This window comes from Marinobacter sp. ST-43 (assembly GCF_030541085.1).
In the GTDB taxonomy this organism is placed as follows: Bacteria; Pseudomonadota; Gammaproteobacteria; order Pseudomonadales; family Oleiphilaceae; genus Marinobacter; species Marinobacter nauticus.
This window is the reverse complement of sequence record NZ_JASSVO010000008.1, coordinates 1-57,671: the sequence shown is the minus strand read 5'-3', so window position 1 is coordinate 57,671 and position 57,671 is coordinate 1. Positions and strand designations below refer to the sequence as shown.

53 protein-coding genes and 3 tRNA genes (1 of these 56 running past the window's edge) are annotated in these 57,671 nt (G+C 58.3%); 25 read left to right on the top strand and 31 right to left on the bottom strand.

Going from position 1 to position 57,671, the window contains the following annotated elements:
- From QPL98_RS11910 to QPL98_RS11870, 9 genes are all read left to right on the top strand, one after another.
- Positions 1–754: the 3' portion of a tetratricopeptide repeat protein gene (locus QPL98_RS11910; protein WP_153740957.1), read on the top strand. Its footprint begins 1,004 nt before the window's first position; the window shows 754 of its 1,758 coding nt (coding positions 1,005–1,758); its start codon lies off the left edge, out of view; its stop codon occupies positions 752–754.
- Positions 751–1,377 carry a lipoprotein insertase outer membrane protein LolB gene (gene lolB, locus QPL98_RS11905; RefSeq protein ID WP_113879845.1) on the top strand — a complete coding sequence of 209 codons (627 nt, stop codon included), beginning with the start codon at positions 751–753 and terminating at the stop codon, positions 1,375–1,377. Before QPL98_RS11910 ends, lolB begins: the two co-directional genes overlap by 4 nt.
- A gap of 3 nt (positions 1,378–1,380) precedes the next feature.
- A complete protein-coding gene (gene ispE / locus QPL98_RS11900) occupies positions 1,381–2,244 on the top strand; it encodes a 4-(cytidine 5'-diphospho)-2-C-methyl-D-erythritol kinase (RefSeq protein ID WP_153740956.1) in 864 nt (287 codons plus the stop codon).
- Between the two features lie 22 nt (positions 2,245–2,266).
- Positions 2,267–2,341 (top strand) — tRNA-Gln (locus QPL98_RS11895).
- 52 nt (positions 2,342–2,393) lie between these two features.
- Positions 2,394–3,344 (top strand): ribose-phosphate diphosphokinase, encoded by a 951-nt coding sequence (locus tag QPL98_RS11890; RefSeq protein WP_011785828.1) that lies wholly within the window; start codon positions 2,394–2,396, stop codon positions 3,342–3,344.
- 165 nt (positions 3,345–3,509) lie between these two features.
- Entirely contained in the window at positions 3,510–4,148 is a 639-nt protein-coding gene (locus QPL98_RS11885; RefSeq protein ID WP_011785829.1) for a 50S ribosomal protein L25/general stress protein Ctc, read from the top strand.
- Positions 4,149–4,169: 21 nt separating this feature from the next.
- The gene (pth, locus tag QPL98_RS11880) at positions 4,170–4,760 is read left to right on the top strand and encodes an aminoacyl-tRNA hydrolase (protein WP_011785830.1); all 591 of its coding nucleotides are present in this window, start codon (positions 4,170–4,172) and stop codon (positions 4,758–4,760) included.
- Between the two features lie 83 nt (positions 4,761–4,843).
- Complete coding sequence (gene ychF / locus QPL98_RS11875) at positions 4,844–5,935, top strand: redox-regulated ATPase YchF (protein ID WP_153740955.1); 1,092 nt, start codon at positions 4,844–4,846, stop codon at positions 5,933–5,935.
- A 91-nt stretch (positions 5,936–6,026) separates the two neighbouring features.
- Positions 6,027–6,103 (top strand) — tRNA-Met (locus QPL98_RS11870).
- Positions 6,104–6,482: 379 nt separating this feature from the next.
- On the opposite strand, the gene QPL98_RS11865 is transcribed toward QPL98_RS11870, so the two are convergent.
- Both QPL98_RS11865 and QPL98_RS11860 read right to left on the bottom strand, forming a co-directional pair.
- Positions 6,483–7,355, bottom strand: coding sequence for an amino acid ABC transporter substrate-binding protein (locus QPL98_RS11865; RefSeq protein ID WP_303293322.1), 873 nt, complete (start codon positions 7,353–7,355; stop codon positions 6,483–6,485).
- A gap of 25 nt (positions 7,356–7,380) precedes the next feature.
- Entirely contained in the window at positions 7,381–8,082 is a 702-nt protein-coding gene (locus QPL98_RS11860; protein WP_153740895.1) for a transporter substrate-binding domain-containing protein, read from the bottom strand.
- A gap of 117 nt (positions 8,083–8,199) precedes the next feature.
- Between QPL98_RS11860 and QPL98_RS11855 the strand changes: the two genes are divergently transcribed.
- From QPL98_RS11855 to QPL98_RS11835, 5 genes are all read left to right on the top strand, one after another.
- Complete coding sequence (locus QPL98_RS11855) at positions 8,200–9,396, top strand: serine hydrolase (RefSeq protein ID WP_181800068.1); 1,197 nt, start codon at positions 8,200–8,202, stop codon at positions 9,394–9,396.
- Between the two features lie 117 nt (positions 9,397–9,513).
- Positions 9,514–10,791: an O-acetylhomoserine aminocarboxypropyltransferase/cysteine synthase family protein gene (locus QPL98_RS11850; RefSeq protein ID WP_113879841.1), complete on the top strand. Its 1,278-nt coding sequence runs from the start codon at positions 9,514–9,516 to the stop codon at positions 10,789–10,791.
- A gap of 130 nt (positions 10,792–10,921) precedes the next feature.
- Positions 10,922–11,968: a lipoyl synthase gene (gene lipA, locus QPL98_RS11845; protein WP_011785836.1), complete on the top strand. Its 1,047-nt coding sequence runs from the start codon at positions 10,922–10,924 to the stop codon at positions 11,966–11,968.
- A gap of 9 nt (positions 11,969–11,977) precedes the next feature.
- Positions 11,978–13,198: a methyl-accepting chemotaxis protein gene (locus QPL98_RS11840; protein WP_303293320.1), complete on the top strand. Its 1,221-nt coding sequence runs from the start codon at positions 11,978–11,980 to the stop codon at positions 13,196–13,198.
- 48 nt (positions 13,199–13,246) lie between these two features.
- Positions 13,247–15,724 carry an RND family transporter gene (locus QPL98_RS11835; RefSeq protein WP_303293319.1) on the top strand — a complete coding sequence of 826 codons (2,478 nt, stop codon included), beginning with the start codon at positions 13,247–13,249 and terminating at the stop codon, positions 15,722–15,724.
- A 62-nt stretch (positions 15,725–15,786) separates the two neighbouring features.
- Here QPL98_RS11835 and QPL98_RS11830 read toward each other — a convergent pair whose 3' ends face one another.
- Positions 15,787–16,236, bottom strand: a complete 450-nt coding sequence (locus tag QPL98_RS11830; protein ID WP_014420689.1) for a Spy/CpxP family protein refolding chaperone — start codon at positions 16,234–16,236, stop codon at positions 15,787–15,789.
- 236 nt (positions 16,237–16,472) lie between these two features.
- Here QPL98_RS11830 and ylqF point away from each other — a divergent pair, with 236 nt between their 5' ends.
- Together ylqF and fnr are read left to right on the top strand one after the other, a co-directional pair.
- Positions 16,473–17,396, top strand: a complete 924-nt coding sequence (gene ylqF / locus QPL98_RS11825; protein ID WP_303293318.1) for a ribosome biogenesis GTPase YlqF — start codon at positions 16,473–16,475, stop codon at positions 17,394–17,396.
- Positions 17,397–17,663: 267 nt separating this feature from the next.
- On the top strand, positions 17,664–18,410 hold the full coding sequence (fnr, locus tag QPL98_RS11820; protein ID WP_011785841.1) for a fumarate/nitrate reduction transcriptional regulator Fnr: 747 nt from the start codon (positions 17,664–17,666) through the stop codon (positions 18,408–18,410).
- Positions 18,411–18,440: 30 nt separating this feature from the next.
- On the opposite strand, the gene QPL98_RS11815 is transcribed toward fnr, so the two are convergent.
- The gene (locus QPL98_RS11815; RefSeq protein ID WP_113879837.1) at positions 18,441–19,313 is read right to left on the bottom strand and encodes a sugar nucleotide-binding protein; all 873 of its coding nucleotides are present in this window, start codon (positions 19,311–19,313) and stop codon (positions 18,441–18,443) included.
- 169 nt (positions 19,314–19,482) lie between these two features.
- Between QPL98_RS11815 and QPL98_RS11810 the strand changes: the two genes are divergently transcribed.
- The gene (locus QPL98_RS11810; protein WP_022991953.1) at positions 19,483–19,845 is read left to right on the top strand and encodes a hypothetical protein; all 363 of its coding nucleotides are present in this window, start codon (positions 19,483–19,485) and stop codon (positions 19,843–19,845) included.
- On the opposite strand, the gene alr is transcribed toward QPL98_RS11810, so the two are convergent.
- The 8 genes from alr to rnr form a co-directional block, all read right to left on the bottom strand.
- Positions 19,814–20,887 (bottom strand): alanine racemase, encoded by a 1,074-nt coding sequence (gene alr / locus QPL98_RS11805; protein ID WP_022991954.1) that lies wholly within the window; start codon positions 20,885–20,887, stop codon positions 19,814–19,816. The genes QPL98_RS11810 and alr overlap by 32 nt on opposite strands.
- Positions 20,887–22,293 (bottom strand): replicative DNA helicase, encoded by a 1,407-nt coding sequence (dnaB, locus tag QPL98_RS11800; RefSeq protein ID WP_014420683.1) that lies wholly within the window; start codon positions 22,291–22,293, stop codon positions 20,887–20,889. The genes alr and dnaB overlap by 1 nt, the downstream gene beginning before the upstream one ends.
- A gap of 149 nt (positions 22,294–22,442) precedes the next feature.
- Positions 22,443–22,889 carry a 50S ribosomal protein L9 gene (gene rplI / locus QPL98_RS11795; RefSeq protein ID WP_011785846.1) on the bottom strand — a complete coding sequence of 149 codons (447 nt, stop codon included), beginning with the start codon at positions 22,887–22,889 and terminating at the stop codon, positions 22,443–22,445.
- A gap of 20 nt (positions 22,890–22,909) precedes the next feature.
- Positions 22,910–23,773, bottom strand: a complete 864-nt coding sequence (locus QPL98_RS11790; protein ID WP_023011457.1) for a hypothetical protein — start codon at positions 23,771–23,773, stop codon at positions 22,910–22,912.
- 25 nt (positions 23,774–23,798) lie between these two features.
- Positions 23,799–24,029, bottom strand: a complete 231-nt coding sequence (gene rpsR / locus QPL98_RS11785) for a 30S ribosomal protein S18 (protein ID WP_011785848.1) — start codon at positions 24,027–24,029, stop codon at positions 23,799–23,801.
- Positions 24,030–24,053: 24 nt separating this feature from the next.
- Positions 24,054–24,467 (bottom strand): 30S ribosomal protein S6, encoded by a 414-nt coding sequence (gene rpsF / locus QPL98_RS11780; RefSeq protein ID WP_011785849.1) that lies wholly within the window; start codon positions 24,465–24,467, stop codon positions 24,054–24,056.
- Positions 24,468–24,712: 245 nt separating this feature from the next.
- Entirely contained in the window at positions 24,713–25,450 is a 738-nt protein-coding gene (rlmB, locus tag QPL98_RS11775; protein ID WP_023011456.1) for a 23S rRNA (guanosine(2251)-2'-O)-methyltransferase RlmB, read from the bottom strand.
- Positions 25,451–25,475: 25 nt separating this feature from the next.
- Positions 25,476–27,923, bottom strand: a complete 2,448-nt coding sequence (rnr, locus tag QPL98_RS11770; RefSeq protein ID WP_011785851.1) for a ribonuclease R — start codon at positions 27,921–27,923, stop codon at positions 25,476–25,478.
- Between the two features lie 273 nt (positions 27,924–28,196).
- Here rnr and QPL98_RS11765 point away from each other — a divergent pair.
- Positions 28,197–28,283, top strand: a tRNA-Leu gene (locus QPL98_RS11765).
- Positions 28,284–28,432: 149 nt separating this feature from the next.
- Here the strand turns inward: QPL98_RS11765 and QPL98_RS11760 are convergent.
- The 4 genes from QPL98_RS11760 to mpl all read right to left on the bottom strand — a co-directional run bounded on the left by QPL98_RS11760 (position 28,433) and on the right by mpl (position 33,786).
- Positions 28,433–30,367 carry a hypothetical protein gene (locus QPL98_RS11760; RefSeq protein ID WP_199452122.1) on the bottom strand — a complete coding sequence of 645 codons (1,935 nt, stop codon included), beginning with the start codon at positions 30,365–30,367 and terminating at the stop codon, positions 28,433–28,435.
- A gap of 146 nt (positions 30,368–30,513) precedes the next feature.
- Positions 30,514–31,653: an acyl-CoA dehydrogenase family protein gene (locus QPL98_RS11755; RefSeq protein ID WP_014420677.1), complete on the bottom strand. Its 1,140-nt coding sequence runs from the start codon at positions 31,651–31,653 to the stop codon at positions 30,514–30,516.
- 122 nt (positions 31,654–31,775) lie between these two features.
- A complete protein-coding gene (locus QPL98_RS11750; protein ID WP_199452121.1) occupies positions 31,776–32,399 on the bottom strand; it encodes a flavin prenyltransferase UbiX in 624 nt (207 codons plus the stop codon).
- On the bottom strand, positions 32,392–33,786 hold the full coding sequence (mpl, locus tag QPL98_RS11745; RefSeq protein ID WP_153740884.1) for a UDP-N-acetylmuramate:L-alanyl-gamma-D-glutamyl-meso-diaminopimelate ligase: 1,395 nt from the start codon (positions 33,784–33,786) through the stop codon (positions 32,392–32,394). The genes QPL98_RS11750 and mpl overlap by 8 nt, the downstream gene beginning before the upstream one ends.
- A gap of 144 nt (positions 33,787–33,930) precedes the next feature.
- On the opposite strand from mpl, the gene QPL98_RS11740 reads away from it, so the two are divergent.
- Positions 33,931–35,193 carry a 6-phosphofructokinase gene (locus QPL98_RS11740; protein ID WP_303293317.1) on the top strand — a complete coding sequence of 421 codons (1,263 nt, stop codon included), beginning with the start codon at positions 33,931–33,933 and terminating at the stop codon, positions 35,191–35,193.
- Between the two features lie 72 nt (positions 35,194–35,265).
- Here QPL98_RS11740 and QPL98_RS11735 read toward each other — a convergent pair whose 3' ends face one another.
- Together QPL98_RS11735 and QPL98_RS11730 are read right to left on the bottom strand one after the other, a co-directional pair.
- Entirely contained in the window at positions 35,266–35,520 is a 255-nt protein-coding gene (locus QPL98_RS11735; RefSeq protein WP_011785863.1) for a GrxA family glutaredoxin, read from the bottom strand.
- 154 nt (positions 35,521–35,674) lie between these two features.
- Positions 35,675–37,801, bottom strand: a complete 2,127-nt coding sequence (locus QPL98_RS11730; RefSeq protein ID WP_199452119.1) for a methyl-accepting chemotaxis protein — start codon at positions 37,799–37,801, stop codon at positions 35,675–35,677.
- A gap of 58 nt (positions 37,802–37,859) precedes the next feature.
- Between QPL98_RS11730 and QPL98_RS11725 the strand changes: the two genes are divergently transcribed.
- The gene (locus tag QPL98_RS11725) at positions 37,860–38,285 is read left to right on the top strand and encodes a YqaA family protein (RefSeq protein WP_199452118.1); all 426 of its coding nucleotides are present in this window, start codon (positions 37,860–37,862) and stop codon (positions 38,283–38,285) included.
- Here the strand turns inward: QPL98_RS11725 and QPL98_RS11720 are convergent.
- Positions 38,282–39,688: an AarF/ABC1/UbiB kinase family protein gene (locus tag QPL98_RS11720; RefSeq protein WP_303293316.1), complete on the bottom strand. Its 1,407-nt coding sequence runs from the start codon at positions 39,686–39,688 to the stop codon at positions 38,282–38,284. The genes QPL98_RS11725 and QPL98_RS11720 overlap by 4 nt on opposite strands.
- A gap of 253 nt (positions 39,689–39,941) precedes the next feature.
- Between QPL98_RS11720 and QPL98_RS11715 the strand changes: the two genes are divergently transcribed.
- Entirely contained in the window at positions 39,942–41,036 is a 1,095-nt protein-coding gene (locus tag QPL98_RS11715; protein ID WP_023011450.1) for a GGDEF domain-containing protein, read from the top strand.
- Here the strand turns inward: QPL98_RS11715 and lipB are convergent.
- The 10 genes from lipB to QPL98_RS11665 form a co-directional block, all read right to left on the bottom strand.
- Entirely contained in the window at positions 41,024–41,662 is a 639-nt protein-coding gene (lipB, locus tag QPL98_RS11710; RefSeq protein WP_011785867.1) for a lipoyl(octanoyl) transferase LipB, read from the bottom strand. The two genes, QPL98_RS11715 and lipB, sit on opposite strands and share 13 nt — an antisense overlap.
- 2 nt (positions 41,663–41,664) lie before the next feature.
- Positions 41,665–41,934 carry a YbeD family protein gene (locus QPL98_RS11705; RefSeq protein ID WP_011785868.1) on the bottom strand — a complete coding sequence of 90 codons (270 nt, stop codon included), beginning with the start codon at positions 41,932–41,934 and terminating at the stop codon, positions 41,665–41,667.
- Between the two features lie 41 nt (positions 41,935–41,975).
- Entirely contained in the window at positions 41,976–43,151 is a 1,176-nt protein-coding gene (locus tag QPL98_RS11700; protein WP_199452116.1) for a D-alanyl-D-alanine carboxypeptidase family protein, read from the bottom strand.
- Between the two features lie 45 nt (positions 43,152–43,196).
- Positions 43,197–44,084 carry a septal ring lytic transglycosylase RlpA family protein gene (locus tag QPL98_RS11695; protein ID WP_303293315.1) on the bottom strand — a complete coding sequence of 296 codons (888 nt, stop codon included), beginning with the start codon at positions 44,082–44,084 and terminating at the stop codon, positions 43,197–43,199.
- Positions 44,085–44,194: 110 nt separating this feature from the next.
- Positions 44,195–45,337, bottom strand: coding sequence for a rod shape-determining protein RodA (rodA, locus tag QPL98_RS11690; RefSeq protein WP_023008894.1), 1,143 nt, complete (start codon positions 45,335–45,337; stop codon positions 44,195–44,197).
- On the bottom strand, positions 45,337–47,235 hold the full coding sequence (gene mrdA, locus QPL98_RS11685) for a penicillin-binding protein 2 (protein ID WP_303293314.1): 1,899 nt from the start codon (positions 47,233–47,235) through the stop codon (positions 45,337–45,339). The genes rodA and mrdA overlap by 1 nt, the downstream gene beginning before the upstream one ends.
- Positions 47,236–47,243: 8 nt before the next feature.
- Positions 47,244–47,714: a 23S rRNA (pseudouridine(1915)-N(3))-methyltransferase RlmH gene (gene rlmH / locus QPL98_RS11680; RefSeq protein WP_303293313.1), complete on the bottom strand. Its 471-nt coding sequence runs from the start codon at positions 47,712–47,714 to the stop codon at positions 47,244–47,246.
- Between the two features lie 2 nt (positions 47,715–47,716).
- Positions 47,717–48,067, bottom strand: a complete 351-nt coding sequence (gene rsfS / locus QPL98_RS11675) for a ribosome silencing factor (RefSeq protein ID WP_011785874.1) — start codon at positions 48,065–48,067, stop codon at positions 47,717–47,719.
- A gap of 93 nt (positions 48,068–48,160) precedes the next feature.
- Entirely contained in the window at positions 48,161–48,811 is a 651-nt protein-coding gene (gene nadD / locus QPL98_RS11670; protein WP_303293312.1) for a nicotinate-nucleotide adenylyltransferase, read from the bottom strand.
- 4 nt (positions 48,812–48,815) lie between these two features.
- Positions 48,816–50,072 (bottom strand): glutamate-5-semialdehyde dehydrogenase, encoded by a 1,257-nt coding sequence (locus QPL98_RS11665; protein WP_303293311.1) that lies wholly within the window; start codon positions 50,070–50,072, stop codon positions 48,816–48,818.
- 136 nt (positions 50,073–50,208) lie between these two features.
- Between QPL98_RS11665 and QPL98_RS11660 the strand changes: the two genes are divergently transcribed.
- The 3 genes from QPL98_RS11660 to QPL98_RS11650 are packed head-to-tail and all read left to right on the top strand — an operon-like array spanning position 50,209 to position 53,674.
- Entirely contained in the window at positions 50,209–51,231 is a 1,023-nt protein-coding gene (locus QPL98_RS11660; RefSeq protein WP_303293310.1) for a GGDEF domain-containing protein, read from the top strand.
- A complete protein-coding gene (locus QPL98_RS11655) occupies positions 51,228–52,226 on the top strand; it encodes a GGDEF domain-containing protein (RefSeq protein ID WP_303293309.1) in 999 nt (332 codons plus the stop codon). Before QPL98_RS11660 ends, QPL98_RS11655 begins: the two co-directional genes overlap by 4 nt.
- Positions 52,223–53,674, top strand: coding sequence for a bifunctional DedA family/phosphatase PAP2 family protein (locus QPL98_RS11650; RefSeq protein WP_303293308.1), 1,452 nt, complete (start codon positions 52,223–52,225; stop codon positions 53,672–53,674). Before QPL98_RS11655 ends, QPL98_RS11650 begins: the two co-directional genes overlap by 4 nt.
- A 2-nt stretch (positions 53,675–53,676) precedes the next feature.
- Here QPL98_RS11650 and QPL98_RS11645 read toward each other — a convergent pair whose 3' ends face one another.
- Together QPL98_RS11645 and QPL98_RS11640 are read right to left on the bottom strand one after the other, a co-directional pair.
- The gene (locus tag QPL98_RS11645; RefSeq protein WP_023011446.1) at positions 53,677–54,258 is read right to left on the bottom strand and encodes an LON peptidase substrate-binding domain-containing protein; all 582 of its coding nucleotides are present in this window, start codon (positions 54,256–54,258) and stop codon (positions 53,677–53,679) included.
- Positions 54,259–54,302: 44 nt separating this feature from the next.
- The gene (locus QPL98_RS11640) at positions 54,303–55,556 is read right to left on the bottom strand and encodes an HDOD domain-containing protein (RefSeq protein WP_303293307.1); all 1,254 of its coding nucleotides are present in this window, start codon (positions 55,554–55,556) and stop codon (positions 54,303–54,305) included.
- Positions 55,557–55,709: 153 nt separating this feature from the next.
- Between QPL98_RS11640 and ilvD the strand changes: the two genes are divergently transcribed.
- Positions 55,710–57,545: a dihydroxy-acid dehydratase gene (ilvD, locus tag QPL98_RS11635; RefSeq protein WP_303293306.1), complete on the top strand. Its 1,836-nt coding sequence runs from the start codon at positions 55,710–55,712 to the stop codon at positions 57,543–57,545.
- Positions 57,546–57,671: the final 126 nt, after the last annotated feature.

Sequence of the window (57,671 nt, the reverse complement as noted above, 5' to 3'; positions counted from 1 at the left end):
CTACCTGGGACGCATTGAGGAAGATGCCGGCAATACCGACCAGGCGATCGAGTACTACCAGAGCGTGCAACGGGGAAACTATTTCTTCCCGTCGCTGGCCCGTGCCAGCGAACTGCAGGCCCAGGCCGGCGAACTGGACCAGGCCATTGCCCACATCCAGAACCTGCGCGAGCGAGCCCCTGATCACGCCGAGAAGTTCTGGCTGCTGGAGGTGAATCTGCTGATCGACCAGGAGCGGAATGAGCAAGCCCTTGCCGCAGCCGATGCCGCACTGGAACGCTACCCCAACAACGTTGAACTTCGCTATGCGCGGGCCATGCTGCAGGACACCATGGGAGAACCGGCTGGTGCCGAACAGGATTTGAAAACCATCCTGGAACTGCAACCGGAAAATGCCGTTGCCCTGAACGCCCTGGGCTACATTCTGACGGTGCGCACTGATCGCCTGGATGAAGCCCGCGGCTATATTGAAAAAGCCCTCGCGCTGGATCCGGAAAACCCGGCCATTCTGGACAGCATGGGATGGATACTGTTTCGCCAGGGCGAAACGAATCAGGCCCTCGACTTTCTGGCCCGCGCCTGGGAAGCCTACCCGGACCCGGAAGTAGCGGCACACTATGGCGAAGTCCTGTGGGTAACCGGTAATGAAGAACAGGCACGCATCATCTGGGAAGAAGGACTGGACCAGAACCCGGACCATGAAATTCTTCGGGAAACCATCGACCGGCTGACCAGTGATGGGGCCGACCAATGATCCGAAGACTACTCGGCGTGGCACTGCTAACCGGTGCCATGACCGGCTGTACCACCATCCAGCTGGAACCCTTGCCCGAGGGCATGACCAACCAGCCGCCCGCCGACTGGGCCGAGCGCAGCAACCACCTGAGCCGCTTTGACCAATGGCAACTGAGAGGAAAGCTGGCGGTAAAACAACCCTCAGACAGCGGCACTGCCATTATCAACGGCTGGCGCCAGCAGGGTGAACGCTACGACCTCTCGCTGTCATCCTCATTCCTGGGCATGGGCACAACACGACTCACGGGCGTTCCGGGCTTCATAGAATTAACCCTGGCCAATGGTGAGACCTACCAGTCCTCAGACCCGGAAACCCTGGTGGCCGCCGCTACAGGGTGGAACCTGCCCATCGACAACCTCGCCTGGTGGGTTCGAGGACTGCCGGCGCCGGAGGGTGATTTCCGCCTGCTATTCGACGAACAGCACCAACTGGCCATCCTGCGGCAGGATGGCTGGGAAATTCGCTATGACCGCTGGCAGCCATTCATTGACAGCCTGCCCGCGCTTCCTGCCCGGATCACAGCCCTGAACGGCGACAAACGGGTACGCGTGGTCATCAGCGAATGGCAACAAGAGGACTGAGTATTGTTAACCCGGATTACCCTGCCCTCACCCGCCAAACTCAACCTGTTCCTGCATATCGTTGGCCGGCGCCCGGACGGATACCACGAGCTCCAGACCCTGTTCCAGTTTCTGGACTATGGCGACGAACTCACGTTCACACTGACTCCGGAGCAGCCCGGCATACGACTGGCAGAACCCGTATCAGGCGTTCCGGACAATGACAACCTGGTGATCAGGGCAGCCAAAGGCCTGGCCGCAACCACCGAGAACACGCTCCCCGGCGTTACCATTCACATCCACAAGCGCTTGCCCATGGGCGGCGGCCTGGGTGGCGGCAGCTCCAACGCCGCAACCACCCTGCTTGCAATGAACCGCCTCTGGGAACTGAATCTGGGCGAAGACCAGCTTGCAGAAATCGGCCTGCGCCTGGGCGCCGATGTGCCGGTATTTGTGCGTGGCCATGCAGCCTTTGGCGAGGGTGTCGGCGAAAAGCTGACCCCCACAAACCCGCCGGAAGACTGGTTTTTGGTGCTCAAACCCGAGTGCAACATCAGCACCGGAAAGATTTTTTCAGCCGAAGGGTTGACAAGGGACACACCAAAAATCAAAATACGCCCCGCTTTTGAGGGAGACGCCTCGAGGTACCGAAACGACTGTGAGGATGTAGTTCGAAAACTGTATCCTGAGGTTAACCAGAGCCTGGAGTGGCTTTCACAATTCGGACCTGCAAGATTAACCGGAACCGGGGCTTGCATTTTTGGACGTTTCCCGACAGAATCCGCAGCCCGGATTATCTGGGAAAGCAAACCCTCCGGCATCACGGGGTTCGTAGCTAAAGGGGTGAACCATTCACCTCTGCACAAAAAGCTGACAGAGCTGAAATGATGCCAAAAAAGCACGATGATATTGGGGTGTCGCCAAGTGGTAAGGCAACGGGTTTTGATCCCGTCATGCGCAGGTTCGAATCCTGCCACCCCAGCCACCTTTCTCCCGCTTCTTCTGAATCAAACGCCGATACTGAGAAGGATGCTGTCGTGTCCAAATTGATGATTTTCGCTGGCAATGCCAACCCCGAACTTGCGCGTGATATTGCCAGAAAACTCCATATTCCCATGGGCCAGGCCACTGTAGGCCGCTTCAGCGATGGCGAGACCACCGTTGAAATCAATGAGAATGTTCGTGGTCACGACGTTTTCATTATCCAGCCCACCTGCTACCCCACCAACGACAACCTGATGGAACTGATCGTGATGGCTGACGCCCTGCGTCGTGCATCCGCCACACGAATCACCGCCGTTATTCCTTACTACGGCTATGCCCGTCAGGATCGTCGCGTTCGCTCTACCCGGGTAGCCATCAGCGCCAAAGTGGTCGCCGACATGATCTCCAGCATTGGCGTGGATCGTGTGCTGACCGTAGACCTGCACGCCGACCAGATTCAGGGCTTCTTCGATATCCCGGTGGACAACATCTACGCCACCCCGGTACTGCTTGAAGACATTGAAAAACAGCGGTTCGAGAACTTTGTCGTCGTATCTCCGGACGTAGGCGGCGTTGTCCGCGCCCGCGCTGTTGCCAAGCGCCTGGATGATGCCGACCTGGCCATCATCGACAAGCGCCGCCCCAAGGCCAACGTTTCCCAGGTAATGCACATCATCGGTGACGTCCGCGACAAGACCTGCATCCTGGTGGATGACATCGTCGACACCGCCGGCACACTGTGCAAAGCCGCCAACGCGCTCAAAGAGCACGGCGCCTCCCGCGTGGTTGCCTACATTACTCACCCGGTACTTTCCGGCCCGGCCATCGAGAACATCAACAACTCGGAGCTGGACGAACTGGTGGTGTGCGACACCATCCCGCTGGGTGACAAAGCCAAAAATTGTGATAGAATCCGCCCCCTCAGCATGGCTGGGCTGCTCGCCGAATCCATTCGCCGCGTGAGCAACGAAGAGTCCATCAGCGCCATGTTCGAGAACGTCTGAACAGACTTATCGCTGTAACCCTCAGACTTAAAGGCAGTTTCCGGGTCGGGAGTCCAACAGGGCTCCCGACTCTTTTAGTCGATCGGAAAACTCCGGTCTTTTTGAAATGCTCATCTGTTCAGAGCCTGGTCGCGGGCCGCTCAGATGACCAACGAGGTAATTACCATGTCTCAGGATTTTGTTATTGAAGCATTTCCTCGTGACGATCAGGGGAAAGGTGCGAGCCGCCGCCTGCGTCGCGAAGAGCGTAAGATTCCGGCCATCATCTACGGTGGCGGCAAAGACGCAACTCCGGTCGCCATCTGGCACAATGAGCTGAAAAAGGCCATCGAAAACGAAGCCTTCTTCTCTCACATCCTGACCGTCGACATTCAGGGCAAAAAAGAGAGCGTGATCCTGAAGGATCTGCAGCGTCATCCGTACAAGCCCATCCTGACTCACGCCGACTTCCTGCGCGTTGACAAGGACCACGAGATTCACGTTAACGTACCGCTGCACTTCATCAACGAAGACACAGCTCCGGCCGTGAAACTCCAGGGTGGCATTGTTTCCCACACCATGACCGAAGTTGAAGTGATCTGTCTGCCGCAGAACCTGCCCGAGTTCATCGAAGTCGACCTGAACGAAGTCGAGATGGATCAGGTAGTTCACCTGAGCGACCTGAAACTGCCGAAAGGCGTTAAAGTTGCCGCTCTGCAGCAGGGCGAAGACCACGACCTGCCAGTTGCCTCTATCCACAAGCCGAAAGGCGCCAAGGCGGACGACGCTGAAGGCGAGGAAGGCGAAGAAGGCGGCGAGGAGTAATAACTCCGGGGGCAACGGCGAATGGCACAGGATATTGTCATGGTGGTTGGACTGGGAAATCCCGGTTCCGACTACGAGAATACCCGCCACAACGCCGGCGCCCTGTTCGTCGAAGCGCTGGCCCGCGAAGCGGGTCAGACGCTCCGTCCCGAAAAGAAGTATCACGGGCTATACGCCCGCATTCAATGGCAGGGCCTGGACCTGCACTTACTGAACCCCAGCACCTTTATGAACCGCAGCGGCACTGCCATCAAGGCCCTGGCGGACTTCTTCAAGATCTCCCCTGAACAGATTCTGGTTGCCCACGACGAGCTTGACCTGCCTCCCGGCACGGCCAAACTCAAGAAAGGCGGCGGCCACGGCGGCCACAACGGGCTGCGCGACACCATCGCCCATCTGGGCACCAACGATTTCCAGCGCCTGCGCCTTGGCATAGGCCACCCCGGCGACAGCCGCAAAGTCACCGGTTTTGTACTGGGCCGACTGGGCAAACAGGAAACCGAACAATTGACCGCCGTGTTTGACGAAGTCATGCGGGTATTACCGGATGCCGCCAGCGGCAAACTGGCTGCCGCCATGAACCGTTTGCACAGCTTCAAACCAACGCCCTGAGCAAGGCACATCCCCTTACTCGCACCCTTACCGATACACCGGTATAATCCGCCCAAATTTTTCAGTTCCAGCAGAGGCATTCCATGGGATTTAACTGCGGCATCGTCGGCCTTCCCAACGTCGGCAAATCCACCCTGTTCAACGCACTGACCAAAGCCGGCATCGGCGCGGAAAACTTCCCGTTCTGCACCATCGAGCCGAACGCCGGCGTGGTGGCCATGCCAGACCCGCGCCTCACCAAACTGGCGGAGATCGTCAAGCCGGAACGAGTGGTGCCCACCACCATGGAGTTCGTCGACATCGCCGGCCTGGTCGCCGGCGCCTCCAAGGGCGAAGGCCTGGGCAACCAGTTCCTGGCCAACATCCGCCAGACCGATGCCATTGCTCACGTGGTGCGCTGCTTTGAAGACGGAAACGTCATCCACGTGGCCAACAAGGTAGATCCCGCTTCCGACATCGAAGTGATCAACACCGAGCTGGCCCTGGCCGATCTCGACACCGTAGAGAAAGCCATCAAACGCGTCCAGCGCGTCGCCAAGAGTGGCGACAAAGAAGCCAAGGCCCAACTGGAAATGTTTGAAAAACTGTTGCCGGTACTGAACGAAGGCAAGCCAGTGCGCAGCATGGACCTGGACAAAGACCAGATGGCACTGATTCGCGAGCTTTGCCTGCTTACCGTCAAACCCACCATGTACATCGCCAACGTGAACGAAGACGGCTTCGAGAACAATCCCCACCTGGACAAGGTGCGTGAGATTGCCGCTTCTGAAAACGCGGTCGTGGTACCCATCTGCAACAAGCTGGAAGCCGAGATCTCTGAACTGGAAGACGAAGAGAAATCCATGTTCCTGGACGAAATGGGCATGGAAGAACCTGGGCTGGACCGTGTGATCCGCGCCGGTTACGGCCTGCTTGGCCTGCAAACGTACTTTACCGCCGGCGTGAAGGAAGTGCGTGCCTGGACCGTCAGAATCGGCGCCACAGCCCCTCAGGCGGCTGCCGTTATCCACACCGACTTCGAACGCGGCTTCATCCGGGCCGAGGTGGTGAGCTACGACGATTTCGTGCAGTACAACGGCGAAGCCGGCGCCAAAGATGCCGGCAAATGGCGCCTGGAGGGCAAGGATTACATCGTCAAAGACGGCGATGTTATTCACTTCCGGTTCAACGTGTAATTTTCGGTATTTTTTGGCCGTAAAGCCTTGACAGGATGAGCCCAAATACCGAAAATACGCGCCTCGTTTGGGGCGTGTCCCGAAGCGAAATGGCAAGGTAGCTCAGTTGGTTAGAGCACAGCACTCATAATGCTGGGGTCGGCGGTTCGACTCCGCCCCTTGCTACCAGAATTCAAAGGGCTACAACTCACGTTGTAGCCCTTTTTTTATGGTTGTCCCCTTTTTGACCCCCGGTTGCCCACAACAACTTTGCCGGCGCTATTGCACCCCGAAACACACTGTCAATCACGGTCAGTGAATGCCGGATGGAGAAGCTATTGAGGATGCTTCCGCTCTGAACATAAAGACCAGTTCAGAATCAGATAGCCGCCATCAGAGACGGTTAGTCGGGGACTGTCAGTATCAGCGGTCAAAAGAACCTGGTGAGCGTCCCCGTTTAAGAGCAACGAGAAAGAAACAAATCCCTTTGGACGACACGCCTGCTTCCAATGCAGAAGTACCAGGCTCCGCAATAGAGCATTCTCAACGACACCGCGATGCGAACTGACTAGAACCCCAAATACCGGTGCAGCAGCAGCTCCTGATACTGATCAATGTGTTTGCTGTTGATTTCAACGATCCGGCCTTTCGCACTGAGGCGATCAAAGCATTCGTCAAACTGACTGGCAAGCTCCTCACTTCGGAAAACCATTTTGTAAGGAGTAGGATTGAAAACCGGATAGAATACAAAATCGTCCAGCTCTTTTGGCCAACTCTCCCCAAAACGACGGTCTGAACGGATCCGCCTGTCCAGAGTAGCCACCACAAGACCGTCGGCAAGAATGACATCAACGCGGCCCATTAACTGCATCCGGGCGTGGATCATCTGGTCAGTCACCTCCAGCAACAGCTCAAACTCATCCACGCGATCAGATAGTCTGAGTATGTCGATGCCATTCTGAAACGTAACCGCCCTTAACCCTGCCAGATCATCAATTGTCGTTATGGGACCAACCACCGACGCGTTATAGAAAGCGCCGTTGTGGTACCAGATATAGGCAGACGTGGAGACCCCCGGTATATCCAAAGATAGCGGGACCGTCATAACGGCATCGGCGGCAGTCAGGTCGCGAAAAGTGCGGATGTGGCGACCGAAGGGCTGATAGACAAATTCGGCTTCCCAGCCGCAGGCCTCCAGCACAGCATTCACCAATTCTACATCTCGGCCAATTTCACCTGGCTCCGACATCCCGGGTATGTCGGGCGCCATGACGATGAGGGGAGCCAATGGAAACGCGTCTGACTTCACTGCACCAGGAATCAACAGCAGGACATAGAAGAGAAAACGGTACAGAGAATCTGATATCAAGGGATAGGCCACCGGTAAACAGTTTATGCCGCTACCGAATACAGTACTTCTTTTTGAACGATTGCTCCACAAAAAAGGATAGAATCCGGGTCAGCCATTACTCGCGGTCATCATAGGATTCGCAATCACGAATAGCTCTACGGAATTCCGGTGCCAATCGCTCCGCACCGAAGCGGTGTGACACATACAACGAAAGATCTACCCACGCCGCGGTTCGTACGTAGAATGGCTTTTCATACCCCGCCATCAAATGGTCGATAAGAACCGCCGGTAAAACCACGACATCAGCGCGGCCAAGCTTCACCATATCAACGGCCTGCTTCCATTCAGCCACCATGACCGCACTGGCGTTGTCTCCCTGAAGAAACTGGTTGCCTATGAACCGACGCACAAAGGCATAACGCAGGCCGGACACCTGGCGCAAAGGCGGATATTGCTCCAAAAACAGATATACGTATTCGGTCTGGAACAGCCTGCCACCAAAATCGGCATATTGGTCGCGGTCTGCCGTCTGCACAAGAGGCAACCCAATCGCCAATTCTCCCTTCTCCAACTGAAAAAGAATTCTCGCCAGCGGCATCTCAATAAACTGGAAGTTCCCTTCCACCCGATCAAAGACGCAGCGGTAAATGTCGGCAAAGCGGCCAACCAGCGAGCCGTTCTCAACGCCAATTTCCCGCGGGATCCCCTCAAAAACACCGACGGGATAGACGGTCTTGTCAGTTACGGCACCCGATAATGAAGGTATAGTGAGAAAGTAGATTAAAACCGGCGCAAGCCAGTGCGGTATCCTGCCCATGTCAGCTGCTCCCTGCCCGTGCAACTCGAACGGTGGTTTCAGGGTAGTACAGAAATGCCCTGTCTGCCGGCAACACGCTGATCGAACTAACCTCTTCAATACCTGTGCAAAGTGACTATGCCAAAACGGAATACCGGAAAATTCGAGCCAATCGCTTCTTTCTTTGACACTCATTACCTTCAGCCGGGGAAGCTTCCTGGAATGGTTACCCTGGTAGCCCGGCATGGCGAGATTCTGTGGTGTCACGCCCAGGGCCTGCGGGATGTGGAGAGAAACTTACCGATGAACCGGGACACCCTGTTCCGCGTGTACTCCATGACCAAACCCGTCACCAGTATTGCCATGATGCAGTTGTACGAGCAGGGCAAGTTCCTGCTTAACGACCCGGTCCACAAATACATTCCAGGCTGGCGCAATCTACGCGTCTACAAGGGAGGCCGTTATCCGGATTTCGAGACCGAACCCGCGGCCTCAGTCATGACCATCCGGGATCTGATGACCCACACCTCCGGGCTGACCTATGGCTTCACCGAGCGAACCGAGGTGGATGCCGCCTACCGCAAGCTGAAACTGGATGGCAGCACCATTCTGACTCTGGACAAGCTGGTCGACCGGCTGGCCGAGTTACCGCTGGAGTTCTCTCCCGGTACCGCGTGGAACTATTCTGTGTCTACCGATGTCCTGGGCTACCTGGTTGAGCTGCTCTCCGGCCAGTCTCTGGACAGCTACTTTCAGGAGCACATCTTTGGCCCCCTGGGCATGACCGATACCGGATTTCATGTGCGACCGGACCAGAGGGAACGCTTTGCCGCCTGCTATCTGTACCAATCCGGTAATACCATGAAACTCCAGGATGATCCGGAGCGGTCGCGCTATCTGAAGGAACCAAAATTCCTGTCGGGTGGCGGCGGGCTGGTCTCCACCATAGATGATTATTTCCGCTTCGCCCAGGCCCTGTGCCAGGGTGGCGAATATCAGGGCCAGCGCATCATCGGCCGCAAAACCCTGGAGTTTATGCGCCTGAACCACCTGCCGGACGGCCAGGATCTCCCTGCCCTGTCTATTGGCGGCTTCACTGAAACACCTTATGCCGGCAGCGGCTTCGGATTAGGGTTCTCGGTCAAAACCGATATCGCCAAATCCGCCACGATTGGTTCGCCGGGGGAATTCGGCTGGGGCGGCCTGGCCAGCACCAGCTTCTTTATCGACCCGGTGGAAGATCTGGTGGTGATTTTCATGACCCAGCTGATGCCGTCTTCGTCCTATCCCATCCGACAAGAGCTCAGAGCTCTGGTATACGGCGCCCTGGACTGACTCCGCCCTCTGCCTTATATCGGTATAACCGCCGGAACTGTGCCGAAGCCCGAATGCCTGTGGCATACTCGGCTCCTTAAACCAATAACGAACAATCCACCAGCAAGGAATGTTGTGATGAAACCAGCTACTCTCGCGTTGCACGCCGGCTTCAAGAGCGACCCGACCACCAAGGCCGCCACCACGCCCATTTACCAGACCACGTCTTACACCTTCGACGACACCCAGCATGGTGCCGACCTGTTTGACCTGAAGGTACAGGGCAACATCTATACCCGCATCATGAACCCCACCAACGCGGTTCTGGAAGAGCGTATGGCAGCGCTGGAAGGTGGTATTGGCGCACTGGCAGTAGCGTCCGGCATGGCGGCCATTACCTATGCCCTGCAAACCATCTGCAAGGTGGGCAACAACATTGTCAGCACCAGCCAGCTGTACGGCGGCACCTACAACCTGTTTGCCCACTCGCTGCCCAACCAGGGCATCGAATGCAAGATGGTGCCCCACGATGATTTCGCGGCGGTAGAGAACGCCATCGACGACCAGACCCGGGCGCTGTTCTGTGAATCTATCGGCAACCCGGCCGGTAATGTGGTGGATATCCAGAAGTGGGCCGAGATTGCCCACAAGCACGGCATTCCGCTGATTGTCGATAACACTGTCGCCACGCCGTTTCTGTGCCGCCCGTTCGAGCATGGCGCGGATATCGTGATTCACTCGCTGACCAAGTACATCGGCGGCCACGGCACCACGGTGGCGGGTGTTGTGGTGGACTCCGGCAAGTTCGACTGGAAGGCCAGCGCCGACAAGTTCCCGATGATGAACCAGCCCGACCCCTCCTACCATGGCGTGGTTTACACCGAAGCCCTGGGCGAAGCCGCTTTTATCGGCCGCTGTCGGGTGGTACCGCTTCGCAACACCGGCTCCGCCCTGTCGCCGTTCAATTCGTTCCTGATCATGCAGGGGCTGGAAACCCTGGCCCTGCGCATGGAACGCCACTGCGACAACGCCCAGAAGGTTGCCCAGTTCCTGCAGGATCATCCCGCCGTGGAATGGGTCAACTACGCCGGCCTGGCGAACAGCCCCTATAAGGCGACCTGCGACAAGATCTGTGGCGGCAAGGCCTCCGGTATTCTCAGCTTCGGTATTAAAGGCGGCCGCGAAGCCGGCGCCAAATTCATCGATGCCCTGGATCTGATCCTGCGACTGGTGAACATTGGCGACGCCAAGTCCCTGGCTTGCCATCCGGCCACCACTACCCACCGCCAGCTCAATGCTGACGAGCTGAAAAGTGCGGGGGTCAGCGAAGACCTTGTACGGCTGTCGATCGGCATTGAAGATGCCGACGATATCATCGCCGATATCACTCAGGCCCTGGAAAAATCCCAGGCTTGATTTCCCTCAACCGGGTACGACCAAAGTCGTGCCCGGTAACCCCGTGATTGCCCCTACCTGCCTTGTAACTGCCCTGCCTGCCGATTACTCTTAAAGGTTCACCACACCCTTATCCGAGAGTTCCTGGCCAATGAGCGAAAGCGCAAAGCCCCGCATTACCAGTGGTTCCAAATTCCGTAACGAACACGGCTTCTCCGCCATCAAGGACGGCGTCAAGCGTTCATCATCAAACACGGAAGGCAAATCTCTGGAGCGCAAGCCGAAATGGCTGAGGGCGCGCATGCCAGGCGGCGAGCGCTACGATGCCGTGCGCCGGAACGTAACCGAGCACCGGCTGAGCACCGTCTGCCAGGAATCACATTGCCCCAACATTGGCGAATGCTGGACCAACGGCACTGCCACCATCATGGTGATGGGCTCTGTGTGCACCCGGGCCTGCAAATTCTGCGCAGTCGACACCGGCAACCCGAAAGGCTGGCTTGACCCGGAAGAGCCTGAAAACACCGCCAAGTCTGTGGAACTGATGGGCCTGCGCTACATCGTGCTGACGTCGGTAGACCGTGACGACTTGCCCGACGGCGGCGCCGCGCACTACGCGGCCTGTGTCTCGGCCATCAAACAGCGTACCCCGGAGGTGGCGGTAGAAGCCCTGACCCCGGACTTTGATGCAGTAATGAGCGACGTGGAAAAAGTGGTGGATTCCGGACTGGACGTTTTCGCCCAGAACGTGGAAACCGTCAAGCGCCTGACCAGTCGTGTGCGAGACCCCCGTGCCGGTTACGAAAAAACCCTGAGCGTACTGGCCCACGCCAAGAAACATCGGCCAGATGTGCTCACCAAAACCAGCCTGATGCTGGGTCTGGGTGAAACCGAAGAGGAAATCCTTGAAACCATGGACGATCTGCGCGCCATTGGTGTGGATATTCTCACCCTGGGCCAGTACCTGCGCCCCACGCCGAACCACCTGCCGGTGGAGCGCTACGTCACCCCGGAAGAATTCAACCGTTACCGCGACATTGGTCTGGAAAAAGGTTTCATGGAAGTGCCGTCCGGCCCCATGGTTCGCTCCAGCTACCGGGCCGACCGGGTATTCGACAAGAACAATCTGGGCCTGAGCGTGCCGGAGGTTCCCGTGCCCGACAAGGCGATGCAGATTCCGGTCAAGGCCGTTGACTGAGAGCTGCCAATGCTGACCCTGTTGCGAAATATCCGGCTGAAGTACAAATTCTGGTTGCTGAATATTCTCGTGTTTGCGGTGCTCTGCCTGCTGGTGCTCTATGCCATGCAGGTGATCGCGGGCCAGACCGAATCCAGCTTCAGCCAGGTATTTGCAGACACCGCGCCGGGCTTTGCACTGATCGTGGCGGTGCTCATGGCGCTGGAGATGGCTGGTTCCCAGCTGCTGATTTCCTTTATCGAACGCCATGTTAACCGGCTCAAGAACACCATGGTTGCGGTGCAGACCAGCGGCGACCTGAGCCGTCGGGCCGACGTCGACTCCCGGGATGAAATTGGCGAAATGGCCGCTGCCTTCAATGCGATGCAGGATCGTACATCTGATGTCGTTCGCAGCATGAAAACGGCCACCGAGCACCTGCACCAGGAGGTCGAATCTCTCACCCAGCGGGCCGCCGCACGCAGGGACAGCCTCACGCGGCAACAGGAAGGCGCCAACCGCTCGGCCGAATCCGTTGAGGCCATGCTGCAAAGCTTTGTCGGCATTGCCGAACAGGCAGGCATTGCCAAAACCCTGTCAACAGAAGCCCGGAAAACTGCGGTAAATGGCAGCCAACGGGTCAGCCAGAGCGCCGACAGTATTCGCAGGCTGGCGAGTGTGGTTCGCCAGTCTGCTGGCAGCGTGCAGTCACTGGCCGAAAACAGCCATGAGATTGGCCAGACCATTACCGAAATCAAGGGCATTGCCGAGCAAACCAACCTGCTGGCCCTCAATGCCGCCATAGAAGCCGCCCGCGCCGGCGAACAGGGCCGGGGCTTTGCGGTGGTTGCCGAAGAAGTCCGTAACCTGGCGCGCCGGGTTCAGGACTCCACCGACCAGATCCAGACCACCCTGGATCGCCTGTTGGCCTCCATGAATACCGCTGTCGAACAGATGACGGGGAGCTCAGAAGACGCCGAGCGATGCGTGGAAGAATCCGAAAAGGGGCGCCAGGCCCTGGAAGCCATTAACGAGGTGGTCGGTCGTATCGACCGGACCAATCAGGAAATCGCGGATATGTCTGCCGAACAGACCGCCGATACCGATCAGGTTCTGACCAATGTTCAGGACATCCGGGAGACTACCCGGAACATGGTCGTCCAGCTCTCGGAAAGCGCGGATATGACGCAACGTCTGGAGCAACTGATCCGTTCACTGGAAGAAGCCTCGGCAAAGGTCACAGTTCGCTGAGGTTTGTGGCACACTCTGCACTCGTTTTTGACTGCAGAGTTGTAACTCATGAATCGCCTTGGCGCCTTCTACGACCGTTTTATCCTGCCCCACCCCTGGATTGTTCTGGCCCTGTTTGCCCTGCTACTGGCACTGACCGCGCTGCGTTTTGATCAGTTCCGGCTGGATGCCTCGGCAGAATCCCTGGTGCTGGAAAACGATCGTTCGCTGGAGCAGTACCGACAGGTAAACCAGACCTTCACCACCTCTGACGATTTCCTGGTGGTCACCTACACCCCCAACGAGCCCCTGTTCACCACCGAAGGCCTGTCGCGGTTAAGGGCTCTTCGCGACGACTTGCAGGCTCTTGAGGCCGTCGGTTCCACCAACAGCATTCTGAATGTACCGCTGCTGCACAGTCCGGACCTTACCCTGGACACCGTCGACAGCGAGATCAAAACGCTGGATGAACACGATGTGGCTCCGGAGACCGGCCGACAGGCGTTGCTGGACAACCCCATGTACCCCAACCTGCTCATCAGCGAGGACGGCAAGACCACGGCCATCCAGGTCAACCTGCCAACCCCGGACCGCTATTTTGACTTACTCAACCAGCGTAACGAACTCCGGGAAAAGGTGAATCGGGGCGAGGCCAGCGTGGCCGAGCGGACGCAACTTGAGCAGACAAGCGACGAATTTATCCGCTACACCGAGCAACTGGGTGAAGAGCGTGATGCCACCATCAATCAGGTTCGCGCCATACTGGAGCAATACCGCGACCACGCCAGCATCCACCTGGGCGGCGTGCCCATGATTGTCGCCGACATGATCCGGTTTATTGAAAACGATCTCTCCACTTTCGGCTTCGGGGTATTGGCTTTCCTGCTGCTCACCCTGGCGATTATTTTCCGGCAATGGCGTTGGGTCGTGGTACCACTGTTGTGTTGCGGTTTTACCGTCTGGCTGATGGTCGGATTTCTGGGCTGGGCCCAATGGCCGGTGACAGTGATTTCGTCCAACTTTATTTCGCTGCTACTGATCATGACCCTGTCGCTCACCATCCACCTGATTGTGCGCTACCGGGAATTCCAGCATGACGAGCCCGAGGCTGCGCCAAACAACATCCTGCGCAACACCCTGATGACCATGATCCGACCGTGCTTCTATATGGCGATCACCACCATTGTTGCCTTCGGCTCCCTCACCTTCAGCGGCATCCGGCCAGTCATCGATTTTGGCTGGATGATGACCCTGGGGCTGACCGTGGCTTTTCTCATTACTTTCTTGATCTTCCCGGCCCTGTTGAGCCTGCTGCCACCCCCGATCGACCAGCGCGTGAGCTCAGACAAGGTGCCCTTCACCGATGCCTTCGCCCGCTTCACCGAGCGGTTCAGCGGGACGGTCCTGGTCAGTTCCGGGGTCATTGCCGTGCTCTGCGTGATTGGCCTGAACCGACTGACGGTAGAGAACAGCTTTATCGATTACTTCAAGTCCTCCACCGAAATCCATCAAGGCATGGTCACCATAGACGACCGACTGGGGGGCACCACGCCGCTGGATGTAGTCATTACCGATCAACCCGCCCCGGAAAACGCCAACGCGGATCCATTCGCCAGTGACTGCGACCCGTTTGTAGAAGACTGCGGTGACGAGGAATACCGGGACACCTGGTACACCTATCAGAAAATGCGCCAACTCGGTGAGGTGCATGATTACCTGCATAGCCTGCCGGAGACCGGCAAAGTCCTGTCCATACAGACCACACTCGAACTGCTGGCCCAGGTTAACGGCGGTGAGCCCCTGGACGCCCTGGAGCTGGCCTTTGTGCCCGCCGCCGTACCGGACGATCTACAGGATATTCTGCTGACCCCTTATATTTCTGAGGAGCAGGACAAGGCGCGATTCAGTATCCGCATACTCGAAACCATGCCAGACCTGCGTCGACAGGAGCTGCTGGATGACATTCGCCACCACCTGAGCACCGAACTCGGTTACGACCGGGATCGCATACTGCTCTCAGGCATGACAGTGATGTACAACAACATGCTTCAGAGCCTGTTCGATTCCCAGATCAAAACCATCGGCGTGGTGTTTGGCGCTATCCTGGTCATGTTTCTGATCCTGTTCCGTTCCGTGAAGCTGGCGCTGGTGGGTATGGCACCCAACCTGATTGCCGCAGGCTCAGTACTGGGGCTGATGGGCTGGCTGGGCATTCCACTGGATATGATGACCATTACCGTGGCGGCCATCACCGTCGGGATTGCGGTAGATGACACCATCCACTACATCCATCGCTTCAAAACCGAGTTCGCCAAAGACGGCGACTACCTGGCCACCATGCATCGCTGTCACCGCAGTATCGGCCAGGCCATGTTCTACACCTCGCTGACCATCATTGCCGGTTTCTCCATACTGGTGCTGTCGAACTTCATTCCCACCATTTATTTTGGCCTGTTCACCGGTTTTGCCATGTTCATGGCCTTGCTGGGTGCGCTCACCTTGCTGCCCAGGCTGATCATTCTGGTTCGACCGTTTAATACCCCATAACAAAAAACCCCGCCGGGGCCAGGCTCCGGCGGGGTTTCTCTCAAATACACCGACTCAGCAAATTACTGCTGGCCCTGAGGCTGCATCATCTGACGCTGTTGTTGCATCTGCTGCTGCATCTGTTTCATGCGGCGATCCAGCTCATCACGCTGCTCCTGGGTGAACACCGCATCCACCTTCGCCTGCATCAGGGCAGAAAGCGCTGCAATTTCACCGGTCACATCACCGAGTTTGGCGGCATTGTCACGAATGGCAGACTCGTCGTAATCCGGCTTGATCTGCTCTTGCAGGTCTTCCTGCAGCGAGCGGGCATCCTGGCGCAGTTCGCCGATCTCGCCCTGCATGTCGTCGATGATGCCGCGAATCTCGGTTTGCTGTTCTTCAGACAGCCCCACCATCTGCGCAAGCTGGGCCACCTGATCCGGCTGACCACCCGGCGACTGCTGTGCGATCGCCGGCGCTGAGATAGTCAGGGCGACAAGTGCGGAACCGATGAATTTTGCGAGCTTCATACTGTTCTCCATCATTGAGGCGGCCTGTCGGGAGCCACCACGGATTGGCTTTAATCATTTGAAGTGACACCCTAAAGCATTCACCTACTTCATTTCACCCCGATATCCCTTCAATTTGTACAGGTTCTCAGTTTGATTCGCTCTGAGGGCGCGGCACTGGCGGGATTTGATGAATGTGAAAATTTAGTCATTCCCCTGCATAATGGCGCCCTCAATCAATCAGCGGAGTAAACACCATGGCCATTAACTGGTTTCCCGGGCATATGCACAAGGCCCGAAAGGAGATCAAGAAAGTCATGCCCCAGATGGACCTCATCATCGAGGTGGTGGACGCCCGGATTCCCTTCAGTAGTGAGAATCCACTGGTACCTTCGCTGCGTGGCGATACCCCGCTGATCAAGGTGCTTAACAAGCGAGACCTGGCCGACCCGGTCATCACCGAGCAGTGGCTGGCCTGGCTGGAGCGGGAACGGGGTGTACGTGCGGTCACGCTCACACACAATCAACGCCAGGAAGCCCTGGGCATCCTCAAGCTGGCGGAAGAGATGACGCCCGGGCATGATCGACAGAAAAGCGCCTTGAGGGTGATGATCCTGGGCATCCCGAACGTCGGCAAATCCACACTGATCAATACCCTGGCTGGCCGGCCCGCCGCCAAGACTGGCAACGAGCCGGCGGTTACCCGGGCACAACAGGCCATCAAACTGCCGGATAACGTTCTGCTCTACGATACCCCTGGCTTCCTCTGGCCCAAGCTGTCGCCGGTGCAATGCGGCTATCGCCTGGCAGTAACCGGCGCAATCCGCAGTGCTGTGCTGGATTTCGAGGATGTTGCGCTGTTCGAGGCGGATTATCTGATTGCCCACTACCCGGAGCTCGTCGTCAACCGCTACGGGCTGGACGAAAGACCCGTGGATGGGCTGGCACTGATGGATGCCATCGCCGTAAAACGCCGTTTCCTGGGCCGCGGCGGGGTACCGGATCTGCACAAGGTTTCCGAAGTGCTGCTGAACGAACTCCGAGCCGGGACGCTCGGCCGGATCTCGCTGGAAACGCCGGATATGGTGGAACAGGAACTGGTTGAAGCCCGAGCCCGGGAACAGGCCGAGGCGGAAGAGAAAGCCAGAAAGGACGAGCAGCGCAAGAAGAAGAAACGCTAGCCGGAGGTGGCGTAAAAGCCAAACCCGTAAAGACTAAAGTTTGGTCATAAGACTAGCCTTTTTTGCTATACTTGATTTAAATCAAGGTGACTGAAACCAGATGTTTCAGCATTGGCACCCATGGGAATCCGCCGCATGCCCTGGTATCCGGATTGCCCAGGGTGTCCGCCCCGAACGCAGGCAAAAGCCTTACCTGTTGGGGCTGAGGACGCACCGCACACGCTTCGGTGCGGTTTTGAATGGATCAACCCGGATGGTTCGTCAACTATGGCCCAGGCAATTCGACTTCACCAAGTATCCCCTCTCAAGGCCTCCTGTCACCAGTGCAGCCTCAGCAACCTGTGTCTACCTCTGGCCATTGAAGAGAACGATCTTGATCGCCTTGAGGACATTGTCCAGCAGGGGAAAATCTATAACCGCGGCGAGCATATTTTCGATCAGAGTACCCCGGTTCGCTCCTGCTTTGCGGTCAAGAGCGGCTCCATCAAAACATCCATTATTACCGAAGGCGGTGAAGAACAGGTAACCGGTTTCTTCATGCCTGGTGAACTGGTGGGGCTGGACAGCATGAGCAGCGAGAACTATGCCTGCACTGCCAAAGCACTGGAACGTACCAGCGTATGTGAATTCCCGGTCGACAGGCTTGAGGAACTCACCGGCAAGCTGCCGGAACTGCAGCACCACATGTATCACCTGATGAGCCAGGAAATCCAGAACAGCCATCAACTGGCCATGCTGCTCAGCAAGAATACCGCCGAAGAGCGCATTGCGGCGCTTTTGCTGTCGCTGTCCAGCCGCTTCCGGCGTCGTCGTATGTCGGCTACCAATTTCAGCCTGCCCATGGCCAGGAACGACATTGCCAACTTCCTGGGCCTGGCAGTTGAAACCGTGAGCCGGGTTTTCACCCGCTTCCAGAATCAGGGCATCATCCGCGCTCGCGGGCGGGAAGTGGAACTGCTGGATGTGGAAGCGCTGCAAATGGTAACGCGGGATTTCGCCCGTCAGGGCCAGTAAGCACTAACCAGTCACACACTCTGAGCGGGTTCAGGAATTTGCCGGAACCCGCTCAGCGCTGTTCGATTCCTTCAACATCGCCACCTCTTCAGACAACCAGGTGCGCCACGGCATCTGTTTTATGCCGAAGGTATTGCGGATCTTGGTACAGACCATAGTGGTGTTTACCGGTTCGATGTGGCCCCAGTCGGGCACCTCGTCCACCACCTTGATTCCTTCAGGAATGCCAGGCATGCCGGCGATCGCCAACCCCAGTTCATACAGATTGATCTCTTCTGCCCCGGCGTACTGGTAGGTACCCCAGACTTCAGCACCACAATCGATCTGGAGCGCCACCGCCACGATCACCCTCGCCAGATCTTTCACCGCCACCGGCTGCCCCTGACACCGGCCGGGCAAAGACAGGCCACCTTGCGCCGTACTTCGCTGAACCTTGCCGATAAATCGGGCCAGGCTCCAGCCGGTACGCAGAATAATATGCCGCGGGAGCTGCGTTCTCAGGGCCTGCTCACATTCCCATTGCCAGCGACCCAGCTCGTTAACAGGCTGCCCTGGATTCGACGCTATGTAGGCACCCTGTTTACGGCCATCAAACACATAACATGAAGAAAGCTGCAGTAAAGCCATTTTGCGCTCACGGGCATGCTCGGCCAGCGCCAACGGCAATGAAAACGCCGCTTCGTGAGTCGCCTCCCGGTTTTTCTCCGCCTTTTCCGGATCCGCGAGCCACAACGCATTGATAATCAGCGCGGTGTCTTCAGGAATCCAGTTATCCAGGGCATGCAGGTCGACATTGGCAGGATCACTGACCAGCAAAGGACTGATCCGCAGATGCGTTTCCCGCAGGCGCTCCAACAGCACCTTGCCAAGCGGGCCATAGTCGTGAACAACAAGTACATGCACGTGGAAACAACGCCTCCGGAATATCACTGATGTGACGGATGTCAGGAAACACTCGGGCCAATGGCTCGGAACACTACTTTACTGCAGTATCATGCAGCCTGAAACGTCAGCCTTACGGGGAGCCGGTGAACGCTCCCGGATCGACAAGCATACAACAACGGGAATCCCAATGCTGAAACAACAGAGCCATATAGTGGCCCCTATCCCCGATGAACTAAGAACCCGGGCTCTTTATACCGTCAGTGAGCTCAAAGGCCGCGGCAAAGCCGACAAGCAGGCCATCGACCAGCTGTATGAGCTCATCGTTGAACTGACCGAATCCGGGCTGGATTTCTTTTTCCTTGAGCCACTACGCCGCCTGAATGCCGGCAGCATGATGATGGGAATGGCCAAAATGGGCATCAGTAGCATGCTCAAGGGCAGCAAAATGGTGATTCACAAAGTCCTCAAGAAACTGGACGACCGCAGCCTGGCGGCGATTCTCGATTTCATCGAAGAAATCATTCATGAACCCGAGGCACCCGCGACGTAACGCCGGTGAGCAACTCATAGCCAATGGTACCGGCGTAACCGGCCACCTCGTCGACACTCACGGTTTTGCCCCAGAGCTCCACCAGGTCGCCCTCGCGGGCTTCAGGGACAGCACTCAGGTCTACCGCCAGCATGTCCATGGAGACCCGCCCCAACAAACGGATTCGCTGGCCGCGCACAGCGGCTGGCGTTCCGGTACCCGCGTGACGCGGGTAGCCATCGGCATAACCAATGGCCACCATGCCCATCCGGGTATCCTGACTGGCCGTCCAGGAAGCGCCATACCCTACCGACTCCCCGGCACGAACCACGCGTGTGGTAATCAGAGGCGCCTGCAAGGTCATCGCAGGGCAAAGCCCCAGCTCCGCACCGGTTTTGCCCTCCATGGGTGACGCCCCGTAGAGCATGATCCCCGGGCGGCTCCACTCGTACAGCGGCTGATTCGGGCGAAAGTGAGCCGCAGAATTGCCAACGCTACGCATCAAATCCGGCCAGGGGGCTACTGCCCGCTCAAAAATCCGGGTCTGGAGCCCGGTCATTTCGCTGTCCGAATCATCGGCACAGGCAAAATGAGTGACAAAACCAATCGCAAGATGCTTCAGGCCCGCTTCCTCAAGCCCGGCCATCACCTCCGGCAGCTCTTCGGGCCGGAAGCCCAGACGGTTCATGCCAGTATTGACCTTGATCCAGAATCTGGGAGAACGCCCCACACCGAGCCACGATAACTGTTGCTGACAGTGGAGCACCGGTTCAAAACCCGACCGCTCACATTCGGCCAGATCATCCTTTTGATGGGTGCCCTGCAGCAGCACCACGCTGTGTCGATGGCCGGCACCGCGAATGGCTATGGCTTCCTCGATACAGGCCACCGCAAACCGGCTGGTCTCCGGGGCCAGAGCATCAGCAACCGAGCGAATGCCATGGCCATAGCCATCGGCTTTGACCACCGCCATGGCATAGGCGGTTCCGGCCAGTTCCCGGGCCCGGCGGAAATTGTGTTTCAGGGCGTCAAGATCAATGCGGGCAACGGTGGGGCGTGGCATTAATAATCCCCACCGTAATCGCTGTAATCGCCGTGCGCCAGGTCTTCGAATTTGGTGTATTTACCGATGAACGCGAGACGGATGGTACCGATCGGGCCATTCCGCTGCTTACCAATAATGATCTCGGCAATGCCCTTATCCGGCGTATCCTCGTTGTAGACCTCATCCCGGTATACGAACATGATCACATCGGCATCCTGCTCGATCGCACCGGATTCCCGCAGGTCCGAGTTGACCGGGCGTTTGTTGGGGCGCTGCTCCAGACTCCGGTTCAACTGGGACAGCGCCACAACCGGGCAGCCCAGTTCTTTGGCAATACCCTTGAGTGAGCGTGAGATTTCAGAAATCTCCGCAGTCCGGCCTTCAGTGTTACCCGGCACCCGCATCAACTGCAGGTAGTCGACCATGATCAGGCCAATCTTGCCGCCGTTCTCCCGCGCCACCCGACGGGCCCTGGAGCGCATTTCTGTCGGGCTCAGCCCCGGAGTGTCATCGATATAAAGCGGCTTATCCTTCAACAGACTGACGGCAGAGGTAAGCCGGGGCCAGTCATCCTCTTCCAGCTTGCCGCCCCTCACTTTGGTCTGATCAATGCGACCAAGCGACGACAGCATACGCATGGCCAGCGCATCTGCGGGCATCTCCATACTGAACACCAGTATCGGGGTGCCGGTGCTGATCAGGGCGTTCTCAACAATGTTCATGGCAAAGGTGGTCTTACCCATAGAGGGCCGCCCCGCCACAATGATCAAGTCGGCCGGCTGCATACCGGAGGTCTGGTCGTCCAGGTCCCGGAAACCAGTAGTCAAACCGGTCGTCTGCTCGCCGGATTCAAACAACTCTTCAATCCGGCTGAGTGTGGTCGCCAGGATGGGGTTGATGGCCTTGGGACCGGAACCTTCTTTAGTACGTGCCTCGGCGATCTGGAACACACTGCGTTCTGCTTCGTCCAGAATATCGTTACTTTTTCGCCCCTGCGGGTTGAAGGCCGAATCGGAGATCTTGCCGGACACCTCCACCAGCTGCCGCAGAATGGAGCGTTCGCGAACAATGTCAGCGTAGGCTCTGATATTGGCGGCGCCGGGTGTTTTCTCGGCGAGTTCCGCCAGATAAGACAGACCACCAGCATCCTCAATATCGCCGGCCCGTTCCAGAAACTCGGCCAGGGTAACCACATCCAGCGGCTCGCTCTCGCTGGCCAGGCGCTCCACGGCGCCGAAAATCAGGCGATGGTCCTGCCGGTAAAAATCAGCCGCTGAAATAATCTCGGCGATCTCGTCAAACCGACGGTTGTCCAGCATCAGGCCGCCGAGCACCGCCTGTTCAGCCTCGACCGAATGCGGCGGGACCTTGATGCGACTGGTTTCCGGATCAATAGAAGCAGGTTTCAGAGTGGGATTGGCCATAGACACCGACATCAGGGAAATGAACAAACGAGATGACAAGAATACCAGAAAGCAACGGGCCCGAAACCGTCTCCGGCTCGGGCCCGTTTTTCAGCACGGAAACCTGTGGCTTCAGTGCTGGTTGAATCGACCTGTCACTGGGCTACCGATTACTCGGCAACAACCGCCAGCTTGATGGTCACTTCAACGTCTGTGTGCAGCTGCAGCTCGATGTCGTACTCGCCAGTCACCCGGATCGGGCCTTCCGGCAGACGAACTTCGCTCTTCTCGACTTCAGTACCACCGGTAGACACTGCGTCGGCAATGTCACGAACACCGATAGAACCGAACAGCTTACCTTCTTCACCAGCCTTGGAGGTGATGGTGAAGGAAGCGCCTTCCAGAGCTTCGGCACGGGCCTGGGCAGCAGCCAGCTTCTCAGCAGCAGCTTTTTCCAGCTCAGCGCGACGCTCTTCAAACGCCTTTACGTTTGCTTCCGTAGCAGGAACGGCCTTGCCGTACGGCAGCAGGAAATTACGACCGTAACCGGCCTTAACCTTTACCTTGTCACCCAGGGAGCCAAGGTTTGCGACTTTCTCGAGCAGAATAACTTCCATCTCGTTAACCTCTTCGTGCTTTATTCAGCCGGACCGGCGGGTATACGCCCCCGGATATCCAGCCAGCTATCCACAAAAGCCAGAACCACTAACAGCATCAACAGATTGGGACCCAGCAGAACCAGAGCAACGTAAAACATTGCCAGCCAGTTTCCGCTCCACTGCTTTCGAGCAAACACACCGTGCACCAGAGCCAACCCGGCCAGAACCAGCGGGGTGCCCGCAGCCCAGGCCAGCAGAATGGCATTCAGCCCAAGAATCGGGCCGACCACCATGGTGATGGCGCACACTACGGCTACCGCCGGCGATAACCTGAGGCCATGGAATTCCTTGCGGAATCCACCGGGGTTATACAACCCCGCCTGCCACGACCTTGCCAGCATCGTCATACCGATGGCGGTGGCAAAGTAGGTACCGGCCATGCTGGCGTTCATGGTGTCCCGGATAACCTGTTCCAGTTCACCACCCAGCGCACGGGCCATTTCAGTGTTGTACTGCTCGTAAACCTCGACACCAGCCTGAACCAGATCGTTCAGCAGCGCCGGATACATCATAGGCAACATCAGCCCGGTCAGTATCGCCAGAAAGGCACCGGACAACAGCGCTCTTTCCCAGGACAACGTCGTCCGGATAATGGATGCCATCAGCATCACCTGCAGCAGCACCGCCAGCGCCGTGGGATCCTGGCCGTAAACGGCCCACCCGATCGCCGGAATCAAAGCCCAGAGGCCAATATTGAGCCCCTGGCGAATGCCCAGTCGAAGAACGACCAGGCCAGTTACCGCTGCGCCAATCCAGAACAGTAAGGGTACTGCGGTGGTAACCGCTGCAACCCCGCCAGCCTGCAGGGGACCGCGCATTACATACTGTGCCAGTGCACGCATGGTCCCGGGTCCTGTCCGTTAAAACTTAGTGGTCGTGACCGTCCGTATACGGCAGCAGTGCCAGGTAGCGGGCACGCTTGATAGCGGTAGCCAGCTGACGCTGATAACGTGCTTTGGTGCCGGTGATGCGGCTGGGCACGATTTTGCCGGTTTCAGTGATGTAGCCTTTCAGGGTGTCCAGATCCTTGTAATCGATCTCTTTAACACCTTCTGCCGTGAAGCGGCAGAACTTACGACGTCTGAAAAAACGAGCCATAACGTAACTCCTAACTCCGGTTAATTACTCTTCTTCGTCCTGGGATGCGCTCTGACGCTCTTCAGAGTCAGCTGAACGACGTGGACGATCGTCTCCGCCGGAACGACGGTCCTCACGGGACTCAGCGGCTTTCATCGGAGACAGGTCGGTAACGGCCTCGTCGCGACGCAGAATCAGGTCACGGATGATGGCGTCGTTAAACCGGAAGTTGTGAGTCAGCTCGTCCATCGCGGCCTGTGAACATTCGATGTTCATCAGCACGTAGTGAGCCTTGTGGATCTTGTTGATCGGGTAAGCCAGGTGACGACGGCCCCAATCTTCCAGGCGATGTACCTTGCCGCCATCTTCAGTGATGACGCTGGTATAACGCTCGATCATCGCGGGCACCTGCTCGCTCTGATCCGGATGTACCATGAAAACGATTTCGTAGTGACGCATGAGTTCTCCCTACGGTTTAAACAGCTTCCTTCTCCCGGTGGCCATACCAGTGGTTGTGGCCGGAGCGTGAAAGCAAGGAGGTGACAGCAAGTGCTGCCGGTTTCTTTTTTGCTTTATCAATAAGGCTTTACAAGAAAGGCTTGATCAAAAGCGAAGCTAACCATTGCCATACAACAGACAATAAAAAGCCACCCCTTGAAAAAGGGGTGACGTATTCTAGGCCCGCAGGCCTGTTTGTGCAAGGTTTAACCGAGGCGCTGGCGCAGTGCCTCGTACAGACAGACACCGGTCGCCACAGACACATTCAGACTGTCGACGTGGCCGAGCATCGGGATGTTGATCAACTGGTCACAATGTTCACGGGTCAGCCGGCGCATACCTTTACCTTCGGCGCCCATCACCAGAGCAACCGGCCCCTTGAAATCAGCCTGATACAAGGTGGCATCCGCCTCACCGGCCGTACCAATCAACCACACGCCCTGGTCCTTCAACTCCCGAAGGAAACGGGCGAGATTGGTCACCCGGACAAACGGTACCGTTTCTGCCGCCCCACAGGCGACCTTTCGGGCAACCGGTGTCAACGAGGCAGATTTATCCTTGGGCACAATCACGGCCTGCACTCCCGCCGCATCGGCGGTACGCATGCACGCACCCAGATTATGGGGATCCGTCACGCCATCCAGCACCAGAAGGAATGGCGACTTGTCGCTGGCGGCCAACTGGGCAAGAAGATCATCCTCGGTCCACTCCCGGCTTTCCGCAACGGCAGCAACAACACCCTGGTGGACACCCGACACCCGCTCATCCAACTCTTTCCGGTGCACCACTTTCCAGGGCACCCCCAGACCGTCAAGGGCATCGGTAACCGACTTCACCCGCTTGTCCTGACGACCGGTCTGAATCCAGACCCTTTGCAACCGCTCCGGCTCTCTTTTCAGCACGGCATCTACGGCATGCCAGCCGAATACATATTCCTGAGACACTGACAATCAATTCCTGCGTAACGTGTTATTTGCGACTCTTGCGCTTACGGCCCGAGCCTGACGGTTTACCTTTGGCCGATTTGGACCGGGCCTCCCGGGCAGCCTCTGCTGCCAGCTTTTCCTTGGCGCTGGCCGGCTTACCGGTTTTTCGCCCTTTACCGGAGCGATCACCCTTGCCCTTGCCCCGCGGCTCGCGCTTGGACACTTCCAGCGCATCGCGGTCTGCCTTCCGGCGCCTGGGGGTACTTACCAGCTCAAGATCGATTTTGCGGTCTTCCAGATCGACACGCACCACGCGGACACGCACTTCGTCACCCAGACGGAAGCTGACCGCCGTGCGCTCACCAATCAGACGATGCTTGACGGCATCGTGATGGAAGTAGTCACCACTGAGCGTGGAGACGTGTACCAGACCTTCGATGTAGATATCGGACAACTCAACAAAGAAGCCAAACGGCACCACCGCGCCGATAATGCCATCGTACTCCTCGCCCACGTGATCGCGCAGGAACTCGCACTTGAGCCAGGCCATGACATCCCGTGTGGCATCGTCGGCCCGGCGTTCGGTCATGGAGCAATGCTCACCCAACTGCTCCATACGGGCATAATCGTAGGGATACTCAGCCAATTCGGGATCGTGCACCTTCGGGGACACCAGATCTTTGGTTGCCTCGGGATTATGGATCCGGGACTTGATGGCCCGATGCACAATCAGGTCCGGGTAACGTCGAATTGGCGACGTGAAGTGGGTATAACTGGCGAAGCCAAGACCAAAATGCCCGGCTTCCTCAGGACTGTACACCGCCTGGCTCAGAGAGCGCAGCATCACCATCTGGATGACATTGGCATCCGGGCGGTCGGCCACCTGACCCAGCAAGGCCTGGTAATCTGCCGATGACGGCTTGTCGCCGCCGCCCAGCTGCAATCCCAGCTCACCCAGGAACAGGCGCAGATTGCTCAGACGCTCTTCCGAAGGCCCGTCGTGCACCCGGTAAAGCGCCGGAATCTTGTGCTTCTTGAGGAAGCGGGCCGTCGCCACATTGGCGCACAGCATGCACTCTTCGACAATCTTGTGGGCATCGTTCCGGTGCACCGGAACAATTTCCTCAATCTTGCGCTGGGCATCGAAAACAATCTTGGTTTCCGTGGTCTCGAAATCAATGGCCCCACGCTCGGTGCGAGCCTTTCGCAACAACTTGTAGAGGTCATACAGGTTGTGCAGATGCGGCAGCAGATCCGCATAGTGGGCGCTGAGTTTGTAGCCCTGCTCCGTATCCGGATGCTCCAGCATGGCACTGACCTTGTTGTAGGTCAGCCGGGCATGGCTGCGCATTACGGCCTGATAGAAGGTGTAGCCGCTGATGTTACCGGCGGCACTGATGGTCATGTCGGCCACCATGCACAGACGGTCGACATCCGGGTTCAGGGAACACAGGCCATTGGAGAGCTTCTCCGGCAGCATGGGCACCACGTGGTCCGGAAAATACACCGAGTTACCGCGCTGAATGGCCTCTTCATCCAGTGGCGACCCCGGGCGGACATAATGGGAGACATCAGCGATGGCCACCACCAACCGATAGCCACCACGGGGACGAGGCTCGCAGTAAATGGCATCATCGAAGTCACGAGCGCTCTCGTCGTCGATGGTCACCAGGCGCATGTTGCGGATATCCACCCGGTTTGCCTTGTCTTTCTCTGCCACTTCCGCGGGAATCGAGGCGGCCTGTTCACCGACCGCGGGCGGCCAGCTATGCGGGATTTCGTAGGAACGAATGGCCACATCGATTTCCATTCCCGGCGCCATGTGCTCGCCCAGAATCTCGATAACCTGGCCGGTGGGCTGGGTTCGAATCGTCGGCTGACGAATGATTTCCACCACAACATACTGGCCGTGAACCGCCTTACCCGCCTGCTCATCCGGAACCAGTATCTCGTGATTGATTCTGGCGTTCTCTGGCACTACGAAGGCGATGCCGCTTTCTTTAAAAAAGCGACCGACGATCTGGGAGGTGCGATGCTCCAGCACTTCTACAATCTTGCCTTCCCGGCGCCCGCGATCATCCACCTGATCCACCCGGGCGGCTACCCGGTCACCGTGGAATACCTGGCGCATCTGCCGGGCAGTCAGAAACAGGTCGGAGCCACCGTCATCGGGGATCAGAAACCCGAAACCATCACGATGTCCAACCACACGCCCGGTGACCAGATCCGCTTCCTCGATCGGCAGGAACGCATCACGGCGGTTACAGATCAACTGTCCATCACGGCACATCGCAATCAGACGACGGCGCAACGCTTCAATTCCTTCCGCAGACGTCTGCCCGAGCTCCTGACACAGGGTCTCGTGCGTGGCCGGCGCGCCCCGCTCTTTCAGATGTTGGAGAATGTACTCCCGACTCTGGATGGGGTTGTCATATTTCTGGGCCTCACGCTGGGCATGAGGGTCACTTTGTTTGTTCTTCCTGGAAACCATTCGGATCCTTTCTGTCTCACCGCAAACCGTGCGGCATCATTCATGTTTGATGCAGTATAACGTTGGGATGGGAATGCTGCCTAACAAGGGCGCCAATATAGGCACAAATACCCTGAAATCGTCAGACTCTGCCGCCGAAACTTTTTTGAAAAAAATGTTTGACAGCACCTGAACGAATCATTAAAGTACGCGCCATTGGTTGAGGGGCAACTCCTCACCACTGGCAGAAACGCTAGGTTTTCAATAAACTATACGCGAATCTGCAAATCACCTGCCGAGGTGGTGAAATTGGTAGACACGCTAGCTTCAGGTGCTAGTGGGGGCAACCCCGTGGAGGTTCAAGTCCTCTCCTCGGCACCATTTTCTTCCCCAGAAAATGGCCTAAGAAATTAAAAATCCCGAAAAAATCAGCAGCATCTGACGTCGAACTCGCCGTATTTACGCCGAGCATTTTGTGCTGTCTGGAAGGACGACAGACAGAACATCCATCGCCCTTTCCGCAAACCGCCTTACTCCGACAGCCTGTCCAACAGATAGTCCGAGAGGCTCTGGTACTCGTACTCCACTGTGGAATACGCCCGGCCCGGCCGGTCGAGAGGACCGTCACCGCAATCGGATGTGGCGACGAAATCGACCAGATACGCCGTCTTGAGCAGGTTCGGACGCTGCATATCCAGCTCTTCGCTGTTCAGTGCGTCGTAAAACAGCTGCCACTGGAACGCCCCGTTCGCAGAATCCACTTCTGGCCTATTTGCGGTCGCCCGATCCAGGAACGGGAACCGGAGCAAGCGGGCAAAAGAGACGCCATTGCGATCATCAATATCGTATTCATAGGCGCCGGCCCCGAAAAGATCGGAAGCGGCAACGTCACTGGTAAATGAGAAGGGAAACAGCCGGGTCGCATACTGGCCGTTGCGCTCGGTATCGTTAGGCGCAACACCCTGGGGCGCGCAGGAGGCTCCACCACCTGCAAACTGAACGGCTGCTTCCAGGCCACCGCCCGCGGTCAGCCGATACCCACTGACCAGATCCCGTGGCGACTGCTCGCCATCCAGAATGTCCGCTGGCGAATTGGCTACCTCTAACGTCAGCACGCGATCATCAGCCCTACCGGGCACGGACTCCACCAGAGTCCCGGCCTGCCCATCCCAAACCCAGCTGATGTCACCGATACCATCCAGCTCGGTTCCCCCTGGCGTTACCCCGAGCGTCTGCTCATGGCACGTAGTGACGGTATCAAGACTGGCCGTGCCATTCTCCCAGGCAAACTCCAGACGCTCGTGCACGCCCTCCTCGTCGTACCAGACGGCACTTTGGGGCGAAAGGGAGGAAGATGGCAGCCACTGGGTCTTCAAATTGGTCATATAGCCATCGGCCTGAAACAAACGGGCCATCTCTGGCAATGAAATACCCAGGCAGCCCCGACTGGATACAGCCAGCAGCCTGCCACCTTCACTGTATTCAAAAGACAGCTCAGCCGAGGCACCGAGGTCAGAGGTATTGGTAGGCAGTACGTCTGATCGGGTTGGCCGTGCCGAAATCCGCTGACTCACCAGAAGCCTGGGATTGCTTACTTCCACATCAACATCCGGCAGTACCAGCGTATCGGTATCCACATTGCCGTAGTTGCCACCGGACGCAGCGGCATCGACAATGGCAATAACCTCATCAACGTTCTGCACCACCGAATAACCAAGCAGGTACACCCCGTCACGCGGTAACAGGCTGGCTTCGCTGCCGTCACTGCCATTCCCTGCCAGGTAATCGTTGTAGCCATCAGGAATCTGGCTGGCCATGAACCGCGCCAACGCCCGGGCATAGGCGTGAGCCCGGTCATCATTGGCAAGAATATAGTCCTTCCACAGGTTGATACCGTCCAGATCAGCGAACCGGTTATCCGGAATCGGATTTTCAGCATTCCACTGGCCGGCCAGGCTCCGGAAACGGGCCAGCGTAGTCAGGGGGGTAATATTGGTTACGCCGGGGCTGGCTGACATCAAAAACGCCCGGCTGACCGCCTCATCGCCGTAGCTTCGCTCCTCCAGGGTCTGCCCGGGAATGGCGAGGGCATAAAGCGGATAATCCCTGGGGTCCAGGTTTGCGCCGATCGATGGCGGAACATCCAGTGCGGAAACGTCCATGGAAAACCGCCCGCCGGGACCGCTCATCACGGTTGGCTCGCCATTCTCCAGAACGTGGGTATTACCGCTGTCCAGCTCAATCTCCACCGGCCCTGCGGTGTACTGGCCATTGTCGTCAAGATCCAGCCAGACCCGGGCATTGTTGAGGTATCCGTCGATCACACGCCCCTGGTAGGGCGCCCGCTCGCTGTAGGTAACACCATCGAACTCCCGGCCATCAACCGGCAGGTCATCGGATTCATCGCCACAGCCGGCGATCGCAAGTGACAGCAGAGGAACGGTAACACTGATCAGACGTTTCATCGCGGCAACCATTTATCCTTGTTAGAGGTTGTGCCGCTACTTTAGGAGATGTGCCGCCGGGAGACCTTGACAGGCTTGGCAAATTGTAAAGTTTGGTAACGAGCAGGCCCCGGAATGTGCCGGGGCCTGCAAATCGGGGCAATTCGTCAGAACGACCGCGCCACGATTTCCTTCATGATTTCGTTGGTACCGGCGTAGATCCGCTGCACGCGCGAATCGGCCCACGCCCGGGCAATCGGGTACTCCCACATGTAGCCATAGCCACCGTGCAGCTGAACGCATTCGTCCATCACCTTGCATTGAAGGTCGGTGGTGTGCTGCTTGAGCATGGCCGCCGTCGGGATATCCAGCTTCTTGTCGAGGTGCAGCTCCAGGCAGCGGTCCGTAAAGACACGGGCTGCCGTGATTTCGGCTTTCAGCTCGGCCAGCTTGAAACGGGTGTTCTGGAACGCGATGACCGGTTTACCGAAGGCTTTGCGTTCTTTCACGTAATCCAGGGTCCACTGCCAGGCGGCCTCGGCGGCAGCGACTGCGGTCAGGGCCACCTGAAGCCGCTCTGCCGGCAACTCCTGCATCAACTGGAAGAAGCCCTGTCCTTCCATGCTACCCAACAGATTATCTGCCGGAACTTTTACGTCCTGGAAGAACAACTCAGAGGTATCCTGGGCCTTCATGCCCACCTTGTTCAGATTCTGGCCCTTTTCAAAGCCCTCCCAGGCGGTTTCGACCAGCAACAAGCTGGTGCCCTTGGCACCTTCTTTGGGGTCAGTCTTGGCAACAACAATCACCAGATCCGCTAGCTGACCGTTGGTGATAAAGGTTTTTGAGCCATTCAGAATGTAATGGTCACCCTGGCGAATGGCCGTGGTTTTCACGCCCTGAAGATCGGAACCTGCCCCAGGCTCGGTCATGGCGATGGCAGTGATCATTTCACCTGATGCCATTTTGGGAAGATACTTCTGCTTCTGCTCTTCCGAGCCGTAGTTCAGGATATAGGGCGCCACGATATCGGAGTGCAGCCCCCAGCCAATGCCGGACAATCCGGCCCGGGAGATTTCTTCCATGATCACCGCCGAGTAACGGAAATCGGCCCCCACACCGCCGTACTCTTCCGGCAGCATGGGGCATAGGAACCCCAGCTCGCCCGCTTTTTTCCAGAGCTCCCGGCTGACCTGGCCATCTTTTTCCCATTGGTCATGATACGGAGCCGCTTCCTGCTCCAGAAACTTGCGAACGGAGTCCCGGAAGCCTTCAAGATCGGCGTCGAAAAGAGTACGTGGAATCATTGCTGAACCTCGGTAAACGGGTTGGTTTATCGTTGTGTTCAGCAAGTCTGTGGCGGGGCGGGGTTTCGCTCAATGGTGAAAACCATCAATCGCTTTGGCCAAAACCATCGCCCCGGAACGGATCAGTTGGCTTTCTTTTCGCCCCAGCGGGGTACCAGGGTTTGCGGAAGATCCAGATGGTCGAGAATCCGGGCCACCATAAAATCGACCAGATCATCTACCGACTGCGGGTTGTGATAGAACCCGGGGCTCGCCGGCATCATCACCGCGCCCATGCGGGTGAGCTTGAGCATGTTTTCCAGGTGCACTTCGGAATACGGCGTCTCCCGTAACACCAGAATCAGCTTGCGGCGCTCCTTCAGGGCCACATCGCCGGCGCGCTCGATCAGGTTATTGCTGGCCCCGGTCGCCAGAGCCGAGAGCGTGCCAGTGCTGCAGGGGCATATCACCAGCGGCGCCTTCTCGCCGGAACCGGAAGCCGGTGGAGAAAACCACTCCTCCCGGCCAAAGACCTGTACCTGACCGGGCTGCGCACCGGCGAAGTCCGACAAGGCCTCTGCCATGGCAGGCGTGGAACCCGGCAGCCGAAAATCGGTTTCAGTCGCGATCACCACCTGGGCCGCCTTACTGATCATCATGTTCACACGGCAACCGTTGGCTACCAGGCACTGCAACAGACGAAGCCCGTACTGGGCTCCGGACGCGCCGGTAAACGCCAGATTAACAACCGGTGATTGTTCAGCCACGACGCTTCTCCAGTTCCGCCACCAGTTTCCGATGAATGCCGCCAAAACCGCCATTACTCATGATCACGATATGACAGGTCTCTGGCAGTCCCTCCAGCGCCTTCTCAATCAGTTCCTCCACCGACGCCTCCACCCTGTGATGATCCAGCTCACCATGTTCCGCCTGCCAGCTCCCCACCAGTTCCGGCAACCAGTCCATATCACTGAGATTACCCCAAAGCACCCGATCCGCCAGTGCGGCACTCGGGATCAGCGTCTGCTTGTGCACACCCTGCTTCATGGTATTGGAGCGGGGTTCGATAATGGCCAGGATGGGCTCATCTCCCACCCGATTGCGCAATCCCTCCAGGGTAGACGCAATCGCGGTTGGATGATGGGCAAAGTCGTCGTATACGCGCACACCGCCGATTTCGCCCACCAGCTCCATTCTGCGCTTCACTCCAGAGAACCGGCACAACGCCGCCACCGCATGGTCAGGCGTAACGCCCACATGACGGGCAGCGGCAATCGCCGACAGGGCATTACGCACATTGTGCAAACCGGTCAGCCCCCATTTCAGGGTCGCAACCGGCTGCTCATGGTGGATAACCATGAAGCGGCTGCCATCCTCAGCCAGAAGCTCAGCCCGCCAGTCCGCCGTGCGGCTGATCTCGCTGCCGATAGCCGTATCCTGCACCGGGCTCCAGCACCCCATCTCCAGGGCATTATCCAGGTGGCTGTCCAGGGCAGGTCGAATGATCAGGCCCTGAGACGGTACGGTACGCACAAGGTGGTGGAACTGACGCTCGATGGCTTCCACGTTTTCGAAAATGTCGGCGTGGTCGAATTCCAGATTGTTCAGAATCAGGGTATTCGGGCGGTAGTGGATGAACTTGGAGCGCTTGTCAAAGAACGCGCTGTCGTACTCATCCGCCTCGATCACAAAGAAATCACTGCTGCCCAGCCGGGCAGACACCGGAAAGTCCTGGGGCACACCGCCTATCAGGTAACCGGCATCAAAGCCGGCCTGGTCGAGAATCCACAGCAACATGGCCGTTGTGGTGGTTTTGCCATGGGTACCGGCTACGGCCATCACCCAACGGTGGCGCAGGACCTCCCGGGCAAGCCATTCAGGGCCAGACATATAATCAATGCGCCGGTTGAGCACTGCTTCCACTTCCGGGTTACCCCGGGACATGGCATTTCCGATCAGCACCAGATCCGGTTTCGGCTCCAGGTTCTCGGGCCGGTAACCTTCTGTCAACGCAATGCCCTGGGCCTCCAGCTGAGTACTCATGGGAGGGTAAACGCCCTGGTCCGAACCGGTCACCTTATGCCCCAGCTCCCGGGCGATCACCGCCAGACTGCCCATGAACGTGCCGCAAATGCCCAGAATATGTATATGCATTAAGGTTGTGCCTCCGGTTTGAAACCTGCCAAGCCTCTACCATACTTTCTGCGCGGTCAAGAGCCGGCATATGCTCATGAAAAACCGCGGTGTTTGGCGTATCATCTGCGCCATCGTTGAACCAGCAGGAGGCTTCAGCCCGAGATGGCTATCAAGAACGCATTTTATGCCCAGTCTGGCGGGGTCACCGCCGTTATCAATGCCAGTGCTTGCGGTGTTATCCAGACCGCACGCAAACATCCGGACCAGATCGGCAAGGTCTATGCCGGCCGTAATGGCATCATCGGCGCGTTGAAAGAAGAGCTGATTGACACCAGCCTGGAATCTGACGACGCCATCCAGGCCCTGATCCACACGCCGGGCGGGGCTTTCGGCTCCTGCCGATACAAGCTCAAGAATATTTCCGAGAACCAGCGCGAATACGAGCGCCTGATTGAAGTGTTCCGGGCCCACGACATAGGCTACTTTTTCTACAACGGCGGCGGTGATTCCCAGGATACCGCCTACAAGGTCTCCCAGCTGGCCGACCGCATGGGTTACCCGATCACCTGCATCGGCGTGCCCAAGACCGTCGATAACGACCTGCCCTTCACCGACTGCTGCCCCGGCTTTGGCTCCGTGGCCAAGTACATTGCCACGTCCACCCTGGAAGCCAGCCTGGATATCAAGTCCATGTGTGAAACGTCCACCAAGGTCTTCATTCTGGAAGTGATGGGACGCCACGCCGGCTGGATTGCAGCCTCCGGTGGGCTGGCCGGACAGGGCGAGGGCGAACCGCCCCACATCATCCTGTTCCCGGAAATTCCGTTCAACCGGGAGAAATTCCTGGAGCGGGTGGATCAGTGCGTGAAGGACTATGGCTACTGTGTGGTGGTGGCGTCTGAAGGTGCCCAGTACGAAGACGGTCGCTTCGTTGCCGATGCCGGTGCCAAGGACGCCTTCGGCCACACCCAGCTCGGTGGCGTTGCACCGGCGCTGGCAAATATGGTGAAACAGGCCCTTGGCCACAAATACCACTGGGCGGTGGCAGACTATCTGCAGCGTGCAGCCAGACACATTGCCTCCGCCACCGATGTGGAGCAGGCCTATGCGGTTGGCAAGGCTGCTGTGGAAATGGCCCTGGCGGGCAAACAGGCGCTGATGCCCACCATCGTGCGGGATCAGGCCAAGCCTTATCGCTGGTCAATCGGCGAGGCCAATCTCAGCGAGGTGGCCAACCAGGAAAAGAAAATGCCGATCCACTACATCACGGACAACGGCTTTGGTATCACCCAGGATTGCCGGGATTACCTGCAGCCGCTGATTGCCGGTGAAAGTTTCCCGCCGTTTGACGACGGCCTGCCCAGGGTTGCCAAGCTGAAGAACCAGCTGGTGGAGAAGAAACTGCGGACCGAGTTCGAACTCTGATCCGTCCCTGCAGTTCCACAAAAAAGCCCGGCCAAGTTGCCGGGCTTTTTGTTACGCCATAAACGCTGTGATTTAACTGGCCGTTTGTGCCTCATGGCGACGGACATACGCCGAGAAATCGTCGAAGCCACCCACATACTCGGAACCCACCAGAATCTGGGGCACCGTGTAGACCGGATGGCCGATACGGTCGGCAATGTCCTGTTTGCTCATGCCTTTTTCGATCATGTCCACCCACACGTAGGGGATGTTTCTGGATTCACACAGGTCCCTTGCCCGAACGCAAAAACCACAACTTGAACGGCCATAAATCGTGACCTGCTCCATACATACCTCCTGACTCAAAGGGTTGCGAGTGGCTGGCACTCAGCGCATTTATAATGACGCAATAATGGCATGGCGAGCACCAATTGAAAATTGATCCTCGCCATGATCGTGATAGTAGCTGACGATACCGATATCGCCCGAGGAAGGGCCAGCCTCAGGTTTTCAGGCGCCCCAGCTCACGGTCGAGCACCTGAACCTGGCCATCGAGCGCATCGCCACTCTGCCGGACCCGTTGCGCCAACTCTCGCAGGTCGTTGGCCGCATCGCCAATGTGGGTCAGGTTTCGGTTAATTTCCTCGCTCACCGAGCTCTGCTCCTCAGCGGCGGTGGCCACCTGGGTCACATGCTCAACAATAGTGGCGATACGCTCAACCACCGTTGCCAGCGAGTGACTGGCTTCCCGGGTACCCTCTACCGCGCTGGTGGCCCGCTCCACCCCGGTTCCAATGACCGTTACCGCACCGTCCACGTCGCCTTTCAGGCGCTCAATCATGCCACTGATTTCATCCGTGGATTCGCGGGTTCGGGACGCCAGCGTGCGAACTTCATCGGCCACCACCGCAAAGCCACGCCCCTGTTCTCCGGCCCGGGCAGCCTCGATAGCCGCATTCAGTGCCAGCAGATTGGTCTGCTCGGCAATGCCACGGATCACTTCCAGAATCCGATTAATTTCCTCACTGCGCTGGGCAACATGGCCAATGGCCGAGCTGGCCTGATCCATATCGCCGGCCAGTGCATCCACACCCCGCAACGCCGTACCCAGTGTGTCCTGGGTAAACTTGATGCCGTCCCGGGCCGCCCGGGCATTATCTGCTGCCTCGCCAGCAAAGCCGGCCACTTCCCCGGCCGCCGCGGACATTTCATTCATGGCGGTCACGACGCTGTCGATATCCTGGTGCTGGCGGGCGGTCTGCTCATCGGTATCCCGTGCAATGACGCCAACATCCGAGGCCTGCCCCCGAACCTGGGCATTCACGTCTTTCAGGTCGTTGATCATTTCCCTCAGACGGGCCAGGAAGGCATTGAAGCCGCCCGCCAGGTCAATCAACTCGGCATGGGTGTCAATATCCAGTTCACGGGTAAGATCGCCCTCGGCACTGGCCAGATTGCGCATGCGCTTCCGGATCTCGTCCAGGGGCCGGGTAACCGAGCGCACCAGCAACACCAACACAGCAATCGCAAGTACGACCACCACAATGCCCACCACGGTCTGGCGGGTGGCAGTGCTGGTTACTTCGTCTGACAGCAACGCCGTTATTTCATTCACACTGGCCAGAGCCGTATCACGGGGCAGTTCGATCAACAGCGACCACTCGGCGCCCGGCAACGCCACCTTGATGGGATAGGACACGGCAAGAATCTCACCATTGTCGAAACTGCCCCCGTTGCGGTGCAGCGATGTAAACTCGCCGGCCAAATCCGGCAGAGCTTCCCTCAGCGGCCGCCCCAGTTGCTCCTGATAATGACTGGAAGCCGCAATCAGGCCTTTCTCGCTCAACAATGTCACCCGTGACTGGCCGTCAAAGAGTTCCTCGCTGACACCGGCAATGGTCGACTGCAGTGTCGACAGATTGATATCGGCACCCACCACCCCGGCAAACTCGCCGTTGTTAATCACCGGCACCACCAGGCTGGTCATCAGCTCGGAGTAGCCCTCTTCAACCTCGTACTCATAGGGCTCCATCAGACAGGGCTTCAGGGAATCACGGGAACACAGGTACCATTCGGCCTCACGGATTCCGAACTCATTGCGGTTTTCCAGGTATTTGGTGGCAGGGTCTTCGGTCCTGCTGAATACCACGTCGCCAGCCGGGTCCCGATAGTAGTAGATCTCCAGGGTACCCTCATCACTGCTGTGTTCTTCCACGCCGCCGGTAAAGTAGATGTCCTGACCGTCATAACCATCCGGCTCAAACTGGGCATAAATCGAACTCAGGTGCTTCTGTTCCTCGAGCACAGCCCCAATGTTTTCCTGAAGGTCGCGCCGGCTGATCCTTCCGGAGCTGTCCGCTTCGATATTTCGGGTAATCAGGCTGCGAACCACCTCCGGGGTCTGGTAGGCGGTTTCGAATACCCCGGTCACCAGCTCACCGTATTTCCCTGCGGTAGCGCTAAGCTGATCCATGACGATACTTTGTACCGTGCCCCGGGTTTCCCGGGTCAGCCGTTCCTCCATGGAACTGAGGGAAAGCTGGGCGGTGATGACAATACTCACCCCCATGGTCAGCAGCAGTGCAATCACCAGGGCGTAGAGTTTTACGCGCAGAGAGAGTTGTTTCATGTACATCGAAACCTTTTTCTGTGAGGCTTAACCAACATCCTAGAGCATGGAGGCGTTTTTGGCCTACCTGACCCTGTTCCTGACATCTTTTGCCGCGGCAACGCTGCTGCCTGCGTATTCGGAAATACTGCTTGGCACTCTGGTCAGTCAGAATTACCCGCTGTTCTGGTTGTGGCTATGGGCAACCATGGGCAATACCCTGGGGTCAGTGGTTAACGGGCTTATCGGCCGGCAAGTGGATCGCTTTAAGCACAAACGCTGGTTTCCCGTCAGTGAACTGCAATTACACAAGGCGCGAAACCGGTTCAATCGCTATGGGCAGTGGTCGCTGCTGCTGGGCTGGCTACCCATCGGCGGCGATGCGCTGACTCTGGTGGGCGGCATTATGCGGGTCCCCTGGCTGAATTTTATTGTTCTGGTGGGGATTGGTAAGGGACTGCGCTATGCCTTCGTCATCTGGGTGGTGCTGACCGCGTCTGGCTAGGCAGCACCGCTCCCATAGAGGTATTTTCTCAACAAGTCCTCGCCGTTGAACTCGGAGTGCAACACCGCAATGAACGTGTAAACCCCGATCAGTTTTCGATTGAGGAACACGAATTCCTTGGGGGGTACACGAAAATAGCGGCTGATGGCAGACCTGGCGGCCTGCTTGGCCACTCTCGAGGGCAAATCGCTCTGTTTCCAGCGGTACTGGCCATGGCTGTTGACGGCATAATCCGGCCACTGACTGCGATCCTTCGCCAGGGGTTCCAGTACTGACATACAGACCTTGCCAAACTTGTCCAGCACCTCCGCCGGCCAGTCCCGGCTCATGAATCTGAGCTTGATTCCGCCCTCAACAACCTGCTCCAGGTCCTCCTCGTAGGAAGCCCTGATCATCTGGATGACCGGCTGCAGAAAGTCAGACGAGTAACTCTGCACGGCGCCAAAATCCAGCAGGACAATCCGGTCCGTTTCCGAATCACCACCCTGTTCGCCCGCAATACGAATCCGGTAGTTGCCGAAATTCGGGTCGGTCTGGATCTCACCCCATTCAAATAGTTCCCGGAAAAATAATTCCAGGGCTGCCTGGCCCAGGGCACTGCGTCGCTCCAGTGGCAATTCACGAACCGCCACTGAACTGACCGAATGGCCGTGCTCATAGGTCGAGGCAATAATATGATCGGTTGAATACTCAGGCAGCACTCTGGGCACCACAAAGCGTGCATCATGGCTGAGCATCTGGCGAAATTTTTCGGTGGTACGGGCCTCAAGCCGGTAATCCACCTCCCGGTGCATCATTTCCCGGACTTCTTCCAGCCAGTCGTTGAACTCAGGGCCGAAGCTGACCAGCCGCGCCACTTTGAGCAGATGAGCCACAGCGTTCAGATCACTGTCTACGGCATCGGCAACACCGGGGTACTGCACTTTGAGCACCAGCTCCAGCCCGTCGCTACGGCGCACGGCACGGTGAACCTGGCCAAGTGAGGCGGCTCCTATAGGCTCCGGGTCAATATCGAGTTCAGAAAGCCGGCTCTCCCCCAGTTCGGCTTTGAGCACCCGCTCGATGGCCGGCCACTCCAGAGAGGTGGTCTGGTCTTCCAGAGTGTGCAGCGCCTCAGTGACTTCTTCGGGGAGAAAATGCTCGCCGTACAGCGCCATGACCTGCCCGATCTTGACCACACTGCCCTTGAGCCGGCCAAGTTCGTCCACCAGAAACCGGGCCTGACTGGAGAGCATTGCCCGATGCCGCTGCTCCCGGGTTTCCTTGTTGCTGAACCAGTTAGTCGCCATATTGGACGCCATGCGCGTGCCTGCGAACAGTCCGGCTCTGGTCAGCGACAACCTGCGCTCAAAGCTGCCGGTCTTGATACGGGAGACGGATTTTCCGGGTCGGCTGGAAGACATGAAAGACCTGTTTCTGTCAGGAAATGTGAACGCCTGCAATGCATCTGACCATTATACGGATCTGGGCGCGCGACTACCTAACCCAGTCGTCGCGCCGGCGCTGCCCCTGCAGCCAATGTGTATAAACTTCGACCAATTTAACAGAGTTCGTGACATCGGTTACGTTTTGACACAGTCACAGATCACAAAGCGGTCTAGTATTGGTTGACAGGGTTTCTGTGATATTTATCAACTACAACAACACCACCCACACATGAATCAGCCCGCTTCAAGAACGCCAGACGCCGAGCTGTCGCAGTTTCGCGTTAAAGGCGAAATACCGGTACCGGCCCTGATCAACGGCCTCACCTGTGCGGCAGTGCCGTTGCTAGTGTTTTTCGCCTGGCGCTCGTCCGGCCACGGCGACCCGTTAACTTCACGGCTGCTGCTGGCCTTCGCCGCCCTTCTGGCCATTAATGCGATCGTCTTTCTGAGCCTGGGCCACAAAACCCTCCAGCGCCGGGCATTCATTACCCTGATTATCGCTCTGTTTACCTACCTGGCCATTCAGGCGGTTGAAGACGGCTCGGCCATCATCTGGCTGTTCGCCTATCCCCCCATAATCTTCTACATCAGTGAAGCCAGAGTCGGCATACTGGCCTGTGTGGGCGGATGGCTGGCCGTATTATTCCTGTTCAGTCCGTTGGGGGATATGGTTTTTGACTCGCCCTACAGTACCAGCTTCCGGCTTTCCATGATCATCGTGCTGGCTTTCGAAATGGCCACTTGCTACATCCTCGACCAGAGCCGGCGGCGGAGCAAGCTAGGCTTGATCCGGCTGGCCGCAGAATTCGAGTACGCCGCCAAGCACGACGCACTCACCAGCCTGGCCAATCGCCGCGAAGGTTTGGAACAACTGGAAACAGAGTATCAGCGCTACCTGCGTAACGGTCGCAGCTTCTCGGTTCTGCTGATGGATATCGACCTGTTCAAGAATGTAAACGACAGCTACGGTCACCAGGCGGGCGACGACATGATCGTGTTGGTTGCCCGCACCTTGACCGACCAGAGCCGCAAAGTGGACACCATTGCCCGCTGGGGCGGAGAAGAATTTCTGGTACTACTCCCCGAAACCGCCCTGACCGAAGCCGCTGCCACGGCGGAGCGGATTCGCTCTGCCGTGGCCAGCCAGGCCATCGACTGCGCGGGCAAGCGAGTGACCGCCACCATCAGTATCGGCGTGGCCTGTATACAGGGCTCAGAGTCGATCGATCGCCTGCTACAACGGGCCGATGAGGCGCTGTATCAGGCCAAGACGCTGGGGAGAAATCGCGTGTGTCAGGCTACTGAGGCGCTTCACCAGCCCTGACGTTGCTCCACCTGACTGTGGCCCAGGCCTTCGACCAGCTCGCTCACCAGCCGGCGCTCCAGGTCATAGACCGAGGCTCCGGCCTCAAAATCACTGACTTGGCACATGGACATGCCCGCGTAGCCACAAGGGTTGATTCGGGAGAAGGGTTCCATGTCCATGTTCACATTCAGAGCCAGTCCATGGAAGGAGCAGCCCCGGCGGACCCTCAAACCCAGGGACGCAATCTTGGCGCCGTTCACATAGACACCCGGCGCATCTGACCGCGGTGCTGCTTCTATGCCGCCTTGGGCCAGGGTACGGACAATCGCCTGCTCAATGGCACTGACCAGGTTACGCACCCCGAGTTTATGCCGGGTCAGATCAATCAGCAGGTAGATCACCAACTGCCCTGGGCCGTGGTAGGTCACCTGGCCACCTCGATCCACCTGAATCACCGGAATGTCTCCTGGCAGAAGGATATGCTCGGCTTTGCCCGCCTGCCCCTGGGTAAACACCCGGGGATGCTCCAGGCACCAGAGCTCATCCACGGTGGTCTCGTCCCGGTTGGCGGTGAACGATTTCATCGCTTCCCAGGTTTCCATGTAGGGCTGTTGCCCCAGTGACCGCACGATGAGGTCAGCCACGGTTACAGCACCATGTGAACGCGGCCACTGGCCTTCAGTTCTTCAAACAGTGCTTTGAGCTGATCTTCACCGGTCGCCACAATTTTCAGCTGAACCGAAGAAAACCGGCCTTTACTGCTGTCGGTCACCGAGATGTCCGCTTCAGACAGTCCCGGGGCATGCTGCTCAACGACCTCCACCACAAATTCGGTGAAATCGGGCGCGGCATGGCCAATCACCTTGATGACATAGTCACAGGGAAACTCGATTTTTGGTGCTTTCGGCTCAGTCATGCCGCACATTACTCCCGGCTAAGGCAAACAGCGCCTCAACCTCAGTTAAACAGTTGAACAAAAAACAGCTTGATGGCATCCCAGATGCGCTTGAACAAACCGCCTTCCGGCACTTCTGTGAGCGCCAGCACAGGCTCATCCACCAGGGTTTCACCGTCCAGAACCACACGAACACGGCCCAGCTCATCTCCCACCTTAATGGGCGCTTTTATCACGGAATCAAGGTCGACCACCGATTCCAGTTTCTCGCGGGAGCCACGGGGAATGGTGACATAGATATCCTCCGGCATGCCTACCGACACCTCATCCGCCTGACCGCCCCACACTCTGGACGCCATCAGCTCCTGACCGGCACGGAACAGCCGCTCGGTTTCAAAGTAGCGGAAGCCGTAGTTGAGCATTTTCTGCACTTCCTGGGCCCGGGCCTCAGAGCTACTGGTACCCATAACCGTAGCAATCAGCCGGGTCTCACCCCGCTTGGCCGACGCCACCAGGCAATAGCCGGCCTCTTCCGTGTGCCCGGTTTTCAAACCATCAACGCTGTCATCCCGCCACAGCAGGCTGTTTCGGTTGGGCTGACGAATATTGTTGTAGGTGAAGTGCTTCTGCGCATACAGCGGGTAGTTTTCCGGATAGTCCTGGATAATATGCCGTGCCAGGACCGCAAGATCGTAGGCGGTTGAGAAATGGTCTGCGGAGGGCAGGCCAGTGGCGTTCTCGAAGTGGGTATCTTTCATGCCCAGCAGTTGCGCCTGCTGGTTCATGATGTCCACGAAAGCCCCTTCACTGCCGGCCACAAACTCGGCCAACGCCACAGACGCATCGTTGCCAGACTGGATAATCACACCCTTGAGCAGATCCTCAACGGAAACCGAGGTGCCTTCCTGCACGAAGGTTCGGGACCCCTCTGTGCGCCAGGCCTTGACACTGATAGGTACCATATCCGACATGGAGATACGGCCTTCATCCAGCTCGCGCTCGACAATATAGGCCGTCATCATTTTGGTCAGGCTCGCTGGTGGCAAACGCTCATTACTGTTGTGCTCCATGATCACACGACCACTGAGCGGATCCATCAATACCCAGGAGCTACCGGCAATCTGCGGCGGCGACGGGATCAGTACCGCCTGCGCCGAGGCCTGCCCGCTCATCAGCAGCAGGGAGAAAACCAGAAACAGGGTTCGAGTTACAGTCTTGAAAGCCATGGATAGTTTCATTCGTCGTCAGATGCTTGTCTTATGTTGGTTCTGAACTCAGTCGGTTCAGTGCGAATCGGTCAGTACAATGGACTGCCGGAACCCTCTGGATTCCAGAAGGTTCTGAGCGTAGCGCGCGTCGCCCTCGCTCTTGAATGGCCCCACCTGAACCCGATGGAACCGGCCATTATCAGTGGTGATCTCCCGGACCCTCACAGGATTATCCAGCACTCCCAGCAGACGCTCGCGCATGGCCTCAGCCGGATCCCGCTGACTGAATGCGCCGAGCTGGACAAACAGCCCCTCACCGGCGGCCAGCTCTGTTGTTCCGGAAGCCTGTGAGGCAACCACCGGAGCCTGGCCAGCGGCATCAAACGGCTTGCCAGCCAGAAACATGGCGCCGTCCGGACGCACCGTAATAGCGGCCACTTCAACCCTGGCGGTACCACGGGATTGATAGCCGAGCTTCTTGGCCGCGGCATAGGACAGATCGATCAGCCGATCCCCGTGGAAGGGGCCGCGATCGTTCACACGGACAATCACCGAGCGGCCGTTGTCGAGATTGGTCACTCGCGCGTAACCCGGAATCCGAAGGGATTTGTGTGCCGCCGACATGGCATACATGTCGAACACTTCACCGTTGGAGGTCTTGTGGCCGTGAAATTTCTCGCCATACCAGCTCGCGGTACCGCGCTGCACGTAGCCGTCGTTACTGTCCATCACATGATAGCGCTTGCCCCAGACCGTATAGGGCGACTTGTTGCCAGCCGTCCGTGGCTGCTCATAACGGGGTGTGGCATCGGCCAGGCCACTGGCGTCAAAGCTGCCCGAAGGAGCCCGATCCTGCTTAATGGTGTAGCGTGACGAGTGGTCAACTTCAGGACTGCTGGCACAGCCGGCCAGCAAGGCAACTAAAGCCAGTGCGGGAATCCGTTTGTCAGAGACCTTGACCATGTCTGTTCACTACCCCAAAACCTGTGTATTGATACCGCCATTACTGACCAGCAACATTGTAACGGGTTCCCTTGTGTATACACCATTACCGGGCAGCCATCATTACTGGTTCAGGCGGTGATCATCCGGCGATGGGTGTGAATCGACATCAGCACGCCGAACGCCGCCATCAAAGTGACACTTGAGGTGCCGCCATAGCTGATCAACGGCAAAGGCACACCGACCACTGGCAACAGGCCGCTCACCATTCCGATGTTGACGAAGATATAGATAAAGAACGTCATCGTCAGCGCTCCGGCCACCAACCGGCTGAAGGAGTCCTGGGCGGTAACCGAGATATAGAGACAACGCAGGATAATCAGGAAGTACACCGTCAACAGCAGCAACATACCGATAAAACCGAACTCCTCTGCCAGCACCGCGACAATAAAGTCGGTGTGGCTTTCCGGCAAAAACTCCAGGTGTGACTGGGTACCCTGCAACCAGCCCTTGCCCTCCATACCGCCGGAACCGATCGCGGTTTTCGACTGGATAATGTTCCAACCGGCTCCGAGCGGATCACTCTGAGGGTCCAACAGCGTCAATACCCGCTGCTTCTGATATTCCCGCATGACGAAGAACCACATCAGCGGGGCAGAAACCGAGACCATGGCGAGGAACGCGGCAATCAACTTCCAGCTGATACCGGCAAAAAACACCACGAAAATGCCGGCCATGCCGACCAGCAAGGAGGTACCGAGATCCGGTTGCTGGATGATCAGGAACATCGGCAGCAGAACGATCACCAGCCCCGTCATCACCCTGGGGAAGGTCGGTGGCAGGTAATAGCGAGACAGATACCATGCTGCCATCATCGGCACCACCAGCTTCATGAACTCGGAAGGCTGAAACCGGGGCAGGCCAGGCAACGCCAGCCAGCGTTGCGCCCCTTTGGCACCGACACCCACCAGCAACACGGCGACCAGCCCGATCAGCCCCAAGCCGTAGAGCCAGGGCGCCCATCGGCGAAAGACCGCCGGATCCAACTGAGCGAATACGAACATCACCACAAAGGCAACGCCCAGACGAATACCCTGTGCCTTGACCACATCAATATTCCGGTCAGCACCACTGTAAAGCACAAAAAGGCCGCCACCGACGAGCAACAACAGAAGCCCCAGGAGAATCGGGTCCAGATGCAACGCTGACCAGATACTTCGGTTGCGCCCCAGATCGCTGCCAGTCTGACTGCTCCACAATTTGCTGCCGGCCATCAGTTGTCTACCCCGGCCGCGCTGGAATCGCTGATCACAGGTTCTGCCTGCTCCGCCGAAAACTCCTCCAGCCAGGCATCAAACAAGGCCCGGGCAACCGGAGCCGCGGCGCCGCTGCCACTGCCACCATTTTCAACGATAACCGCCACTGCGATCTTGGGGTCATCCGCTGGCGCAAACCCGACAAACAGCGCGTGGTCCCGAAGCCGTTCCCTTATCTGCTCTTCGTCGTACTCCTCATCCTGACCAAGACTGAATACCTGGGCCGTGCCGGTTTTACCGGCCATTCGGTAGCTTGCGCCTCGACCAGCGCTTCGACCCGTCCCCCGGGCACCATGCATCACTTCTTCCATGGTATCGACGACATATTCCCAATCGTCAGGATCCTTCAGTTCAAGCTGTTCATGCGTCTGCTCCGGCAGGAACTCCTCCACTGGACTGTCGCCGTGAACATCCTTAAGCAACCTGGGCTCAACCCAGGCTCCGCGATTGGCAATCAATGCTGTAGCCGTTGCCAGTTGCATGGGCGTTGCCAGCAAAAAACCCTGCCCAATGCTCATGTTGACTGAGTCTCCGGGATACCAGGGTTCATTTCTCACGGCCCTTTTCCAGTCTGCGGTCGGCAACAACCCGGTCAAAGCACCGGACACATCCAGGGTGGCATCCTCACCAAAGCCGAACCGGGCCAGATAGGAAGACATGACATCCACCCCCATATCAACGCCCACTGCGTAAAAGTAAACATCATTGGATCTCGCCATCGAGTACTTCAGATCCACCCAGCCATCACCAGAGCGATTCCAGTTCCGAAAACGCCTCCCGCCCTCACGGAGCTGGAAGTATCCCGGGTCCCAGATTCTACGGTCTTTATCCGTTGCGCCGCTGTCCAGCGCTGCAACAGCCATCATGGGCTTGATGGTCGACGCAGGGGGGTACTGGCCACGGAGCGCCCTGTTAAACAATGGCTTATCGATACTCTGACTCAACTCGCGATAATCATTGACACTGATACCGGTCACAAATTTATTGGCATCAAAACCGGGCACACTGGCAAGCGCCAGAATCCCGCCGGTCTTGGGTTCGATAGCAATGATCGCACCTCGCCTGCCCTCCATCAGCTCATGCGCCCGACGCTGGAGCCGCAAATCAAGATGGAGCTGGAGGTCTTCGCCCGGAACAGGATTTACTCGCTCAAGCACCCGCAAGATCCGGCCACGGGCGTTGGTTTCTACATGCTGGTAGCCCACCTGACCGTGAAGCGCCTCCTCGTAGAAACGCTCAATGCCGGATTTGCCGATGTAGTTGGTCCCCGCGTAATTGACCGGATCGATACGCTGGAGTTCGTCGCGATTGATACGGCCGACAAACCCCAGGGCATGGGCGGTCAGCTCGCTATGGGGATAGTAGCGAACCAGTTCGGCCTCAACTTCCACCCCGGGAAACTGATGCCGGTGCACTGCCATGCGGGCAATTTCGGCTTCGTCGAGATCGTAACTCAAGGGGATCGCCTGGAACGGACGTCGCGGCTCCCGCAGTCGGCGCTGGAATCGTTCCAGATCTTCATCGGCAATACTCAGAATGTCGCTCAGGCGTGCCAGGGTTTCGTCCATATCGCCAACGCGCTCCGGCACCACCGTCAGGCTGAATACCGGGCGATTCTCCGCCAGCAAAATGTTATTCCGGTCGTACACCAGGCCTCGGGGTGGCGGTACCGACTGTACCTGAACCCGGTTTTTGTCAGACAGCGTGGTGTAAATCTCGTGCTCAACGATCTGCAACTGGTACATCCGAGCCAGCAACCCGGTCATCAGCACCAGGACGAACACCAGCATCACCATGGCCCGGCGCTGGAACAGCCGGCGCTCCGCTGCGGTATTTTTCAGTTCGCCCCAGACCATGTCTGTTCCTAAGCCCGGTGGTAAGGGTGGTTACGGGTGATGCTCCAGGCCCGGTAGAGTTGCTCAGCCAAGAGGATTCTCACCAGAGGGTGGGGCAAGGTAAGAGGCGACAGTGACCATTGCTGATCCGCCCGCTGTCGACAGGCATCCGCCAGGCCGTCAGGGCCGCCGACCAGAAAAGCGACATCCCGGCCGTCCTGTTGCCAGCTTTCCAGCTGTGAGGCGAGCTTTTCCGTTGACCAGGGGCGCCCACCCACCTCCAGAGCCACCACGCGGTCACGGGTGCCCACGGCAGAGAGGATCGCGTCGCTTTCCCGCTGCATCAGCCGGGCGATGTCCGGATTCTTGCCCCGGTGGGCCATAGGGATTTCAGTCAGTTCGAGGGGCAACTCGGGCGGCATCCGGCGAGCGTAGTCGTTGTACCCCGCACTGACCCAGTCGGGCATTTTCTGCCCCACACAGATCAGACGCAGGCGCATGGCTACTCGCTGCCCGCAGCACCGAGATCCGGAGCATCACGCCAGAACCGCTCCAGATCGTAAAATTCCCGGGTAGCAGGCATCATTACGTGAACAACCACGTCGCCCAGATCAACCAGGATCCAGTCACTGCCGCCTTCACCTTCAACGTTGGATGCACGTACACCCTGCTCTTTGGCCTCGATCACCACCGAATCCGCGAGGGATTTTACATGTCGGTTGGAGGTACCGGATGCCAGAACCATAAAATCGGTCACGCTGGTGCGGTCGCGAACATCAATCACACTGATGTCCTGAGCCTTGATGTTTTCCAGTGCGTTAACGACCAGATCTTTCAGTTGTTCAGCCTGCATAATTACCCTGTAGTACGGGTGCTGGCCGGTATGGCCACCCGATCAATGATATTCAGACGCGATTGTAGCATCAAAGACGCCTGTGAATAACTCCTATTGGCCCTCAACGGGCCGGGCACCGTAGAGTCCCCAGGCGCGGATGCTCCGGCAGACGTCATCCGGCGTGAGATAGCGTGGCGACCGACCCGCCGCGATACGCCGCCGGATGCCGGTGGCAGAGATGTCCAGCAACGGCGGGGCCAGCTCCAGCACCAGGCCCGCCGGCCGTGAATGCAGATCTAACGCCGAACCCGCACAGCGCTCTGCAACCAGCTGCGCAGCCTCGCTGCCCACCGGCAGTTCCGAGCCGGGCCGGCGCACCACCACGATATGAGCGAGCCCAGGTATCTCCTGCCACTCGCGCCAGCGATCAAACGATGAGAAAGCATCGGTACCGACCACCATCACCAGTGGGCAATCCGGCCCCAGTTCGGCCCGAAGCTGACGCAGGGTATCGGCGGTGTAGGATGCCCCGCCCCGCTGCACTTCCTGTTCGTCCAGAGCCAGCGCGGATTCGCCCGCGATGGCCTGCCGGATCATTTCCAGACGCTGCTCCGAGCTGGCTCCGGTGCTACCCCGGTGCGGCGGAATATGGCTGGGCACCAGATGCACCCGATTCACCTCCAGCGCTTCGGACACTTCCAGTGCCAGCCGGAGGTGACCGTGGTGAATCGGGTCAAAGGTGCCGCCGTAGATCACGTGCATGGCGTCAGGTCCGGATATGGCCGTCGCCGAACACCACGTACTTCTGTGAGGTAAGCCCTTCCAGGCCGACCGGCCCACGGGCATGGATCTTATCGGTGGAGATACCAATCTCGGCGCCCAGTCCATACTCGAAGCCATCGGCAAAACGGGTTGAGGCATTGACCATGACGGAACTGGAATCCACCTCGGTCAGGAACCGACGGGCACGGGTGTAGTTTTCGGTGATAATGCTGTCGGTATGCTGGGAGCTGTAGCGATTGATGTGCTCAATGGCGCCGTCCAGCCCTTCAACCACCTTCACAGCCAGAATGGGGGCAAGGTATTCCTCGTGCCAGTCTTCCTCGGTGGCTTCGACAATATCTCCGAGAATAGCACAGGTACGCGGGCACCCCCGCAACTCCACGGCTTTGCCTCGGAACTGCTCCGCCAGCAGCGGCAGCAGGTCATCCGCCACCTCCTGGTCAACCAGCAGGGTTTCCATGGTATTGCAGGTGCCGTAACGCTGGGTTTTGGCATTAACCGCCACCTTCAGCGCCTTCTCCGGATCGGCGTGGCTGTCGATGTAAACATGACAAACGCCATCCAGATGTTTGATCACCGGCACACGGGCGTCACGACTGATGCGCTCGATCAGGCCCTTGCCACCACGAGGTACAATCACATCCACGAACTGAGGCATGGTGATCAGCTCACCCACGGCGGCCCTGTCGGTAGTGCTTACCACCTGGACTGCCGTTTCCGGCAACCCCGCCTCACTCAGGCCCTGCTTGAGGCAACGGGCAATAGCCTGATTGGAATGAATCGCCTCGGAGCCACCACGCAGAATGGTCGCATTACCGGATTTCAGGCACAGGCTGGCAGCCTCGACCGTGACATTGGGCCGGGACTCGTAAATGATGCCGATGACTCCCAGCGGTACCCGCATCTTGCCCACCTGAATACCCGACGGACGATACGTCATATCGGTAATCACACCCACAGGGTCCGGCAACGCAGCCACCTGGCGTAAACCCTCAATCATGGCATCGATGCGCTGGGCGGTAAGCTCGAGGCGATCCAGCATGGCACTGTCGAGTCCATTTTCCCGGCCACGCTCCAGATCTTTGCTGTTGGCGGTGGCAAGTTCGGATCGGGCGGCGTCCAGGGCATCGGCGGTGGCCAGAAGTGCCTGATTCCGCACCGCCGTGGAGGACCGGGCGACTTCCCGGGAAGCGGCCCTGGCCTGCTGGCCGAGTTCCGTCATGTAGGCTGCTACATCCATTGATTTACCCTTAATTCTGCAAGCTGATTCCAAAACGGGAGGGTTACTTTACCTTTCCCGTTTCAAGTCCGCACCCCAAACGACTATTATAGCGCTGCACAGGTTCAAATGGATGCGCCAGCAAAGGACAGACTCAATGCCCCAAACCGCCGAAAAATTTCTTCCCGGCAAGTTTTCCCGCAGCGGGTTTATTGCCTTTGGCCTGACCACCGGGCTTTGTCTGTTCATGGGGGAACTGCTGGCGGCAGTGGCGGCCGCAGCTGCAGCAGGTCTTTGCCTGGCGGGCACCCATCAGGGCAAAGGGCATCAAAATGCCCCCTGGCCGCAATTGCGGGCATTTTTTCTGATTGCTCTGGTGCTGGCTCTGGTTTCGGCCATCTGGCTTGGCCCCTGGCCACTCTCCCACTGGCTCTATGCCCTGCCGCTGGTGCTGTTTGCCATGGCGCCGGTCTATCTGGCCGCCCTTGTCACCGTCACCTTCATTTTCCTGGTGCTGGCCGGAACCCAATGGGCAGTAGCCCTTCCGGACCGGCACCAGATGATGACCGCGCTGGTACTGACCACGCTCCTGGGCGCCATTCTGGTGTTCATGCGCGAGTACAAATCCCGGCAGCTTGCCCCCTTACGCCGTACCGATGAGCTCACCCAGGCCGCCAGCCGGGAATATCTGTCAGCAGACCTGCACAAGGAGATACAACGCAGCGAGCGGGAAGGCACCAACATGTCGGTGATGATGATCGGGCTGGATACTCACCTGAGCGACGTCGATCCGGATGAAGACATTCGCGCGATTCTGCCGCGCATCGGTCGCTACCTGCACTCCCAGCTCCGGGATTTCGACACCTACTACCGGGTGGCTGATCTGCAGTTTCTGGTGATTCTCCCGGGCGCCAATACCGCCGAGGCGGCTCGCACCGCAGAACAGGTTCGCCGTGGCCTGTGCACGTTGATGGATTCTCACGGCCTGAAACTTACAGTCAGTACCGGCGTGGCCGGGCTCAACATCGGCGACGATGCCGACAGCCTGCAACAGAGCGTTGCCAACGCCCTGCGACGGGCCCAACAGCAGGGCGGAAACCGAACCCAGACATACAGTAACCCGGTGCCTCCAGAGGCCAGCGGGCCGGCTGAACCTTCCGGCCGGGAGGCAGCGCAATGACCGAGACACGCCTCCGAACCTGGACCCACGCCTTTGGCTACGGCCTGGCAGCGCTGTTCACCGCCGCGCTGGCGTTGCAGAACCTGCGCTACGGCTTCTACCAGCTGTTCTATCTGGCTCTGGCCATGACCGCCCTGCTGGTTGCCGGCCTGGTCTATACCTGGCTGTGCCGTCGCCAGCAACTTTCCGCACCGGGTCACCTGGTCATTCTCGCCGGCCTCAACAGTGGTCTGGTTGCTGCGGTACTGACCATGGATGCCCCCGGCATCAGCCACTGGGCCATGCCTTTGTTATCGCTGAACCTGCTGATTCTGCCCCTGCGGCACGGACTGATGCTCTCGGGAATGCTGCTGGTGCCGGTGCTGATTGTCACCTGGCTATCAGCACCCGTAGACACTGCCCTGTTGACGACAGCCGGCCTTATGGCACTGCTGGCAGTGACCGCCCTGTATATCTGGCACTACGACCATATGGCGCAATCGGCCCAGGATCTTGCCATTACCGACCCCGCCACCGGAGCCCATAACGCCCGTTTTCTGGATGAGACACTGCAGAAGGAAATCAGTCGTGCCATTGCCACCGGCCACCCATTGTCGGTCGTCAGTCTGAACATCGACCATGCCGACGAAATTCGCGACCTGCACGGCAAGGCCGGCCTGCAAACGCTGCTGCGCGACGTCACCGGCACCCTGTTTGAAATCATCCGGGCCGGGGATTCGCTCTACAGCATCAACGGCTCAGAGTTTTTTCTGATTCTGCCGTTTACGCCGGAGGAAGGGGTCCGCGTAATCGCAGAGCGCATTCGCAGAACCCTCAGCGAACACGACTGGGCCCAGGTTGGCAAGATCTCGGTCAGCCTCGGCTGCACCACCCGGGGCAACGGTGACACCAGCACCCACTCACTGCGTGACCGCGCAGTAACCGCCATGCTCGAAGCCCGGAAGCGGGGCGCGGATTCTGCCTGGTTCAGCCCGGGAGAGCCCGTCCAGGCATGACCTCAAACTGGCTCACCGACGTTACCTCCTGGGTAGCCGTCAATCCGGGCTGGCTGATTGCCGCCCTGTTCCTGACCGCGCTGATAGAGTCGCTGGCCATCGCTGGCATCATCGTGCCCGGAGTGGCTTTACTGTTCGCGTTTGCCGCCCTCGCCGGCAAGAGCGGCCTGCCCCTGTCAGAGGCCCTGCTGTGGGCCGGCCTTGGCGCCGTGGCCGGGGACGCCATCAGCTTCGCCATCGGCCGCCTGTTCAAAGGGCGCCTGGATACGGTCTGGCCATTTAACCGATACCCGAGCCTCATTGCCCGTGGCGAGAACTTCTTTCGCGCCCACGGGGGCAAAAGCGTGGTCATCGGCCGTTTCGTGGGGCCGATACGCCCGGTGATTCCACTGATTGCCGGCGCGCTGACCATGTCCTGGCAGCGCTTTCTCACCTTCAATCTGCTATCAGCCACGGGCTGGGCCCTGGTGTATATCCTGCCGGGATTTTTCGTAGGCTCGGCTATGGGCAGCGAGATCAAACCCCCACCCCATTTCTATCTGGTACTTGCGATCAGTGGTGCGGCGCTGGTGGTTGTCTATCTGATTGTACTTAGGGTTCGGCTCGGCGTTGGTGAAGGGAGCTGGCTCTATCAATGGCTGGAATCCCGGATGAGTCAATACGATGCGACACACCGGTTCTGGCGCCTGTACAGCAGTGAACGGCCGGCTCAGCAGGGGGAGTTTCCTCTGCCGTCGCTGCTACTGACAGCCACCTCCCTCGCGTTGTTTCTTGGGCTGGCGCAGTTGGTCGGGGTGAGTGATGAACTGGCCTTTATGAACCAGCAAGTCCTGCAGTGGTTCAGTGCCCTGCGCCAACCCCTTCTGGATTTTCCCATGGTGGCGTTCACCCTGCTGGGAGATCCGCCAGTACTGTTCGCCGCCGCCATACTGACCGTTCTGTTACTGGCATTCAGGGGCTACTACGCGGCGGCCATCCACATTGCCAGTGCCGCAGCCATCACCGCGATCAGCGTCTGGCTTTTGAAAGCGGGTATCGGTATCAGCCGGCCAGATCAGGTGCTCTCGGCACCAAGCTCCGGCGCTTACCCCAGCGGGCATACTGCTGGCATGACCGTACTGGTTACCCTGGCGGCCAGCTTTATCGCAGGCGAAAACCGGAAACACCAGCGCTGGCAGCATTACCTGTTTCTGTCACTGCCCTTGCTGCCAGTGGCCCTGAGCCGGCTTTATCTTGGCGTGCACTGGTTCACGGATGTACTTGGCGGCTTGTTCCTGGGGCTCGCGATCACCGGAGCGACGCGGGCCAGTTACAGCCGGTATGACAGGGTGGCGCTGAGCCCGGACAGCTTGACCTGGGCTGCCGGTGTCGGTTGGCTGGCATTCGTGGCCATGTACATAATGGGGAACTGGGAGACCGCCATGATGAGTTACGCACCCCAGCCCTAACATCAGCCGCCCTGCTCCAGCGCCTCCAGCAACTGTTGCAGTCGGTCAAGGCGCTCTAGCGGATCCTGCAGTTCCGCCAGCCGTTGTTTTTCCTGTTTATCCAGCGGCAGCAATTCAGTCAGTCTCCAGCCAATATGGCGGGCATCGTCGTAATCCACGTCCATTTCCAGATCCTTGACCACCGGATGCCGGAACAGGGCCCGCAAGACCGAGGGCAACTCATGGTAACGTTCCGGCACATCGCTCTCGGCCTCGGCGATCAGGCACTCCACGTCGCCAACATTGAGGCCATCCTCTTGCTGCCAGCTGCGGACGACGGACACCTTGCAATCTCCCTCAACGGTGATACCCAATAGACCATTATCCAGTTGCTGGAAATCGATGATCCGCACGTAGGTGCCAATGTCGTAGAACGAAGCCCGGGCTTCGGTCTCGCCGCCCTCCCGCAACAAAACCACCACAAAGCCGCGATCCTCCTTCAGGCAACGGGTGAGCATGTCGATATATCGAGGCTCAAACAACTGCAGGGGGATACGCCCCCCGGGCAGGATGATTGAATTTAATGGAAACAGCGGTACGTTCATAAGTTTGTCAGTCACTACCGGCCAGGCTCCTGCTGCGGCTTGGTTTATCGAATAGAAAGAAGTTTCTGCACTTCGTCCACCCGCTCCCGGGCCTCACTCAGCAGTTGCAGGCTTCTGGAAGCATTCAATTCCAGCTCACCCAGCCGGCGCCACGCCGGCACCTGATCAAAGGGGGGAAGCCCCTCATTCTGGCTGGAGCCAATCATCGAATGCAGTTGGGCAACAATCACCACGTCAACCAGCTGAGGCGCGGTTTCCCGGCACTCATGATGCCAGTCTTCCGCATGGCGCACCGCCTCCACAAAGGCTTTCGGGAACGCCCAGTTCTCAAGCACCGCGCACCCGACATCGGCGCGGAGTTCGTCGATGGCATGGTGCAGGTTTCTGTCATCGGCAAACAGATTGACATGGTGCTCGGCCTGCACGAGCACGGGAACCACCCCGATATCATGCAGCAACCCCGCCAACAGCGCTTCTTCAGGGTCAATGCGTGTAGCGTGATCCGCCAGCACCCAGCACAGCGCCGCCACCTCCCGGGAATGGCGCCATAGCTGCTCCATTTCTTTCTGCAAAGCGGCCCGACGGGTCTTGAACACCTCGCGCATGGCAAACACCGTCACCAACTGCCGGGTGGTACGCATCCCCAGCCGAACCACGGCCTCACGCACATTGCGCACATCGCTGAAACCGCGATAGAGCGGACTGTTGCAGGAACGTACCAGCTTGGCCGCCATGGCCGGGTCTGCCGACACCGCAGAAGCGACCTCGGTGGCCGACGAGTCCTCCCGGTCCACCACCCGCCGGACTTTCCAGGCCACATCCGGCACACTCGGCAGCTGGACCTGATTGGACCGCAGCTCAGAGTAGAACTCCATCAACAGATGGTGCTCTTCGCTCTGGTCTTCGTCGTGATCCGACGAGTCCATTTCCACCTGGGAAATGGGCGCCGCCCGCAGCATCTGGTTCAGCACTTCCTGCTCGATCACCAGAAACTCGCAGGGTTTGACCGCAGTAACGTCATACATCCGGGGCTGCAGGCGGGCTACTGGATTGAGGGCTTTGTCGGTCTCAGCCTCAATGGTCGACTTACGACCATCAACCGATTGCAGCTCCACGGCGCCGGAAATCAGAAAATAATCCAGCCCATCCCGAACGCCCCGTTCCATGACCCTCTGCCCTGGTCCATGGGTTCTGCGCTCAGCCCGGCTGGCCAACAGCACAAGCTGATCGTCAGTCAGACGGCCCAAAGGCTGAAAACTTTTAAGACGACGTAACGGCAGGCTTTCCTGGCCGCCCATAGGCAGACTCCCCTGAACTGCTGGATAAAAAACGGGCATTACATGTTACGTATTGTAATCACCACTCGGGAAAACAGCCATGCGAGCGGCGTCGAATCTGTTATCCTCTGGTCTTTAACTTTATCCGATAACCTAGGGAGAGAACCGCCTACCATGCCCCAGTATCGTTCCCACACCTCTACTGCCGGCCGCAATATGGCCGGTGCCCGCGCCCTCTGGCGTGCCACCGGCATGAAGAACGAGGACTTCGGCAAACCCATCATCGCCGTTGCCAACTCCTTCACCCAGTTTGTGCCCGGGCACGTTCACCTGAAAGACCTGGGCCAGCTGGTTTGCCGCGAGATCGAAGCGGCCGGCGGTGTTGCCAAAGAGTTCAACACCATTGCTGTGGATGATGGTATCGCCATGGGACACGATGGCATGCTTTACTCCCTGCCGTCGCGGGAAATCATCGCCGACTCGGTGGAATACATGGCCAACGCCCACTGCGCCGATGCGCTGGTGTGCATCTCCAATTGCGACAAGATTACCCCGGGCATGCTGATGGCGGCCATGCGCCTGAACATTCCCACCATTTTTGTTTCCGGCGGCCCGATGGAAGCCGGAAAAACCAAGCTCTCCGAACACAAGCTCGACCTGGTGGATGCCATGGTCATCGCCGCCGACCCGACCGCAACCGATGAAATGGTCGAAGAATACGAGCGCAGCGCCTGCCCCACCTGTGGTTCCTGCTCCGGCATGTTCACTGCCAATTCCATGAACTGCCTGACCGAAGCCATCGGCCTGGCCCTGCCCGGTAACGGCTCCATGCTGGCCACCCACGCCGACCGGGAACAGCTGTTCCTGAAAGCCGGTCGCCAGATTGTGGAGAATGCCAGGCGCTATTACGAACAGAACGATGCCAGCGTTCTGCCGCGCAGCATCGCCTCCGTGGAAGCATTCGAGAACGCGATGACCATGGACATTGCCATGGGCGGCTCCACCAACACCATCCTGCACCTGTTGGCGGCCGCCCAGGAAGGCGGTGTTGAATTCTCCATGGCCGACATCGATCGTTTGTCCCGCAAGGTCCCTCAGCTTTGCAAAGTCGCCCCCAACTCCCCCAAGTACCATATGGAAGACGTGCACCGCGCCGGTGGCATCATGGGCATTCTGGGTGAGCTGGAGCGCGGCGGCCTGATCAACGTCGACCTGCCCACGACCCACAGCAAGACCATGCGCGAAGCCCTGGAAACCTGGGACATCATGCGCTCGCCAACACCCGAAGTGATCGAATTCTACAAAGCCGGCCCCGCTGGTATTCCGACTCAGACGGCATTCAGCCAGAGCACCCGCTGGCCAAGCCTCGATGGCGACCGTGAAGACGGCTGCATCCGTTCCGTGGAACACGCTTATTCTTCAGAAGGCGGTCTGGCGGTACTGTATGGCAATATCGCCCGGGATGGCTGCGTGGTGAAAACCGCGGGCGTCGATGAAAGCATCTATGTCTTCGAGGGCAAGGCCCGGGTCTTCGAAAGCCAGGATTCCGCCGTGGCGGGTATTCTGGGTGACGAGGTCAAGGCCGGTGATGTGGTGATCATTCGCTACGAAGGGCCAAAAGGCGGCCCCGGCATGCAGGAAATGCTCTATCCGACCAGCTACCTGAAATCCAAAGGTCTGGGCAAGGACTGTGCACTGCTGACTGACGGCCGTTTCTCCGGCGGCACCTCAGGGCTCTCCATCGGCCACGCCTCGCCGGAAGCTGCCGCCGGTGGAGCGATCGGGCTGATTGAGGATGGCGATACCATTCTGATCGACATCCCCAATCGCTCTATCAATGTCCAGGTCAGCAATGAAGAACTGGCACAGCGCCGGGAAGCACGCGACGCCAAGGGCTGGAAACCCGAACTGCCGCGGGACCGGAAGGTATCCGCCGCCCTCAAAGCCTACGCCCTGCTGGCCACCAGTGCCGATAAAGGTGCGGTCCGGGATTTGAGCAAGCTGGACTGAATCTGGTGTCTAGTCCTGAAATAGGTTTACACCTATTTCTATTGAAACGCCCGGTGCACCGCATCGGGCGTTTTGTATTTCAAGGCAAGATGTGGTCGCCTTGTGTTATAGGTCTGCACGGACTGA

What these genes read in the sequence shown, in the direction of transcription:
- QPL98_RS11755 (WP_014420677.1), bottom strand. Translation starts at nt 31,653, where the DNA reads ATGATTCCACGTACTCTTTTCGACGCCGATCTTGAAGGCTTCCGGGAC.
- mrdA (WP_303293314.1), bottom strand. Translation starts at nt 47,235, where the DNA reads ATGGTCTGGGGCGAACTGAAAAATACCGCAGCGGAGCGCCGGCTGTTC.
- lipA (WP_011785836.1), top strand. Translation starts at nt 10,922, where the DNA reads ATGAGCGAAAGCGCAAAGCCCCGCATTACCAGTGGTTCCAAATTCCGT.
- QPL98_RS11720 (WP_303293316.1), bottom strand. Translation starts at nt 39,688, where the DNA reads ATGTCTTCCAGCCGACCCGGAAAATCCGTCTCCCGTATCAAGACCGGC.
- QPL98_RS11735 (WP_011785863.1), bottom strand. Translation starts at nt 35,520, where the DNA reads ATGGAGCAGGTCACGATTTATGGCCGTTCAAGTTGTGGTTTTTGCGTT.
- rpsR (WP_011785848.1), bottom strand. Translation starts at nt 24,029, where the DNA reads ATGGCTCGTTTTTTCAGACGTCGTAAGTTCTGCCGCTTCACGGCAGAA.
- rodA (WP_023008894.1), bottom strand. Translation starts at nt 45,337, where the DNA reads ATGGCCGGCAGCAAATTGTGGAGCAGTCAGACTGGCAGCGATCTGGGG.
- ylqF (WP_303293318.1), top strand. Translation starts at nt 16,473, where the DNA reads ATGGCCATTAACTGGTTTCCCGGGCATATGCACAAGGCCCGAAAGGAG.
- QPL98_RS11730 (WP_199452119.1), bottom strand. Translation starts at nt 37,801, where the DNA reads ATGAAACAACTCTCTCTGCGCGTAAAACTCTACGCCCTGGTGATTGCA.
- QPL98_RS11655 (WP_303293309.1), top strand. Translation starts at nt 51,228, where the DNA reads ATGACCGAGACACGCCTCCGAACCTGGACCCACGCCTTTGGCTACGGC.
- QPL98_RS11705 (WP_011785868.1), bottom strand. Translation starts at nt 41,934, where the DNA reads ATGACTGAGCCGAAAGCACCAAAAATCGAGTTTCCCTGTGACTATGTC.
- QPL98_RS11850 (WP_113879841.1), top strand. Translation starts at nt 9,514, where the DNA reads ATGAAACCAGCTACTCTCGCGTTGCACGCCGGCTTCAAGAGCGACCCG.
- QPL98_RS11645 (WP_023011446.1), bottom strand. Translation starts at nt 54,258, where the DNA reads ATGAACGTACCGCTGTTTCCATTAAATTCAATCATCCTGCCCGGGGGG.
- QPL98_RS11760 (WP_199452122.1), bottom strand. Translation starts at nt 30,367, where the DNA reads ATGAAACGTCTGATCAGTGTTACCGTTCCTCTGCTGTCACTTGCGATC.
- QPL98_RS11695 (WP_303293315.1), bottom strand. Translation starts at nt 44,084, where the DNA reads ATGGTCAAGGTCTCTGACAAACGGATTCCCGCACTGGCTTTAGTTGCC.
- QPL98_RS11810 (WP_022991953.1), top strand. Translation starts at nt 19,483, where the DNA reads ATGCTGAAACAACAGAGCCATATAGTGGCCCCTATCCCCGATGAACTA.
- dnaB (WP_014420683.1), bottom strand. Translation starts at nt 22,293, where the DNA reads ATGGCCAATCCCACTCTGAAACCTGCTTCTATTGATCCGGAAACCAGT.
- QPL98_RS11790 (WP_023011457.1), bottom strand. Translation starts at nt 23,773, where the DNA reads ATGCGTGCACTGGCACAGTATGTAATGCGCGGTCCCCTGCAGGCTGGC.
- rnr (WP_011785851.1), bottom strand. Translation starts at nt 27,923, where the DNA reads ATGGTTTCCAGGAAGAACAAACAAAGTGACCCTCATGCCCAGCGTGAG.
- rplI (WP_011785846.1), bottom strand. Translation starts at nt 22,889, where the DNA reads ATGGAAGTTATTCTGCTCGAGAAAGTCGCAAACCTTGGCTCCCTGGGT.
- QPL98_RS11640 (WP_303293307.1), bottom strand. Translation starts at nt 55,556, where the DNA reads ATGGGCGGCCAGGAAAGCCTGCCGTTACGTCGTCTTAAAAGTTTTCAG.
- nadD (WP_303293312.1), bottom strand. Translation starts at nt 48,811, where the DNA reads ATGCACGTGATCTACGGCGGCACCTTTGACCCGATTCACCACGGTCAC.
- QPL98_RS11855 (WP_181800068.1), top strand. Translation starts at nt 8,200, where the DNA reads ATGCCAAAACGGAATACCGGAAAATTCGAGCCAATCGCTTCTTTCTTT.
- mpl (WP_153740884.1), bottom strand. Translation starts at nt 33,786, where the DNA reads ATGCATATACATATTCTGGGCATTTGCGGCACGTTCATGGGCAGTCTG.
- QPL98_RS11665 (WP_303293311.1), bottom strand. Translation starts at nt 50,072, where the DNA reads ATGGATGTAGCAGCCTACATGACGGAACTCGGCCAGCAGGCCAGGGCC.
- QPL98_RS11700 (WP_199452116.1), bottom strand. Translation starts at nt 43,151, where the DNA reads ATGAAACTATCCATGGCTTTCAAGACTGTAACTCGAACCCTGTTTCTG.
- ychF (WP_153740955.1), top strand. Translation starts at nt 4,844, where the DNA reads ATGGGATTTAACTGCGGCATCGTCGGCCTTCCCAACGTCGGCAAATCC.
- ilvD (WP_303293306.1), top strand. Translation starts at nt 55,710, where the DNA reads ATGCCCCAGTATCGTTCCCACACCTCTACTGCCGGCCGCAATATGGCC.
- QPL98_RS11740 (WP_303293317.1), top strand. Translation starts at nt 33,931, where the DNA reads ATGGCTATCAAGAACGCATTTTATGCCCAGTCTGGCGGGGTCACCGCC.
- QPL98_RS11860 (WP_153740895.1), bottom strand. Translation starts at nt 8,082, where the DNA reads ATGGGCAGGATACCGCACTGGCTTGCGCCGGTTTTAATCTACTTTCTC.
- fnr (WP_011785841.1), top strand. Translation starts at nt 17,664, where the DNA reads ATGGCCCAGGCAATTCGACTTCACCAAGTATCCCCTCTCAAGGCCTCC.
- rsfS (WP_011785874.1), bottom strand. Translation starts at nt 48,067, where the DNA reads ATGCAGGCTGAACAACTGAAAGATCTGGTCGTTAACGCACTGGAAAAC.
- QPL98_RS11840 (WP_303293320.1), top strand. Translation starts at nt 11,978, where the DNA reads ATGCTGACCCTGTTGCGAAATATCCGGCTGAAGTACAAATTCTGGTTG.
- QPL98_RS11715 (WP_023011450.1), top strand. Translation starts at nt 39,942, where the DNA reads ATGAATCAGCCCGCTTCAAGAACGCCAGACGCCGAGCTGTCGCAGTTT.
- rpsF (WP_011785849.1), bottom strand. Translation starts at nt 24,467, where the DNA reads ATGCGTCACTACGAAATCGTTTTCATGGTACATCCGGATCAGAGCGAG.
- pth (WP_011785830.1), top strand. Translation starts at nt 4,170, where the DNA reads ATGGCACAGGATATTGTCATGGTGGTTGGACTGGGAAATCCCGGTTCC.
- QPL98_RS11830 (WP_014420689.1), bottom strand. Translation starts at nt 16,236, where the DNA reads ATGAAGCTCGCAAAATTCATCGGTTCCGCACTTGTCGCCCTGACTATC.
- rlmH (WP_303293313.1), bottom strand. Translation starts at nt 47,714, where the DNA reads ATGCGCCTGCGTCTGATCTGTGTGGGGCAGAAAATGCCCGACTGGGTC.
- lolB (WP_113879845.1), top strand. Translation starts at nt 751, where the DNA reads ATGATCCGAAGACTACTCGGCGTGGCACTGCTAACCGGTGCCATGACC.
- QPL98_RS11835 (WP_303293319.1), top strand. Translation starts at nt 13,247, where the DNA reads ATGAATCGCCTTGGCGCCTTCTACGACCGTTTTATCCTGCCCCACCCC.
- QPL98_RS11885 (WP_011785829.1), top strand. Translation starts at nt 3,510, where the DNA reads ATGTCTCAGGATTTTGTTATTGAAGCATTTCCTCGTGACGATCAGGGG.
- QPL98_RS11650 (WP_303293308.1), top strand. Translation starts at nt 52,223, where the DNA reads ATGACCTCAAACTGGCTCACCGACGTTACCTCCTGGGTAGCCGTCAAT.
- alr (WP_022991954.1), bottom strand. Translation starts at nt 20,887, where the DNA reads ATGCCACGCCCCACCGTTGCCCGCATTGATCTTGACGCCCTGAAACAC.
- QPL98_RS11660 (WP_303293310.1), top strand. Translation starts at nt 50,209, where the DNA reads ATGCCCCAAACCGCCGAAAAATTTCTTCCCGGCAAGTTTTCCCGCAGC.